This is a genomic window from Actinoplanes sp. NPDC024001 (assembly GCF_040638955.1).
Taxonomy (GTDB): domain Bacteria; phylum Actinomycetota; class Actinomycetes; order Mycobacteriales; family Micromonosporaceae; genus Actinoplanes.
The window spans coordinates 1-54794 of sequence record NZ_JBEZZB010000016.1 but is presented as its reverse complement, the minus strand read 5'-3'; the positions used below and the strand labels follow the sequence as shown (position 1 = coordinate 54794).

The 54794-nt window shown below is 70.9% G+C and carries 57 protein-coding genes (1 of these 57 running past the window's edge); 25 read left to right on the top strand and 32 right to left on the bottom strand.

What is annotated here, in order from left to right:
• The 8 genes in view from AB0F81_RS08970 to AB0F81_RS08935 are tightly spaced (at most 5 nt apart) and all read left to right on the top strand, a layout consistent with a single transcriptional unit that may run on beyond the window.
• Positions 1-157 carry the 3' portion of an oxidoreductase gene (locus AB0F81_RS08970; RefSeq protein ID WP_360193322.1) on the top strand. Its footprint begins 653 nt before the window's first position, so only the last 157 of its 810 coding nucleotides appear in the window; its start codon lies off the left edge, out of view; the stop codon is at positions 155-157.
• On the top strand, positions 157-1116 hold the full coding sequence (locus AB0F81_RS08965) for a dienelactone hydrolase family protein (protein WP_360193319.1): 960 nt from the start codon (positions 157-159) through the stop codon (positions 1114-1116). Before AB0F81_RS08970 ends, AB0F81_RS08965 begins: the two co-directional genes overlap by 1 nt.
• A gap of 5 nt (positions 1117-1121) precedes the next feature.
• Positions 1122-2360, top strand: coding sequence for an aromatic ring-hydroxylating dioxygenase subunit alpha (locus AB0F81_RS08960; RefSeq protein WP_360193316.1), 1239 nt, complete (start codon positions 1122-1124; stop codon positions 2358-2360).
• Positions 2357-3046, top strand: coding sequence for a hypothetical protein (locus AB0F81_RS08955; RefSeq protein ID WP_360193313.1), 690 nt, complete (start codon positions 2357-2359; stop codon positions 3044-3046). Before AB0F81_RS08960 ends, AB0F81_RS08955 begins: the two co-directional genes overlap by 4 nt.
• Positions 3046-3966 (top strand): hypothetical protein, encoded by a 921-nt coding sequence (locus AB0F81_RS08950; protein WP_360193310.1) that lies wholly within the window; start codon positions 3046-3048, stop codon positions 3964-3966. The genes AB0F81_RS08955 and AB0F81_RS08950 overlap by 1 nt, the downstream gene beginning before the upstream one ends.
• Positions 3963-4718, top strand: a complete 756-nt coding sequence (locus tag AB0F81_RS08945) for an SDR family oxidoreductase (protein ID WP_360193307.1) — start codon at positions 3963-3965, stop codon at positions 4716-4718. The genes AB0F81_RS08950 and AB0F81_RS08945 overlap by 4 nt, the downstream gene beginning before the upstream one ends.
• The gene (locus AB0F81_RS08940) at positions 4718-5359 is read left to right on the top strand and encodes a hypothetical protein (RefSeq protein WP_360193304.1); all 642 of its coding nucleotides are present in this window, start codon (positions 4718-4720) and stop codon (positions 5357-5359) included. Before AB0F81_RS08945 ends, AB0F81_RS08940 begins: the two co-directional genes overlap by 1 nt.
• Positions 5356-6099 (top strand): arylmalonate decarboxylase, encoded by a 744-nt coding sequence (locus AB0F81_RS08935; RefSeq protein WP_360193302.1) that lies wholly within the window; start codon positions 5356-5358, stop codon positions 6097-6099. Before AB0F81_RS08940 ends, AB0F81_RS08935 begins: the two co-directional genes overlap by 4 nt.
• A 73-nt stretch (positions 6100-6172) precedes the next feature.
• Here the strand turns inward: AB0F81_RS08935 and AB0F81_RS08930 are convergent, their stop codons facing one another.
• From AB0F81_RS08930 to AB0F81_RS08920, 3 genes are read right to left on the bottom strand one after another with little or no spacing between them, the layout of a single operon-like run.
• Positions 6173-7561, bottom strand: a complete 1389-nt coding sequence (locus tag AB0F81_RS08930; protein WP_360193299.1) for an MmgE/PrpD family protein — start codon at positions 7559-7561, stop codon at positions 6173-6175.
• Positions 7558-8325 (bottom strand): cyclase family protein, encoded by a 768-nt coding sequence (locus AB0F81_RS08925; RefSeq protein WP_360193296.1) that lies wholly within the window; start codon positions 8323-8325, stop codon positions 7558-7560. The genes AB0F81_RS08930 and AB0F81_RS08925 overlap by 4 nt, the downstream gene beginning before the upstream one ends.
• A complete protein-coding gene (locus tag AB0F81_RS08920) occupies positions 8326-9507 on the bottom strand; it encodes a CoA transferase (protein WP_360193294.1) in 1182 nt (393 codons plus the stop codon).
• A 76-nt stretch (positions 9508-9583) separates the two neighbouring features.
• Here AB0F81_RS08920 and AB0F81_RS08915 point away from each other — a divergent pair, with 76 nt between their 5' ends.
• Entirely contained in the window at positions 9584-11017 is a 1434-nt protein-coding gene (locus AB0F81_RS08915; protein ID WP_360193292.1) for a dihydroorotase family protein, read from the top strand.
• Between the two features lie 3 nt (positions 11018-11020).
• Here the strand turns inward: AB0F81_RS08915 and AB0F81_RS08910 are convergent, their stop codons facing one another.
• From AB0F81_RS08910 to AB0F81_RS08900, 3 genes are read right to left on the bottom strand one after another with little or no spacing between them, the layout of a single operon-like run.
• Positions 11021-11317: a hypothetical protein gene (locus AB0F81_RS08910; protein WP_360193289.1), complete on the bottom strand. Its 297-nt coding sequence runs from the start codon at positions 11315-11317 to the stop codon at positions 11021-11023.
• A gap of 1 nt (position 11318) precedes the next feature.
• Entirely contained in the window at positions 11319-12038 is a 720-nt protein-coding gene (locus AB0F81_RS08905) for a hypothetical protein (protein ID WP_360193286.1), read from the bottom strand.
• Positions 12035-12358 carry a type VII secretion target gene (locus AB0F81_RS08900; RefSeq protein ID WP_360193284.1) on the bottom strand — a complete coding sequence of 108 codons (324 nt, stop codon included), beginning with the start codon at positions 12356-12358 and terminating at the stop codon, positions 12035-12037. The genes AB0F81_RS08905 and AB0F81_RS08900 overlap by 4 nt, the downstream gene beginning before the upstream one ends.
• On the opposite strand from AB0F81_RS08900, the gene AB0F81_RS08895 reads away from it, so the two are divergent.
• Positions 12347-12964, top strand: a complete 618-nt coding sequence (locus AB0F81_RS08895) for a hypothetical protein (protein ID WP_360193281.1) — start codon at positions 12347-12349, stop codon at positions 12962-12964. The two genes, AB0F81_RS08900 and AB0F81_RS08895, sit on opposite strands and share 12 nt — an antisense overlap.
• Here the strand turns inward: AB0F81_RS08895 and AB0F81_RS08890 are convergent, their stop codons facing one another.
• From AB0F81_RS08890 to AB0F81_RS08860, 7 genes are read right to left on the bottom strand one after another with little or no spacing between them, the layout of a single operon-like run.
• Positions 12965-14941, bottom strand: coding sequence for an acyl-CoA dehydrogenase (locus tag AB0F81_RS08890; RefSeq protein WP_360193278.1), 1977 nt, complete (start codon positions 14939-14941; stop codon positions 12965-12967).
• A gap of 9 nt (positions 14942-14950) precedes the next feature.
• Positions 14951-16648 (bottom strand): SulP family inorganic anion transporter, encoded by a 1698-nt coding sequence (locus tag AB0F81_RS08885; protein ID WP_360193275.1) that lies wholly within the window; start codon positions 16646-16648, stop codon positions 14951-14953.
• On the bottom strand, positions 16648-18042 hold the full coding sequence (locus tag AB0F81_RS08880; RefSeq protein WP_360193272.1) for a DUF1254 domain-containing protein: 1395 nt from the start codon (positions 18040-18042) through the stop codon (positions 16648-16650). The genes AB0F81_RS08885 and AB0F81_RS08880 overlap by 1 nt, the downstream gene beginning before the upstream one ends.
• Before the next feature lie 55 nt (positions 18043-18097).
• A complete protein-coding gene (locus AB0F81_RS08875) occupies positions 18098-18772 on the bottom strand; it encodes a GAP family protein (RefSeq protein ID WP_360193269.1) in 675 nt (224 codons plus the stop codon).
• Positions 18773-18825: 53 nt separating this feature from the next.
• Positions 18826-19659 carry a DUF4437 domain-containing protein gene (locus AB0F81_RS08870; protein WP_360193267.1) on the bottom strand — a complete coding sequence of 278 codons (834 nt, stop codon included), beginning with the start codon at positions 19657-19659 and terminating at the stop codon, positions 18826-18828.
• Positions 19656-21134 (bottom strand): AMP-binding protein, encoded by a 1479-nt coding sequence (locus tag AB0F81_RS08865; RefSeq protein WP_360193264.1) that lies wholly within the window; start codon positions 21132-21134, stop codon positions 19656-19658. The genes AB0F81_RS08870 and AB0F81_RS08865 overlap by 4 nt, the downstream gene beginning before the upstream one ends.
• A 45-nt stretch (positions 21135-21179) precedes the next feature.
• The gene (locus AB0F81_RS08860) at positions 21180-22073 is read right to left on the bottom strand and encodes a hydroxymethylglutaryl-CoA lyase (RefSeq protein ID WP_360193261.1); all 894 of its coding nucleotides are present in this window, start codon (positions 22071-22073) and stop codon (positions 21180-21182) included.
• 47 nt (positions 22074-22120) lie between these two features.
• On the opposite strand from AB0F81_RS08860, the gene AB0F81_RS08855 reads away from it, so the two are divergent.
• From AB0F81_RS08855 to AB0F81_RS08845, 3 genes are all read left to right on the top strand, one after another.
• Positions 22121-23314, top strand: coding sequence for a CoA transferase (locus AB0F81_RS08855; RefSeq protein ID WP_360193259.1), 1194 nt, complete (start codon positions 22121-22123; stop codon positions 23312-23314).
• Complete coding sequence (locus tag AB0F81_RS08850) at positions 23314-23979, top strand: isochorismatase family protein (protein WP_360193256.1); 666 nt, start codon at positions 23314-23316, stop codon at positions 23977-23979. The genes AB0F81_RS08855 and AB0F81_RS08850 overlap by 1 nt, the downstream gene beginning before the upstream one ends.
• Positions 23980-24119: 140 nt before the next feature.
• Positions 24120-24686 carry a hypothetical protein gene (locus AB0F81_RS08845; protein ID WP_360193253.1) on the top strand — a complete coding sequence of 189 codons (567 nt, stop codon included), beginning with the start codon at positions 24120-24122 and terminating at the stop codon, positions 24684-24686.
• Here AB0F81_RS08845 and AB0F81_RS08840 read toward each other — a convergent pair.
• A complete protein-coding gene (locus tag AB0F81_RS08840) occupies positions 24670-25983 on the bottom strand; it encodes a M20/M25/M40 family metallo-hydrolase (RefSeq protein ID WP_360193250.1) in 1314 nt (437 codons plus the stop codon). The genes AB0F81_RS08845 and AB0F81_RS08840 overlap by 17 nt on opposite strands.
• 80 nt (positions 25984-26063) lie before the next feature.
• On the opposite strand from AB0F81_RS08840, the gene AB0F81_RS08835 reads away from it, so the two are divergent.
• Both AB0F81_RS08835 and AB0F81_RS08830 read left to right on the top strand, forming a co-directional pair.
• Positions 26064-26432, top strand: a complete 369-nt coding sequence (locus AB0F81_RS08835) for a DUF2203 domain-containing protein (RefSeq protein ID WP_360193247.1) — start codon at positions 26064-26066, stop codon at positions 26430-26432.
• A gap of 59 nt (positions 26433-26491) precedes the next feature.
• Positions 26492-26686, top strand: coding sequence for a hypothetical protein (locus AB0F81_RS08830; protein WP_360193244.1), 195 nt, complete (start codon positions 26492-26494; stop codon positions 26684-26686).
• Here AB0F81_RS08830 and AB0F81_RS08825 read toward each other — a convergent pair.
• From AB0F81_RS08825 to AB0F81_RS08810, 4 genes are all read right to left on the bottom strand, one after another.
• On the bottom strand, positions 26680-27147 hold the full coding sequence (locus tag AB0F81_RS08825; RefSeq protein WP_360193241.1) for a hypothetical protein: 468 nt from the start codon (positions 27145-27147) through the stop codon (positions 26680-26682). The two genes, AB0F81_RS08830 and AB0F81_RS08825, sit on opposite strands and share 7 nt — an antisense overlap.
• Positions 27148-27596: 449 nt before the next feature.
• Entirely contained in the window at positions 27597-28568 is a 972-nt protein-coding gene (locus AB0F81_RS08820; protein ID WP_360193239.1) for an alpha/beta hydrolase, read from the bottom strand.
• 129 nt (positions 28569-28697) lie between these two features.
• On the bottom strand, positions 28698-28961 hold the full coding sequence (locus tag AB0F81_RS08815; RefSeq protein ID WP_360193236.1) for a hypothetical protein: 264 nt from the start codon (positions 28959-28961) through the stop codon (positions 28698-28700).
• Between the two features lie 75 nt (positions 28962-29036).
• Positions 29037-30644 (bottom strand): DASS family sodium-coupled anion symporter, encoded by a 1608-nt coding sequence (locus AB0F81_RS08810; RefSeq protein ID WP_360193233.1) that lies wholly within the window; start codon positions 30642-30644, stop codon positions 29037-29039.
• A gap of 363 nt (positions 30645-31007) precedes the next feature.
• Between AB0F81_RS08810 and AB0F81_RS08805 the strand changes: the two genes are divergently transcribed.
• Positions 31008-32726 (top strand): glycosyltransferase family 2 protein, encoded by a 1719-nt coding sequence (locus AB0F81_RS08805; protein ID WP_360193231.1) that lies wholly within the window; start codon positions 31008-31010, stop codon positions 32724-32726.
• Entirely contained in the window at positions 32723-34669 is a 1947-nt protein-coding gene (locus AB0F81_RS08800) for a galactose oxidase-like domain-containing protein (protein ID WP_360193228.1), read from the top strand. Before AB0F81_RS08805 ends, AB0F81_RS08800 begins: the two co-directional genes overlap by 4 nt.
• 9 nt (positions 34670-34678) lie before the next feature.
• Here AB0F81_RS08800 and AB0F81_RS08795 read toward each other — a convergent pair whose 3' ends face one another.
• The 3 genes from AB0F81_RS08795 to AB0F81_RS08785 are packed head-to-tail and all read right to left on the bottom strand — an operon-like array spanning position 34679 to position 36972.
• Entirely contained in the window at positions 34679-35683 is a 1005-nt protein-coding gene (locus tag AB0F81_RS08795) for a glycoside hydrolase family 6 protein (protein WP_360193225.1), read from the bottom strand.
• Positions 35684-35723: 40 nt separating this feature from the next.
• Positions 35724-36446: a hypothetical protein gene (locus AB0F81_RS08790; protein ID WP_360193223.1), complete on the bottom strand. Its 723-nt coding sequence runs from the start codon at positions 36444-36446 to the stop codon at positions 35724-35726.
• Entirely contained in the window at positions 36439-36972 is a 534-nt protein-coding gene (locus AB0F81_RS08785; RefSeq protein WP_360193220.1) for an RNA polymerase sigma factor, read from the bottom strand. The genes AB0F81_RS08790 and AB0F81_RS08785 overlap by 8 nt, the downstream gene beginning before the upstream one ends.
• Positions 36973-37070: 98 nt before the next feature.
• On the opposite strand from AB0F81_RS08785, the gene AB0F81_RS08780 reads away from it, so the two are divergent.
• Positions 37071-38273, top strand: a complete 1203-nt coding sequence (locus AB0F81_RS08780) for a hypothetical protein (RefSeq protein WP_360193217.1) — start codon at positions 37071-37073, stop codon at positions 38271-38273.
• A gap of 550 nt (positions 38274-38823) precedes the next feature.
• Here the strand turns inward: AB0F81_RS08780 and AB0F81_RS08775 are convergent.
• Complete coding sequence (locus tag AB0F81_RS08775) at positions 38824-39450, bottom strand: DUF1772 domain-containing protein (protein WP_360193215.1); 627 nt, start codon at positions 39448-39450, stop codon at positions 38824-38826.
• Positions 39447-39863 carry a nuclear transport factor 2 family protein gene (locus tag AB0F81_RS08770; RefSeq protein WP_360193212.1) on the bottom strand — a complete coding sequence of 139 codons (417 nt, stop codon included), beginning with the start codon at positions 39861-39863 and terminating at the stop codon, positions 39447-39449. The genes AB0F81_RS08775 and AB0F81_RS08770 overlap by 4 nt, the downstream gene beginning before the upstream one ends.
• Positions 39864-39889: 26 nt before the next feature.
• Between AB0F81_RS08770 and AB0F81_RS08765 the strand changes: the two genes are divergently transcribed.
• Entirely contained in the window at positions 39890-40474 is a 585-nt protein-coding gene (locus AB0F81_RS08765) for a helix-turn-helix domain-containing protein (RefSeq protein WP_360193209.1), read from the top strand.
• Between the two features lie 127 nt (positions 40475-40601).
• Here AB0F81_RS08765 and AB0F81_RS08760 read toward each other — a convergent pair whose 3' ends face one another.
• Entirely contained in the window at positions 40602-41207 is a 606-nt protein-coding gene (locus AB0F81_RS08760) for a class I SAM-dependent methyltransferase (protein ID WP_360193206.1), read from the bottom strand.
• 45 nt (positions 41208-41252) lie between these two features.
• The gene (locus AB0F81_RS08755) at positions 41253-42248 is read right to left on the bottom strand and encodes a hypothetical protein (protein WP_360193203.1); all 996 of its coding nucleotides are present in this window, start codon (positions 42246-42248) and stop codon (positions 41253-41255) included.
• 336 nt (positions 42249-42584) lie between these two features.
• Here AB0F81_RS08755 and AB0F81_RS08750 point away from each other — a divergent pair, with 336 nt between their 5' ends.
• On the top strand, positions 42585-43502 hold the full coding sequence (locus tag AB0F81_RS08750) for an AbfB domain-containing protein (protein ID WP_360193200.1): 918 nt from the start codon (positions 42585-42587) through the stop codon (positions 43500-43502).
• A 42-nt stretch (positions 43503-43544) separates the two neighbouring features.
• Here AB0F81_RS08750 and AB0F81_RS08745 read toward each other — a convergent pair whose 3' ends face one another.
• From AB0F81_RS08745 to AB0F81_RS08730, 4 genes are read right to left on the bottom strand one after another with little or no spacing between them, the layout of a single operon-like run.
• On the bottom strand, positions 43545-45539 hold the full coding sequence (locus AB0F81_RS08745) for a beta-galactosidase (protein ID WP_360193197.1): 1995 nt from the start codon (positions 45537-45539) through the stop codon (positions 43545-43547).
• Entirely contained in the window at positions 45536-46876 is a 1341-nt protein-coding gene (locus AB0F81_RS08740; protein WP_360193194.1) for an extracellular solute-binding protein, read from the bottom strand. Before AB0F81_RS08740 ends, AB0F81_RS08745 begins: the two co-directional genes overlap by 4 nt.
• 29 nt (positions 46877-46905) lie before the next feature.
• Positions 46906-47790: a carbohydrate ABC transporter permease gene (locus AB0F81_RS08735; RefSeq protein WP_360193191.1), complete on the bottom strand. Its 885-nt coding sequence runs from the start codon at positions 47788-47790 to the stop codon at positions 46906-46908.
• Positions 47787-48644 (bottom strand): sugar ABC transporter permease, encoded by an 858-nt coding sequence (locus tag AB0F81_RS08730; RefSeq protein WP_360193188.1) that lies wholly within the window; start codon positions 48642-48644, stop codon positions 47787-47789. Before AB0F81_RS08730 ends, AB0F81_RS08735 begins: the two co-directional genes overlap by 4 nt.
• Before the next feature lie 194 nt (positions 48645-48838).
• On the opposite strand from AB0F81_RS08730, the gene AB0F81_RS08725 reads away from it, so the two are divergent.
• Both AB0F81_RS08725 and AB0F81_RS08720 read left to right on the top strand, forming a co-directional pair.
• Complete coding sequence (locus AB0F81_RS08725; RefSeq protein WP_360193186.1) at positions 48839-49825, top strand: LacI family DNA-binding transcriptional regulator; 987 nt, start codon at positions 48839-48841, stop codon at positions 49823-49825.
• Between the two features lie 50 nt (positions 49826-49875).
• Positions 49876-50310, top strand: a complete 435-nt coding sequence (locus tag AB0F81_RS08720; RefSeq protein ID WP_360193183.1) for a spore germination protein GerW family protein — start codon at positions 49876-49878, stop codon at positions 50308-50310.
• 44 nt (positions 50311-50354) lie between these two features.
• On the opposite strand, the gene AB0F81_RS08715 is transcribed toward AB0F81_RS08720, so the two are convergent.
• The 3 genes from AB0F81_RS08715 to AB0F81_RS08705 are packed head-to-tail and all read right to left on the bottom strand — an operon-like array spanning position 50355 to position 52173.
• Complete coding sequence (locus tag AB0F81_RS08715; RefSeq protein ID WP_360193180.1) at positions 50355-51029, bottom strand: hypothetical protein; 675 nt, start codon at positions 51027-51029, stop codon at positions 50355-50357.
• Positions 51026-51844: an ABC transporter ATP-binding protein gene (locus AB0F81_RS08710; protein ID WP_360193177.1), complete on the bottom strand. Its 819-nt coding sequence runs from the start codon at positions 51842-51844 to the stop codon at positions 51026-51028. The genes AB0F81_RS08715 and AB0F81_RS08710 overlap by 4 nt, the downstream gene beginning before the upstream one ends.
• Positions 51841-52173 carry a PadR family transcriptional regulator gene (locus AB0F81_RS08705; RefSeq protein WP_360193174.1) on the bottom strand — a complete coding sequence of 111 codons (333 nt, stop codon included), beginning with the start codon at positions 52171-52173 and terminating at the stop codon, positions 51841-51843. The genes AB0F81_RS08710 and AB0F81_RS08705 overlap by 4 nt, the downstream gene beginning before the upstream one ends.
• Before the next feature lie 118 nt (positions 52174-52291).
• On the opposite strand from AB0F81_RS08705, the gene AB0F81_RS08700 reads away from it, so the two are divergent.
• The 3 genes from AB0F81_RS08700 to AB0F81_RS08690 are packed head-to-tail and all read left to right on the top strand — an operon-like array spanning position 52292 to position 54698.
• Positions 52292-52810 (top strand): SigE family RNA polymerase sigma factor, encoded by a 519-nt coding sequence (locus tag AB0F81_RS08700; RefSeq protein WP_360193171.1) that lies wholly within the window; start codon positions 52292-52294, stop codon positions 52808-52810.
• Complete coding sequence (locus AB0F81_RS08695) at positions 52807-53625, top strand: hypothetical protein (RefSeq protein WP_360193168.1); 819 nt, start codon at positions 52807-52809, stop codon at positions 53623-53625. Before AB0F81_RS08700 ends, AB0F81_RS08695 begins: the two co-directional genes overlap by 4 nt.
• The gene (locus AB0F81_RS08690) at positions 53622-54698 is read left to right on the top strand and encodes an amidoligase family protein (RefSeq protein WP_360193166.1); all 1077 of its coding nucleotides are present in this window, start codon (positions 53622-53624) and stop codon (positions 54696-54698) included. Before AB0F81_RS08695 ends, AB0F81_RS08690 begins: the two co-directional genes overlap by 4 nt.
• Positions 54699-54794: the final 96 nt, after the last annotated feature.

Below are 54794 nucleotides of genomic sequence, written 5' to 3'. Positions count from 1 at the left end.
TCTGGCGGCGACCGATGAGACGATCCGCCGCAACATCGCCGAACGGGATCCGGCGAATGTCATGGGGGTGCGGTTCTTCGGGCAGGAGACGACCGACCGGCTGGTCCGGGCGCTGTGGGGTGGCGACCGGGAACTGCCGCGGCCCGGGGTGTCGTGATGAGCGTTCGGTCGGTGTGGTGGGCGGCGACGATTCCGGGGGCGGTGGCGCCGTTCGACACCGCGCATTTGCGGGTCTTCTATCCGTCCCTTTCCACCGGCTCGGATTCGGAGCGGCTGTCCGGGGTGTTTCCGGCTGATCCCTCGCTGGCGCCGTATCCGGTTGTGGTGCTCGTCTCCGGCGTCAATGTGGGGCAGGAGGCGTATCGGTGGCTCGCGGTGGAGCTGGCGTCTCGGGGTTTTGTGGCCGTCACCTACGACTGGGTGGGTGAGCTTTTCGGAGGGCTGCGCGGGATTACGCCTGGTGTCGAGTTGGCGGCTGCCCGGCCCGATGCCTATGGCACGCGGGCCACGACGCCGTCGGTTCCCGCGGTGCTGTCCGCTCTAACGGAAGTTTCCGGGCCGGTCGCGGGCCTGCTCGACCTGGAGAATGTCGGACTCGTCGGGCATTCGGCTGGCGGGACCGTCATTCTGCAGAGCGCGCGATTCTTCCCCACGGTGAAGGCGGTCGCGGCCTACGGCACGCACACCATGGTCGCGACGATGCTGGGCTGGCCGGCCGGAACCGTGCTGCCGGCCCAGGTGGACTGCCCGGTGCTGCTGATGAACGGCGAGAACGACGGCGTCATCAACGGCTCCGCCGACCGCTACGGCGAGGACGCCTCCTCGCGGCGCGATCCGATCAGCCGCACCTTCGACGAGGCCCTGCCCCGCCGCAACGGCGAGAACCTGCAGGTCACCTTCGGCGGCGCCAACCACTTCGGGATCGCGCACCCGGTCGACCCGACCGCCGCCCGGGCCTTCCTCGACGAGGAGGCGACCACCGACCCGGCCGCGACCCGCGCCGCCCTCGCCGACGTCACCGCGGCCTTCCTCGACATCCACCTGCGCGGCGCCTCCGGCGACGCGCTCGACAAGGCACTCCAGAACCCCGACATCGCCGGGATCCGGCGGAGGTAGCAGCCATGCTCAAGAACTTCTGGTACGCGGTGGAGTTCTCCGACCGGATCACCACCAAGCCGGCCCGGATCACCGTGCTCGGGCAGTACCTCGTCGTCTACCGCACGCCCAAGCAGGGCCGGGTCGTCGCCCTCAGCGACCTGTGCGTGCACCGCGGCGCGGCGCTCTCCGGCGGCTGGCTCAAGGACGACAGGATCGTCTGCCCGTACCACGGCTGGGAGTACGAGCCGGACGGCCAATGCTCCAAGATCCCGGCGAACCTGCCCGGCCGCGGCATCCCCCGCAAGGCGCGCGTCGACTCCTACCCGGTGCAGGAGAGGTACGGCTTCGTCTGGATCTTCATGGGCGACCTGCCCGAGGAGGAGCGCCCGCCGATGCCGGTCTGGCCGGAGTTCGACGACCTGGTCGAGAACGGCGGCAGGTTCCGGACCGTGACCGGCGAGTTCCTGTGGAACGCCAACTACGAGCGGATCCTGGAGAACGGCTGCGACATCGCGCACGCCCCGTTCGTGCACGCCGGCCGGTTCGGCAACCCGGACATGCCACAGGTCCCGGAGTACGAGGTGGAGCACCCGGACGAGTGGTCGGCGTTCGCCACGGTCGACCTGCACCCGCCGAAGCCGTCCGGGCTGTGGGGCAAATTCGGCCGGCTGATCGGCAACGACCTGAAGAAGCGCCCACCGGTCACCACGTCGGCCGGCTGGATGCTGCCCAACATGATCAAGCTGCACGTGCGGCTGCCGATCGGCGACATGGTCATCTACGACACCAACATCCCGATCGACGAGACGCACACCCTGGTCAAGTGGGTGGCGCTGCGGACGTTCTTCACCGGTAGGTGGGCCAACCGGGACGCCGTCAACCGGACGATGCGGATCTTCTACGAGGACGCGGCGGTGGTCGACAAGGTCCGCCCGGAACTGCTCCCGTTCGACCTCGGGGCGGAACTGCACATCAAGAGCGACCTCATCGCGGTCGAGTACCGGCGGCGCCGTCAGGAACTGGCCGACAAGGGCTGGCTGCTCAACGAGGACGACTTCATCACCGGCGACGTGCCCAGGCGCACCGCCACGGTGATCCCCTCGCCGGCCCGCCGGGAGAACGCGGACCTGGCCCGGGCCTGGGTGCACAAGGCGCGCGGCGAGCACCCGACCGTGGCCGCGGCCCGGCTGATGGGTTCCGCCCCGGACGAGGCCCCGGCCGTTGCCTCCCCGTCCGACGCCGCTGAGGAGACCGACCAGTGAGCCTGCCCTCCGAGCTCTCCGACCGCACGCTCGGCAAGATCCTCGCCCGTTTCCCGGTCACGCTCGATGCGGACCGGGCCCTGACCTCGCCGATGAGCCCGGCGCCGGTGGGAAACATCCGGACCTGGCGGGGCGACGGGCCGGTGGTCAAGGTGGTCAACGTCAGCCTGGTCGTCCCACCGATCGGCCTGGACAGCCACATGATCTTCGCGTTCACCGATCCGGCGTCGGGGGTCCCGCACTTCACCCTGGACTCGGTCGCCAACGGCGAGAACTACGCCTTCCACCTCGACCTGATCCCCCGGATCGACCTGGCGACCTCGCTGTCCTATCTGGACGAGGTGTACGAGCCGCTGACTCCGCTGTTCCAGGAGGTCAGCGCCCGGCCCGGACTGTCCCCGGCCCACCTCACGCCCCGCCAGTACGCGCTCATGTCGCCCTGGATGCTGGTGAGCCGGGCAACCGCGGCGGCGTTCGAGAGCATCGGCGACGCCGTCGACGCCTACCTCGGCCACTGGGCCGGGCTCGCCGAGAACGGCGTCAAGGCCGAAGGCACCGCGGAACGCGACGCCGCGCACCGCGCACTGTTGTTCAGCCCGGAGATCGACCCGGTCTGGCAGCAGACGGTGCGGCTGCTGGGCGAGGAGCAGAGCGAATCGGTACGCCTGGCGCTGGTGAGCAACTGATGTCCGCCCCCTCGGTGTGGCAGCAGCGCATCGCCGGTGAATGGCACGGCCGGCCGTCCCTCTTCGACCACACCGGGACGTGGTGCGGGTTCGAGGAGATCCGGCGCTCGTCCGACTTCGTGGACGGCATCACCACGTACCGGATGGACGGCGGGCTGGTCGGCGGCGGACCGCTCGCCGGGCGGTTCCGGCTCGGGGCGCCGTTCTCGTTCGGGGTCGTCGACTCCGACCAGAACCGGGTCTACACCGGGCCGGACTTCTTCGGGACCGGCCAGCCCTACGGGTCGTTCGTGGACTCGCACTACTACGGGCCGGGCTGGCAGGTGGACCTCAACACGTGGAACCAGGTGCTGCCGGACGGGGACACCCAGGTCTACTCGTCGGTGCTCTACCAGGGGTGGGCGGTGGTGGGGTGCTTCAACGGCGTCTACACCCGCGACCCGGCGAAGGTCGGCGACCTGATCGAGGCGGAGACCCGGAACGGTCCGGTGCCGTACATCCTGCCGACGAAGCAGGCCGGGGCGTACACCGGCTCGCTGGAGTTGTGGGGCGCCGACCAGAAGCTGCGCGGCACGGTGTCGGCGTCTGTCGCTCTTTCTCCGGTCGACCTGCTGCGCACCCGGCGGACGATCACCTGGCGAGGCGCCGGCCTGGACCGGCAGTTCACCGTGGACACCCGGCGCGACGGCAACCGGCTCTTCTTCGAGGGGCCGGGCGCCTGGGGCAACGCGATCGGATTCGGCCGCGCCTCGTTCTCGTCGCTGCACCTGCGTGACGTGTGGAAGATCAAGGGGCGGGAGTTCTCGATCGACGCGGCGCCGGGCATGTCGGCGGGGCGGCAACTCGCGGTGGTCTACGAACTGTTCGACGGCGGCACCCTGGACACGGTGCTGCACGGGCTCCTGGAGTGGGAGTCATGACCGTCGTCGTGGTGACCGGAGGGACCCGCGGAATCGGGCAGGGCCTGGTCCGCGCCTTCCTCGACCGGGGCGCTTCGGTCGCCTACTGCGGGCGCTCGCTGCCGTCTTCCTCGCCTGCGGGCGCCCTGGCGATCGCCGCGGACGTCACCAGCCGGGCCGACGTCCGCAAGCTGTGGGACGCCACGGTCGACCGGTTCGGAAAAGTCGACATCTGGGTCAACAACGCCGGCATGTCGCACTCGCGCAAGCCGCTGTGGCAGCTCGACGCGACGGAGATCGATCAGGTCGTCAACCTCAACCTGCGCGGGACCCTGCAGGCCAGCGCGGTCGTCCTGGAGGCCATGCTGGAACAGGGGCACGGCACGCTCTGGAACATGGAGGGGCTCGGCTCCACCGGGCAGATCGTCGCCGGGCTCACGCCTTACGGAGCCACCAAGCGGGCCGTCACCTACGCCACCCTCGCGATGGCGAGAGAGCTGAGGGGTACGCCCGTGAAGGCCGCGCTGCTCTCCCCCGGCATGGTGGTCACCGACCTGCTGCTGCGCGACTACGAGCCGGCCGAGCTGGAGAAAGCCAAGAAGATCTTCAACATCCTGGCCGACCGGGTCGAGACGGTCACGCCGTGGCTCGCCGAACGGATCCTGGCCGGCACGCGCAACGGAGGCCGGGTGGCCTGGCTGACCAACCGGAAGGCCGCCTACCGGTTCGCCACCGCGGCGTTTCGCCGACGCGACCTGTTCGGGGACGCGTGATGGACTATCCGATCATTCTGGCGCTGGAGGACTTCGTCCCGGTCATCTTCGGGACGGCGGGGTTCGCCCTGCTCAGCCGTACCGCGCCGGGTTTGCGCGCCCAGCGCGCCGGCCTTGCCGGCGCGATCCTCATCGGTGCCGGCGGCATAGCCAAATGCTCGTGGAAGCTCGGGTACGCGGCCGGCGCGGGCGACTGGAAACTTCTCGAACAGGCGCTGTTCCCGCTGATGGCCGCGGGCGCCACCCTGCTCGTGTGGGCGCTGGCGGTCACCGTACGCCGCGGAAAGCCCACCCGCGTGTGGCCGTTCGCGCTGGCTTTCGCGCTGTGCGTGGCCGGCGCGATCCTCGCCGGCAGCCTCAACCCGCTCTTCGTCGCGGCCACCCTCGGGGTGACCGCGGTGAGCGTGCTCGGTGCGATCATCGCGGCCCGGTACCGGCAGTGGTGGGCGGTCTCCCTCTACGTCCTCGGCCTGGTGCTGGTGATGGGACTCGTCCCGCTGCGCGGTTCGGACGGGCATCACACTCTCGCCTACCAGTGGCTGGAACAGTCGATCAACACCGCCGCCCAGGCCTGCCTGCTCGTCGCGGCCTGGCTCACCCTGCGCGCCTCGCGTCCCGCCCCGGTAGGAGTCTCGCCATGACCGATGCCCTCGGCTGGCGCCGCAAGTTCGGCGTCATCGCCCCGTCGACCAACACCATCGTCGAACCGGACTTCTACGCGATGGCCGTACCCGGGGTGACCGCGCACTTCTCCCGCATCCACATCCGCAACCAGGACCTGTCCGACGACGCCCACTTCGAGAACCTGCTGGTGCAGATCCGCGCCGAGATCGGGTTCGCCTGCGAGCGGGTGCTCACGTGCGAACCCGACTACATGGTGATGGGCATGTCCGCCGAGACGTTCTGGGGCGGGGTGGCGGGCAACCGGGAGTTCGTCGCCCAGATCAAGGAGATCACCGGTCTGCACGTAGCCACCGGCGCCGAGGCGTGCGAACGGGCCCTGAAGCTCTACGGCGCCCGCAAGATCGGTGTGGTGACGCCGTACCAGCCGGTGGGTGACGCCAACGTGGTCCGCTTCTTCGGCGAGATCGGCTTCGAGGTGGTCGCGATCGAAGGGCTGAAGTGCCCGACTGCGGTGTCGATCGCCCACGTCACCGAGGATGAGCTGCGAGCCGCGATCCTCACCGTCAACACCGCGGACGTCGACGCGATCGTCCAGTGCGGCACCAACCTGTCGATGGTCCGCCTGGCCGACGAGGCCGAGCGGTGGCTCGGCAAGCCGGTTATCGCCATCAACGCCGCGACGTGGTGGATGGCGTTACGCGACAACGACATCCGGGACAAGATCTACGGGGCCGGCAGTCTGCTCCGCCTTTACTGACACACCAGACTGCGTGTGGAGTTGCGCTCCACACCCAAACCCACACGCAAGGCTGCCGGCGTGCTGCGCACCCCTACGTCACACGCGGCGGTGGGAAGACGGCCGCGAGCGGACCGCCGGAGCCCAACCCCCGCACCGCCTCAGCGAGCACCCCGACCTCCGCCGCCGGCAGAACACGCCCCGCGTTACCGGCGAACTTCTCCATCACCTCGGAAACGCTCAACGGATGCCCCGGCCCGCCCCGCGAACTCTCCACCCGGTGTTCCAGCACCACCCCGGAACGCGTCCGCACCCGCAGCACCCCCGCGAACGCACGCGGAAACGCCGCCGTAGCCGCCGGATCAGCGCAGACCTGCACCCGCGCCGCCAGTTCCAGCCGTCGCGCGTCCAGCGCCGCGAAGTCGTCAAGCCCCACGCCCAGCCCACCACCACCGGTCAGCGCCACCGCCACCGTGTACGGCCCCGAGAACTTCGCGTGATAGCCACTACGCGGCCGCGCCTTCTCCGCCACCGGCTCCGCGATCGTGCGCAACACCGGCTCCGCGACTCCCAGCTCGGCACTGACCACATCGTCCGGATTCAGCCCCTGCGCACGCAGCGCCAGCGCACAGTCGATCCCGGCGTGGGTGAAGTGGTTCGACGGATACGGCTTGTACACCGTCCGCAGCACCTCCCACCGCTCCCCCAGCCCGTCCGTCACCGCCCCCGGATCGAACCGCCCGGTGTGCGCCGCGAAGAACCCGAACCGCCCCTCCAGCACCGTCGGCGGACCGGTCAGCCCTTCCGCCGCCAGCGTCGCCGCCACCACCCCGCCGTGCGCCGCCCACCCGCAGTGCGCCCGTTTCACCGACCCACCGGTGCGGTTCGCCTCCAGCACGCCCGCCCCCATCGACGCCGCGATCCCGATGGCGTCCGCGATCCGCGCCGCGTCCAGCTCGTAGAGCCGAGCCACCGCCACCGCGGCTCCCACCGTGCCGCAGATCGACGTCGCATGCTGCCCCCGCTCGAAATACAGGTTCGCCCCGGTCACCGGGTCACACCCGGCCATGCCGAGCCGGTTGGTCACCTCGATCCCGGCCGCGATCGCCGCGATCAGGTCCCCCGGCGCCCCCGCCTCGGCCGCCGCGAGCGCGGCCGGCACCACCGACGCGCTCGGGTGCAGCACCGACGGCAGGTGCGTGTCGTCGTAGTCGAGCGAGTGCGCGAGCACGCCGTTCACGAACGCCGCGGACGGCGCCGGCAGCCGATCACGCCAGCCGGCCACGGTCGCCTCACCCACGCCACCCCAGCGGCGCATCACCCTGAGTGCCGCGGGCGCGGCATCAGCGTTTTCCTCGGCGTACGCGGCCAGCGCGTTCCCCAGCACGTCGAGAACCCTCATCGGTACGTCGGCGCGCACCTCCCCGGGTGGTTCGGCCTTCGCCGCGAACTCGCCCAGCACCCGCGCCAACGACGTCGTCATGGCACCACCGCCAGCGGGCGCACCGGCGAACCGGTGGCGCCGACCAGCTTCAACGGGGCGAGGATGAACTGGAACTCGGCGACTCCGGCGTCGGCCAGCTCGTGCAGCAGCATCGTCTCCACGATGTTGATGCCCGCCTCCACCAGCAGGATCCGGTGCACGGGCAGGCTCGTGTGTCCCGCGCCCGGGGCGATCCGCTCGTACGCAATCGTCTCCCCACCGGTGACCGCGACGCCGCGCTCGGCCAGCCATCGTGCCGCGCTCTCGCCAACGCCGGGCACGCCGTCCCGCGTACCGAGGAAAGAACTGCCCTCACCGAACCGCCGTGACCAGCCGGTGCCGACGAGGACCGCGTCGCCGGGCCCGACCGGCAGGTCGCCGGCGGCGGCCCGGAGGTCGGCCGCGGTGACCTCGTATCCGGGCGGCAGAACCTGGACCCCGTGCAACGCCGCCACGTCCAGGAGGACGCCGCGCCCGACGAACGGCGGGAACTCGTCGATGCCGAGCCGGGCGAACCCGGCGTCGGACTGCACATCGGCGGCGGCGATTCTGCCGTGCAGCAGCCCGTCCTGCGAGACGTGCGCGAGGGCGTCCACATGGGTGCCCACGTGCGTGCCGGTCACCAGGATGTCGTTGGCGGCCGAGCCGCCGCCGGCGCGCACCAGGTCGCCGTGCCGGCGGACCAGGGCATGCGTGTACGCCGGATGGTTCGGCGACTGTGGCATGCCCCGGCGCATCGGCTGGGCCAGATCGAACACGGTCATCTAGACGGCTCCCTCGGCCCTCAGCGCGGCCCGCTCGCCGGCGTCGTAGCCGAGTTCGGCGAGCACGTCGTCGGTGTCCGCGCCGCGCGGCCGCCCGGTCCACCGGATCTCGCCGGGCGTGCGCGACAGGCGATAGAGCGGGCCGGGCATCCGCACCGGCCCGAGCACCGGATCGTGCGCGGTGGTGACCGAGTCGCGCGCGGTGAACTGCGGGTCGGCGAAGACGTCCGCGATGTCGTAGACCGGGGCGATCGCCGCCTGCGCCTTCTCGAACTCCGCGGTGACGGTCGCCAGGTCCCGCTCGCCGATCCAGGTGCTGAGCGCCTCGTCCAGCACGTCCGCGTGCCCGGCCCGGCCGGCACCGGTGGCGAACCACGGCTCGTCGACCAGCTCGGGGCGGCCGACCAGGTGCATCACCCGCTCGGCGATGGCCTGCGCGCTGGTGGAGACGGCGACCCAGCGGCCGTCCGCGGTCCGGTAGGTGTTGCGCGGCGCGTTGTTGACCGACCGGTTGCCGGTGCGCCGCTGCACGATCCCGAGCTGGTCGTAGACCATCGCCTGCATGCCGAGGACGGTCAGCATCGGCTCGACGATGGCCAGGTCGATCACCTGGCCGGGCGCCCGGTGCACGTCCCGGTGGTAGAGGGCCGTCATGATCGCCTGTGCGCCGGTGAGGGCGGCGATGCCGTCGGCCAGACCGAACGGCGGCAGGGTGGGCGGCCCGTCGGGATCGCCCGTGATCGCCGCGAAGCCGCTCATCGCCTCGGCCAGGGTGCCGAAGCCGGGCCGGTGCGAGTAGGGCCCGTCCTGGCCGTACGTGGTGACCCGGGCGATGATCAGCTCCGGCCGGAGCGTCTCCGGGCCCAGCCCCCAGCGTTCGAACGTGCCCGGCCGGAAGTTCTCGATCAGCACGTCCGCCCCGGCCAGCATCTTCCGCAGGACTTCGGCGCCTCTCGGCCGGCTCAGGTTCAGCGTCACCGTGCGCTTGTTGCGGCCCAGCATCGTCCACCAGAGCGGCACGCCGTCCTTGGCCGGCCCGTGCCCGCGCGCCGGATCGCCCTTCCCCGGGTGCTCGATCTTGATGACGTCCGCCCCGTAGTCGCCGAGGATCGTCGCGGCCAGGGGTCCGGCGAACAGGGTCGACGCGTCGACGACGCGCACACCCGCGAGAGGGCTGGGCATGCCACACCCTAACCGCTCTGTTCCGTTAAGGGAAACCTCGTTACTGTGTGCGAAACGCGAGCGGGAGGGTGTTCGGATGAGCCGTTACGAGCTGCTGGTACGCGGAGGCACCCTGGTCGTGCCCTACCTGGGCACGATCAAGGCGGATCTGGCCACCAGGGACGGCAAGGTGGCCGCGATCGCGGTGGACATCCCCGCCTCCGAAGCATCGACCGTGCTGGACGCCACCGGCAAGCTGGTCTTCCCCGGCGCCGTGGACGCCCACTTCCACCTGGGCATCTACCGCCCCCTGGCGGTCGACGCGGCCGAGGAGACCCGCTCGTCGCTGGTCGGCGGGGCCACCACGGTGCTGTCCTACTTCCGCACCGGCCAGCACTACCTGAACCGGACCGGCCCGTACTCATCGATCCTGCCGGAGGTCCTCTCCGCGGTGGGCGGCCACGCCTGGACCGATTACGGCTTCCACCTGGCCCCGATGGACACCGCCCAGGTGGGCGAGATCCCCGCCCTGGTCGGCGAGGCCGGGATCAGCTCGTTCAAGTACTACATGTTCTACAAAGGCTTCAACCTGTCGGCCGACTCCCGCGACGCCAAGGCCTTCACCATGAGCGACGAGTACGACCTCGGCCACCTCTACCAGCTGATGGAAGCGGTGGCGGCCGCCAACGCGGCCACCGATCGCCGCGTCTCCCTCTCGCTGCACTGCGAACAGGCCGAACTCATGCGGCTCTTCATCGACCGGGTACGCGCGAACGGCGACCCGCAGACCCTGAAGGCCTATTCGGACGCCCGCCCCCCGCTGACCGAACGGGTCGCCATCGGCGAGGCCACCACCCTGGCCCGGGCCACCAACTGCGCGGTCAACCTGCTGCACCTCTCGTCCGGCGAGGCCCTGGCCGCCGCCCGCGAGGCCCGCGCCGCCATGCCCGGCCTCGACATGCGTTTCGAGGTGACCCTGCACCACCTCTGCCTCACCCACGAGGAGCTGGACGCCCAGGGCGGCCTCGGCGGCAAGGTCAACCCGCCGATCCGCAGCCACGCCGACACCGAAGCCCTGTGGGCGGGCATCCTCGACGGCACGATCGGCTGGGTGGCCTCCGACCACGCCTGCTGCCTGGAGGAGTCGAAGGGCGACGCCCTCTGGCCGGCCCTCCCCGGCTTCGGCGGCACGGCGCTGCTCTACCCGATCCTGCTCAGCGAGGGCATGCACAAGCGAGGCCTGTACCCCACCCGGATAGCCGAGCTGGTCTCGGCCAACCCGGCCCGCGCCTACGGCCTCGACGGCCGCAAGGGCAACCTGCTGGTCGGCTTCGACGCCGACCTGACGGTCGTCGACCCGGATCTGGAGCGGGAGGTCACGACGGACCTCCTGCTCTCCGGCCAGGACCACTGCCCCTTCGAAGGCCGCAAGGTCAAAGGCTGGCCCATCGCCACCATCCTGCGGGGCGAGCTCACCTACGAGAACGGCCGGGTGACCGGCACCCCCCGAGGCTCCTTCATCGCCCGCTGACGCTCAGGCGCGCGGCACGTCGAGCGCCTCACGGCCCTGTTCAGCCAGGTCCGCACGTTCCTCGTCAGTCAAAGAGTCCCATCGCTGCCGGAATTCCCGAACCCCCTTGTCGAGGACGGCGGAGAACGCCTGGCTGTCATGGACGTCGCGCAGGCTGGTCCGGCCGCTCAGCACGTCGTCGACCAAGCGCTTGAAGTCCTCGTCGTCACTCCGGTCCTGCAAGATCCGCAAGGACTGCCGGAGGTGGTCGGTGAGTGCCGCATCGCCGTGCGCCACATCGAGATTCTCGTGCTGGTTCACATCAGACTCCAGGATGGTCGTAGGCACCGGCCGGCAACGGGTGCGCCTCCAGGCCCCGCAGCGCGCCGAGGTATCCGGCACAGATGCCGGTGAACGCCTGGACCGCAGCCCATGCCGCATCGTGGGCGTCGAGGATCAGATACCAGAGCTTGATGATGTTGAGAATCTGTGCGGCAGTCACCGATCCGCCGATCACGGAGCCGACACCGGTCCAGGAGACCGCGGCGGTCGCGGCGGCACTGACGCCGACAACGATGAGCGCGTCCAGCAGATCCTGGCAGAGGCTCTGGAGCGCCTGCGCCATCTCCTGCATCCCGGCGGCAAGCGTCCGGAACTGGCCGCTCACGTCCTCCAGCGCGTCAACCTGTGCGGCCAGCGCCTGGGAGAGGCCGGCGAAGTACACCTCCGCACGCGCGGCTGCGTTGCCGTCCCAGTCCGCCGGGATCAACGTACCGGCACCTTGAGCGATGACCTCCGAATATCGAGTGTTGAAGTCGGCCAGCTTGCCCAGCGCGTCGCTCGCCCCAGCCGCGGCGTTCCAATCACCCGCGACTTGTTGTGCCACATATTCGAAGGGATTGAATCCCCAGATCAGGTCGATGAGTTCACCGATCCAGTACGAGGTGCTGATGTACTGCTTCGCCCCCAATATGTTGTTCACCAGATCAGGGATCGGAGCCTCAGCGACCGGAGGGGTCAGGGCGGCCGCCGGCGCCGTCATATCGGCACCTTTCCCGCGGCCCCGTAGGTGGAGTCGATCTCACGCGCCGACGCCTCGTCGGTGTCGCGATAGGTGTTCGCGGCCTTCGTCAATTCAGTCGCGGAAAGATCGACGATCATTGCGAGGTGACGATAATTCGCCGTGAGCGCCTCCCGGACGCCCTCGGCGACGGAGACGACGTGCGCGAACATGCCTGTCGAGCGATCGTTGATCGACAGCGCGTTGTTCACATAACCGACGGCTTGTTCCGCATCGTCGATCAAACCGCCGCAGCGATGCCCGAATGATCGAATAGCTGCGTCATCTGCATGGAAGACCACACTTTCACCTCCTCCGATGACTGGATACGCTGGCCATTCGAATTCGGTTCGACGGCTCGGGCGCTATCGCGGGAGGTTCCGGTGTCGGTTACCGAGATGATCGAGATTCCGGCGGAGACATTGGCCGCCGGAAGGCCGCTGCCGAGCGTGTGCGCCAAGCACGGATTTCCCGCTGTTCAGCGTGTGGATTTCGCGGTCAGATCACAGCCCGATCTGGGATCGCCCGGCCGGCTCGCCATCCCGGGATACACCGCGCTGAATCGCGCCGAGGAGTACCTCAAGAAAGTCGCCTTCGTGGAGGTGCGCGGCTGGCCGCTCTGTGCACGCTGCGTCCGCCGCCGGCGTCTCGGGCGCGTCGCGGCGGCTGCTCTGCTCTTCGGCGGTGTCGCCGCGATGATCCTGTCGGTGATCGTCACGTTGACGATCGCCGACGGGGACCGGCGCTGGAGCATTCCGTTTCTCGCCGGCTTCGCCGCGGTGATCCTGTCGCCGTGGCCGTTCAGCTGGGCCGGGCTCCCCAAGGTCACTCAGACGCGGGCGAGCCCGGCCGGCACGGCGGTCCTCGTCGACCACCCGGACGACGAGTTCCGCCGGCGGCTTCGGTGATCAGCCGACCGGGAGGGAGCGGACGGCTTCGTCCTCCTTGGCCGTGGCCTCCTGGCGGTCGTCCTCCTCGCGCAGGATTGCGGCGTTCAGCCAGGTGTCCGGGATGGCGAAGGCGTCGACCAGCGTGCGCATGTGCGGGCGCAGCTCGCGCAGCAGGTCGTTGACTACTGCGGTGACCGCCTTGGAGCGGGCCGGCGTCAGGCGGCCGTGTTCCATCAGCCAGCCCTTGTCGGCTTCGATCACCGACAGGGCGTACAGGTCGCAGACGCGCGACAGCAGGGCGCGGGCGTCCGGGTCGGTGGTGCGGTCGATGCCGGCGACGAACGCCTCCAGGGTGATCCGGTCGATGTGCGCGGCGGCCGTCTTCAGGATGTGGTCCTGCACGTCGTTGAAGATCTCGAAGGGGTGGTCCTTCTTGGTGGCGGCGCCCTTGCGCAGGCGGCGGATCGCGCCTTCCAGCAGGTGCTTCTCGCGGTCTTCGAAGACCGTCAGGTGCCAGCCGCGGTCGGTGACGGCGACCTCCTCGTCGCGGCCGGGCGCCGCGCTGACCAGCCGCTGGATCAGCGAGCGGGCGGCGGTGCGTTCCAGGACCATCTCGCGGACCTGTTCGGCGACGAAGGTGGCCCGGCCCCAGCCGTCGAGCGAGCCGAACGCGTCGCGGTAACCGGTGAGCAGACCCTTGGCGACCAGCTGCAGCAGGACCGTGTTGTCGCCCTCGAACGTGGTGAACACGTCGGTGTCGGCCTTCAGGCCGGGCAGCCGGTTCTCGGCCAGATATCCGGCGCCGCCGCAGGCTTCCCGGCACATCTGGATGGTGCGGGTGGCGTGCCAGGTCTGCACGGCTTTGAGGCCGGCGGCCCGGGACTCCAGTTCGCGCTGGCGGTGCTCGTCGACCTCGGCGTCGGTGCCCTGCACCTCGGCCAGGGTGGCGACCAGCTCCTCCTGCGCGAACGCGTACGCATAGGTGGTCGCCAGCGCCGGCAGCAGTTTGCGCTGGTGGGCGAGGTAGTCGTTGAGGACCACCTCGCGGTCGTCGCCGGGCCGGGTGAACTGGCGGCGGATGTCGCCGTAGCGGACCGCGATGGTCAGCGCGCTGCGGGTGGCCGCCGACGCGGAGGCGCCGACGGTGACCCGGCCACGGACCAGGGTGCCGAGCATGGTGAAGAAGCGGCGGGTGTCGTTCTCGATCGAGCTGGTGTACGTGCCGTCCGGCGCGACCTGGCCGTAACGGTCGAGCAGCATCTCGCGGGGCACGGTGACGTGGTCGAAGGAGATCCGGCCGTTGTCGACGCCGAGCAGCCCGGCCTTGGCCCCGGCGTCGCCGAGGGTGACGCCGGGCATCGGGTTGCCCTGGTCGTCGCGGATCGGCACCAGCCAGGCGTGCACCCCGTAGCGCCGCCCGCCGGTGATCAGCTGCGCGAAGACGACGGCCATCCGCCCGTCCTTCGCGGCGTTGCCGATGTAGTCCTTGCGGGCCGCCTGATGCGGCGTGTGCAGGTCGAAGGTTCCCGACTCGGGATCGTAGGTGCAGGTGGTGCGCAGCTGCTGCACGTCCGAGCCGTGCCCGGTCTCGGTCATCGCGAAGCAGCCCATCAGGTCCGCCGAGATGATGTCCCGCAGGTATGCCTCGTGGTGTTTCGCGGTGCCCAGCGCCACCACCGCGCCGCCGAACAGGCCCCACTGCACGCCCGCCTTGACCATCAGCGACAGGTCGACCTGGGCCAGCATCTCGGCGGCCACGGCGGAGCCGCCCGGGTCGCCGGATCCGCCGTACTCCACCGGGAAGGCGGAGGCGACCCCGACGTCGGTGGGCAGCTCGCGGATCAGCCGGCTGATCCGTTCCCGTGCCTGGTCGCCGGTCTCGCCGGGGACCGTGACGAATTCGGCGCCGAGCCGTTCACGCACCGCCTGGCGGATGTGCGCCCAACGACCGTCGAGCACTTCCTGGAGGCGGGCCGGGTCTGCTTCGCGGATCATGCACCAATATTACCCACCAGTAACCTCGGTTGAACCCGTAACGCCGCGCACAGCGGCCACCGCCTCGTCGATCGACGGGTGGAAGGCCGTGGGCTGCGGCGATGCCGGGGCGGTCCGCAGCACGTCCCGGACCTGTCCGACGCTCTTGGCGACCAGCAGCCGGATGCCGCGCCGGTCGAGGTCACCGCCGAGGGCGGCCAGCATGGCCGCGCCGGTCACGTCGATGCTGGGGACGGTCTCGGCGTCCAGCACCACGGCCACGGTGTGCTCGCCGAGCATGCCGACGATCGACTCGCGGATGTGGTCGGCGTTCGCGAAGAACACGCCGGACTCGACCCGCACCACGATGACGTCGTCCTCAGCCGGGGTGTCCGGGTAACGGTCCCGGTCGACCCAGGCGTCGCCCCGGCGTACCAATCGGGCGACATGCGGCCGTGACGCGCGGTAGAGGAGCGTGAGCAGCGACATCGCGATGCCGATGAAGAGACCCGGCAGGGTGTCGAAGATCAGTACGCCGAGCAGCGCGGCCAGCGCGGCGAGGAAGTCCGCGCGCGTGGCGTGCCGGTAGATCCGGTTCAGCGGCCCGGTCGACACCCGGTAGAGCCGGCGCAGCGAGGCGACGTCGACGAGTTCGATCACCGCGGCGATCACCACCGCGGCCAGCACCGCCTCCGGCAGCTTCTCGAACAGCCCGGTGAGGAACAGCAGCGTGATGACGGTGAGGACGGCGACGGTGATGCCGGAGAGCTGCGAGCGGGCGCCCGCCCCGCCGTTGACCGCGGTCTTCGACAGGCTGCCGTTCACCACCATGCCGCCGAACAGCCCGGATCCGACGTTGGCGGCGCCGTTGCCGAGCAGTTCGGCGTTCGGGTCGACGTCGTAGCCCTCCCGGGTGGCGTAGGCCTTCGCCGCGCCCAGCCCCTCCGCGAACCCGATCAGCAGCACGCCGATCGCCGGGCCGACCAGTCCCAGATAGCCGTCCAGGCCGATGTCCGGCACCGCGAAGCTGGGCAGCCCGGACGGGATGGCGCCGACGATGTCGACGCCGCGCCGGTCCAGATCGAAGATCCCGACGGCGGCGATGCCCAGCAGCACGACCGCCAGCGACGCGGGCACGACCGGCAGAAATCTTTTCAGCGCGAGGATCGCCACCAGCGCGACCCCACCGAGTACGGCCGTCAGCACGGCCACGTCGCCGAGGTGAGCGATGATGCCGGCGAGTTTCTCGAAGAAGCTGCCGGACGGCTTCTCGATCCCGAGCATCGCCGGCACCTGACCGATGATGATTGTCAGCGCCAGCCCGATGATGAAGCCCTTGAGCACCGGCTCGGAGATGAACGAGGCGACGAAGCCCATCCGCAGGACGCCGGCGAGCAGCCCGAGCAGGCCGACCACGATCGCCAGCGCCGCGGTCGTCGCCACGAAGCCGGCGCCGCCCGGCCCGGCCTGGTCGGCGACGATGCTCGCGGACAGCGCCGCGGTGCCGCTCATCGTGGCGACGACGAGATGCCGCGACGAGCCCAGCAGCGGGTAGAGCAGCAGCGCGGGCACCGCGGCGTAGAGGCCGACCACCGGCGAGACCCCGGCGATCGTGGCGTAGGCGAGCGACTCGGGGATCAGGACCGCCCAGACGGTCAGGCCGGCGACGAGGTCGCCGCGCAGCCAGGACCGGCGGTATCCGGCGAGCGACCCGAGAAGCCGGGGCATCAGCCGAGCGGTTCGATGTCGCCGGGCCGCCAGCTCTTGTCGAACCAGGCCTCGAGCGGCCCGTAGAGGCGCAGCATCGCGAACCAGGCCTTGCCGGGCACGGTCCGCACCCAGTTCGCCGCACCGGCGGCCGGGGGCTGCGGCCCGAAGAACAGCTCCGCGCCACCGGTGTCGTGGCCCATCACCGACGGGTACGGGTTGTCCGTCTCCAGCAGCGATCGGGTCTGTGTGTCGTACAGGTCCACCGACCAGAAGTTCTTCGCCGGGATGCCCGCGGGAAGCGTCAGCCGGTACGACCGGGAGCCGTCCAGCCACTCACGTTTGCTGTCCATCGCCGTGTACGCGTACGCCGACCCGGTGCCGACCCGGGCGGCAGCCATCGCCGGCGTGATCACCGTGGCGAAGTAGTGGAACTGGGTCCGCGCGTCGAGCAGCCGCGCGTGGTCACGCACGAACTCGTAGCTGCCGCCGACGAAGGCGTTCAGCCAGGTTCCGCCCGGATAGACGTAGGCCTCGGGGTCCCGGGGCCGGTAGACCAGCGCCCGCGCGATGGCCGCCGCCAGCGGGGCAGCCTGGGCCAGGATCCGGCGCATCCGCTCGTCCGGCGCGAACGGCCGGCCCTTCACCAGGCCGATCGCCGCGCACTGCCCGGCCCGCTCGGGGTCGAGCGCCTCGGCCGGTTCCTCCTGGATCAGGGTGTCGATCTCCGTATAGAAGCTCTCGTCGTTGGCGTGCACCGTGTTGAACCGTTTGCCGGCCAGGTTCTCGAACGTGTTGGCCGGCGGATCGTCCGCCTGGGCCAGCGGGTACACCCGGGTCCTGCGGATGTCCGGCACCCCGCCGAGGGTCCGCACGACCAGCCAGTTGGTGTACGTCGGCGTCCGCAGCACGTGGTAGCCGTCCGGGACCTCAGCCTCGTACCCCGGGGGCAGCAGCAGGTATTTACCGCCGGCGCCTCGGTCCGGTCCGGCGAGGCCGAGGTCGGCGACGTAGCGGAACCAGAAGTCGTCGATCACGCACAGCGAGTTCGGCGGGTTCTCGATGACCAGCGGGCCGTTCGCCTTGAGATCGAGGAACGCCGTCCCGTACGTCGTCTCCGTGTTGGGGGTGAGGAACAGGCTGCCGGAATTGGCGCGGGGCTCGGTGTAGCCGAGCATGCCGGCGCCGTCCAGGCCGGCCTCGCGGAAGCCCTTGCGCATCGCCACCAGCGACGCGCCCGGCACGGTGTTGAGGTACACCTCGATCGCCCGGGTGAGATCCAGCAGGTCGTAGATCGTGCCGATCGATCCGGGATCGGGCAGGCCGTCGAAGAAGCTCAGCTTTCCCAGCGGCGATTCGAGCTGGTCCGGGATGGCGACGGAGGCGCGGACTTCGGGGCTGATTCCGGAGGGCATGGCCTGAGCATCGCGGCCACCGGCCCGGGTGGGGATCACTCGCGGTGGATGAACGTCACCACAGGGCGGTGATCGCGTCGCCGATCAGCTTGGCGCCGATCACCAGGCAGAGCACCGACATGATCACTGCGTTGTGGGCGCTCATCCAGTTCTTCAGCCGGGTCAGCAGGTCTTCCGAACGCTTGCCCAGGGCCAGGTAGATCACCACCGGCACGGCGACACCGAGGCTGCCGATCACCGCGAAGACCGCGTACGCGAGAGCCTGCTGCCCGCCCGGGATGCCGGTCTGCGCGATCGTCGCCGCGCCGGCCACCGCCAGCAGCAGGTTCTTCGGGTTCACCCCGGACAGCAGCGCGGCCATCCCCAGCGACTTGCCGGCGCCGAACTGGTCGACGGCGCTCATCCAGCCCGGCATCGGCGCCTGCTCGCCGGCCCGCGGCCGGCCCCGGAACTGGCGCGCCGCGACCGCGAGCAGAAGCACGCCGAGCAGCAGTTTCAGCCAGCTGACCCAGGTGGCCGGACCGCCGGTGTCCTCCTCGGCCGACGGCCCGGCCAGCGCGAGCACCAGTGCGCCGACCACACCGAGCCCGAGCAGCCAGCCGAGCACGAACGCGGGCCCGTTGACGCGGGCCCGCGGCGTGGTGAGCATGAGGACCACCGCGATGATCGGCACCGGACTGAGCGCCACACCGACGGCGAGTGGCAACGTCTGCCCGATCGCTTCACCCATGCCGCGAGACTCACCGAGCGACCGGGCGGCCGTCATCACCCGTGGCAGATGAGCTACATGCCGTCGCCGGACCACTCGCCGCGGGAACGGGACCGCACCGGCAGCGTGGAGATCACCGGGGCGTGCTCATGCGGGTAGTTCTCCGCGTGTCCGCCCCACTTGATCCACTCCTCGGTGGTGTACCAGTTGATCAGCTCGCCGTCGGACCGGATGATCCAGTCGATGTCGGTCTCGGCGACGAAGTGGCCGTGCTTCACCCCGGCCGGCCGGAAACAGTAGGTGCCCTCGTCGATGTCGCCGAAGTTGTACGCCATCCTCCCGCCCAGCGTGTAGAACTCCTCGTAGCACGGGTGGTGGGCGAGCCGGTGGTCGGTCCAGCCCCGCTTCGCCCGGATCAGCCGGGTGTAGAAGCCGGTCTTCGGGTCCCGGTGCAGCAGCTTGATGTAGAGCGGGGTGAGCGGCCCGACCGACGGCGCCTCGGTCCACTCCATCGCGTTGGCGTCGACCACGGTGACGTCACCGGGGGTCGCCGTGGTCAGCGGGTCGAAGCCGCAGTCGCCGTACTCGCGCCAGTGCAGCACGTTCGAGCCCTCGCGGATCTTGATCCAGTCCATCGCCTGGCCCTGCGGGACCTGGAGGTAGCCGCCGGCTCCGATCTCCTGGCCGCCGTAGACGAGGGACCCCTGGACCACGTAGAACTCGGTGTCGGCGTGGACGATCCCGGGGCCGCGCCCCCAGTCGGAGACGGCGTGCAGGGAGAGCGACGACGAGCCGTCCTCCTCGTCGGTCGACAGGCGGCGTTCGAGGATCTTCCCCTCGCCGTACGGCAGCTCACCGGCATGGAAGATGTAGTCGTTCTCGTGGATCAGTTCCACGTGTGCCCTCACGGCGTACTCCTCAGCTCGCGTTTCAGGATCTTGCCGGCGGCGTTGCGGGGCAGCGCCGCAACGGGTCGGTACTGCTTGGGAACCTTGAAACCGGCCAGCCGTTCGCGTAGGTACGCCTCGAGTACGTCGGGCTCGACCGGCCCTGGGCTGACCAGATAGGCGACCACCCGCTCGCCCCAGCGGTCGTCGGGCTCGCCGACCACCGCGCACTCGGTCACCGACGGGTGGGCGAGGAGGATCTCCTCGACGTCGCGCGGGTACACGTTCACCCCACCCGTGATGATCACGTCCTTGACCCGGTCGACGATGGAGAGGAAGCCCTCCTCGTCGCGGATCACGATGTCGCCCGAGGTCAGGAAGCCGTCCTCGGTGGTGCAGGCGGCGGTCGCCGCCGGGTTCTGGTGGTAGCCGTTCATCAGGTACGGCGACCGGCTGTACAGTTCGCCGGGCTCACCCGGAGCGGCCGGCTGCCCGTCCGGGCCGATGACGCGGACCTCGGTGGCGAACCACGGGTGGCCGACGGTCCCGGCCTTGCGGCGGGCGTCCGGCGGGCGCAGGTTGGTGACCACGCCGGCTTCGGTGGAGCCGTAGAGCTCGTGCACGCCGACGCCGGGGAACGCCTCGAAGACCCACTCCTTGAGCACCCGGGGCAGGGCCGCCGCGTTGAAGTACAGCGTGTCCAGAGTGGGCAGCTTCGGCATCGTGGTGACCGCGCCGCGGATCAGCTGCGCGTGGGTGGGCACGAGGAAGACCGATTGGGCGCCGTCGCGAGCGATCATGTCGAGCAGGGCGTCCGGATCGAAGGCACGCAGCATGCTGACCGTCGCCCCGCAGTGGACGGCGGCGTACGCGAAGGCGAATCCGGCGCCGTGATACATCGGGGCGACCGCCACGGTCCGCCGGCCGGGTCCGATGCCCCACTCCAGGGCGGTGGCGTAGAAGGTCAGCGAGCGGGATCGGTGCGAGATGAGCACGCCTTTCGGGTCACCGGTGGTGCCGGCCGTATAGGCGATGCAGAACGGATCCCGCTCGTTCACCGCCACGCACGGGTCGACCGCCCGGGCGTCGTCGAGCCACTTCTCGTACTCCGGTCCGATCCGGACGAACGCGCCGGGGAAGTCGAGGTCCGGCTCGCTGTCCGCGATCAGCATCCGGGCGCCCGAATGGCCGAGGATGAACGCGACCTCAGGCGCGGTGAGCCGCGGGTTGACCGGCACCATGACCAGGCCGGCCTTCGCGATGCCGGCCGCGATCTCCGGGTATTCGAGGCGGTTGCCGCAGAGCAGCGCCACCCGGTCGCCGGTGGTCAGCCCGAAGCTGAGCAGCGCGCAGGCCACCCGGGACGATCGCTCGTCCAGCGCCGCGTAGCTGAGCTGCCGGTCGCCGTCGCGCACCGCGATCACGTCCGGGGTGGCCCGGCCGAACTCCCGCACTCCGCCAGCGATCGTCAGATCCGCACCACCGGGCCGCAACATGCAGGAATGGAAACACCGTTTCCATTCTGAACGCAAGGGTGGGATTCACGTCGCCGGGAAGTCGCCCGCGCGGCCCAGCTGCGCGGGCACCGCGTCGAGGCCCAGCTCACCGCCGATCCACGTGCCCACCGCAGCGGCTGCGCGCACGTCCACCCCGGTCTCCAGGCGCGAACGGTTCAGCAGGTAGGCCAGGTCCTCGGTGGCGATGTTCCCGGTCGCCGCCGGCGCGAACGGGCACCCACCGATCCCGCCCAGACTGGCGTCCAGCGCCACGAAGCCCGATGCCACGGCCGCGATCGCGTTCGCGTACCCGGTGTTGCGGGTGTTGTGGAAGTGAGCGCGCAGCGGCGCGCCCGGCGCAACCGACCGCACCGCGTCCGCCAGCTCCCCCACCTGCACCGGAACGCCGACGCCGATGGTGTCGGCCAGGCAGATCTCGTCCACCGGCCCGGCCTCCGCGACCAGCGCACGCACCCGCGACACCGGCACCTCCCCGGTGAACGGGCACCCGAAAGCCGCCGCGACCGTCAAAGTCACGAAAATTCCGGCATCGTGCGCGCGGTCGGCGACGGCCCGAAACGCCTCCAGGGACGCGGCGGTGGACGCACCCTGGTTGCGCCGGGAAAACTCGTCGGTGGCGACAACTACATAGTTGATCTCATCAGGCCGGGAGTCGCCGAGTTCCAGAACCCGGTCCAGCCCCCGGCCATTGAGCAGCAGGGCGACATAGCGGATATCGGCCGAGCGAGGCACGACCCGCAGCACGTCAGCGGCGTCCGCCATCTGCGGCACCCGGTCCGGCCGGGCGAAAGCGGCCACCTCGAGACGCCGCAGCCCGGCCGCGATGGCGCGCTCCACATAGGCCACCTTCACCGCCGTGGGCAGCACCCGCTTCTCGTTCTGCAGCCCGTCCCGCGGCCCGACCTCGACGATCTCCACCTGTTCCTCCTAGCGAAACGCCGTTTCGCAAGGATAGGGTGTACGGCGTGACCGCACCACTGGCTGACATTCGCGTCCTGGAAACCGGAACCCTGCTCGCCGGCCCGTTCTGCGGGCAGCTGCTCGGCGACTTCGGCGCCGAGGTGATCAAGCTGGAGGACCCCGGCAAGGGCGACCCGATGCGCCAGTGGGGCCGGGAGAAACCGCACGGCCAGTCGCTGTGGTGGCCGGTGGTGGCCCGCAACAAGAAGTCGGTCACCTGCAACCTGCGCACCACCGAGGGCCAGGATCTGGTCCGCCGCCTGGTCGAGCACGCCGACGTGCTGCTGGAGAACTTCCGGCCCGGCACCCTGGAGCGCTGGGGCCTGTCCTACGACGAGCTGTCCGCCATCAACCCGCGGCTGGTCCTGGTCCGGGTCACCGGCTACGGACAGACCGGGCCCTACGCGCCGCGCGCCGGCTTCGGCTCGATCGGCGAGGCGATGGGCGGGCTGCGCTATGTGACCGGCGAGGCCGACCGGGCGCCGTCGCGCTCCGGCATCTCGATCGGTGACTCGCTGGCCGCGACCTACGCCGCATTCGGCACCCTCGCCGCGCTGCACGCCCGCGAGCGCACCGGCCGCGGCCAGGTCGTCGACTCGGCGATCTACGAGGCGGTGCTCGCCATGATGGAGTCGCTGATCCCCGAGTGGGGCGTCGCCGGTTACCGCCGCGAGCGCACCGGCCCGATCCTGCCGAACGTGGCGCCGAGCAACGTCTACCCCACCGCCGACGGATCCGACGTGCTGATCGCCGCCAACCAGGACACCGTCTTCCGCCGGCTCGCCGACGTGATGGAGCGGCCCGACCTGCCCGCCGACCCGCGTTACGCCACGCACGGTTCGCGCGGTGCTCACCAGGCCGAGCTCGACGAGATCATCACGGCCTGGACCAGGACCGTTCCGTCGGCCAAGCTGCTCGGCATGCTGCACGAGGCAGGCGTGCCGGCCGGTGGCATCTACACAGCCGAGGACATCATCGCCGACCCGCACGTTCAGGCCCGCGAGGCGGTGGTGACGGTCGAGCACCCGGATCTCGGGCCGGTCCCGATGCAGAACGTGGCGCCGCGCCTGTCGGCCACGCCCGGTGCGGTGAAGTGGGCCGGGCCGGGGCTCGGGTCGCACAACGACGAGGTTTACCAGGGCATTCTCGGACTGTCCGCCGAGGATCTGACCGGGCTGCGGGAGCGAGGCGTGATCTGATGGGCGAGCGGGCCGGCGGACCCGGCGGCCGGTTCGGCGATCTGGCCGGTGACTACGCGACCGCCGGGTTCGCCCGCCGGCTCGGCTGGGGCATGCGCCCCGCTGTCCTCCTGGTCGATGCGGCACTCGCGTACACGTCGCCGGAGTCGCCGCTGTTCCTTCGTACCGGTCAGGCTGCGGCCGAGGCGATGGCCCGGCTGGCGCTGACCGCCCGCCTGGTTGATGTGCCGGTCCTCTGGACCGCCGTCCGCTTCGCGGACGAGTCCTGCGCGGAGGCGCCGCTGTTCGCCGCCAAGGTCCCCGCGCTGAAGGTCTTCGCCGGCGGCAACCCGCTCGCCGGTTTCGCGCCGCCGCTGCAGCCGGCGCCCGGCGAGCTCGTCGTGACCAAGCATTACGCCAGCGCCTTCGCCGGCACGTCGCTCGCCGCCTGGCTCGCCTCGCACGCGATCGACACGCTGGTCATCGGCGGTTACTCGACCAGCGGATGCGTCCGCGCCTCCGCGCTGGACGCGCTCCAGCACGGCTTCCGCCCGATCGTCGTGCGCGAGGCGTGCGCCGACCGCGAGGCCGGGCCGCACGAGGCCAACCTCTTCGATCTCGACGCCAAATACGCCGATGTGGTCACTCTGCGCAGTTCGCTCACGCAGCTTCAGACGTACGGGTGACGCGAGGTCCCGTGGCTATGCGCGATCCGGCAGCCACACCGGGCCGCAGCGCGACCGCCGGGCTGAAGCACGGGGCAACATCGTATACGATTCCTGTTTAGAATCTCCGCCGCGACGCTTCGACGGATGGGGATACGACCATGAGCACGACGACCGACGATGTTCCGGAAAAGGTCACCACGCTGGTCGCCGAGCGCGGCCTCGGCGCACCGGTGGATCAGCGCAGCAACGGCAACCCGTTCAAGACCGCCGTGATGTGCGCGGTCGCCGGTGTCGTCCTGACCGCGGTCGCGATCGGGCTGTTCTACCTGGCGGGCACCTACTGGCGGCCGCTCATGTGGGTGGCGATCGTGCCGCTGGTGTTCGGCCTCTGCTCGTTCGGCTACATCGCGGTCTTCCTGTTCCGCGGCTTCCAGGCCACCTACCTCTACGAGAACGGCGTGGTCTACGTGCACAACGGCTCGGCGCGCGCGGCCACCTGGGCCGACGTGGAGAAGGTCGAGGTGCTGGTGATCCGGGAGGGCAACTTCATGGCCGGGCACATCTCGGCCTACCTGGTGCACCCGGCCGGCCAGCGGCCGATGCGCGTCAACTCGGTCTCCGCGCTGCTCGGCGCGGGCGAGCACGACCCGTTCGGCGCGAAGATCATGGAGCTGGCCGACGCCGCCGGCCGGCCGATCTACGAACGGCTCATCGGCAAGCGGTGATCAGCGAGCGGTACCAGGCGATCCCCTTCAGGAACGCGTCCACCCGCAGGTGCTCGTCGTAGCTGTGGATCGCCTCCCGCTGCTTCTTCGTCATCTCGAACGGGGTGAACCGGTAGACCCGGCGGCAGATCGCGGTGAAATGGCGGGCGTCGGTGGCGGCCATCATCACGTACGGCGCGGTGACCGCCTCCGGGAAATGCTCCGCGGTGGTCGCCTCGATCAGGTCGAACGCGCCGTCGACCGGAGACTCGGGCGACGGCTCACCGGCGTCGAGGATCCGGATCCGCACCTGGTCGTCGGCGACCGCCCGCCGGACGTGCGCGACCACGCTCTCCACCGTGTCACCGATCATCACCCGGATGTTGACGCCGGCCGTGGCACTGGCCGCCACCACGTTCAACGACGGCGAACCGCTCAGTGTGGTCACCGCGAACGTGCTGCGTACCATCGCCGCCGGCTCCGGCCCGGCGGCCAGCAGCAGCCGCGTCAGCAGCGGCCGGAACCGCGCGGCCGCGGTCAGCGCCGACCGCATCGGCTGCCGGGCCAGCGGCGCCGCCCGGCGGAACAGCTCCACGGTGGCCCGCGGGATCGACGCCGGCATCGCCGACCGGTCCAGCCGGGTGATGGCCCGGGCCAGCCGCGCGGTCGGCCCGAGCCGTGCCGGGGTGGAGGCGTGCCCGCCGCGTCCCTCCACCCGCAGTTCCAGTGAGGTGATCCCCTTCTCGGTGATCCCGACGACCGCGATCGGCTGCACCACACCGGGAAACGCGTCGTACGCGACCGCCCCGCCCTCGTCCAGCACGAACCACGGTTCGACGCCGCGCTCCCGCAACACCTCGACCGCCAGCAGGGCCGCGTCCCCGGCGATCTCCTCGTTGCACCCGAACGACAGCCAGATGTCCTGCGCCGGCTGATGGCCCGAGGCGAGCAGATCCTCCACCGCCAGGCAGATCGCCGCCAGGCCGGACTTGTCGTCGAGGGTGCCCCGCCCCCAGATGACACCGTCCTCGACCACCGCCCCGAACGGCGGGTGCGTCCACTCGCCGCCCTCGACCGGCACCACGTCCTGGTGCGCCATCAGCACGACCGGCCGCTCGTTCGAGGCGCCCGGCCAGCGGAACAGCAGCCCGTAGTCGCCGACGCGGGTCAGCTCCAGCCGCTCGTGCAGCAGCGGAAAGTGCTCCCGCAGCACCGCGTGGAACTCGGTGAACGCCGCATGATCCCAGTCCGCCGCGTTCCGCGTGGAAACCGTGGGAATCCGGAGCAGCGCCTGCAACGTGCTGATCGCGGTCGGCACCCGGCCGCCCCCTCTCCCCGAGCCGATGATCACCCAGCCTAGGCGGCGCGGCCCGCCTGCCCTGATGACAGACTGCACCCATGGGGTTGTTCACGCTGCCGCAGGCCCGAGCCGAACTCGCCCGGCTGCGCCCGGTCCTCGACGAGATCGTCACCGTGCGAGCCGACATGGTCGAGCTCTCCGCCGCCCTCACCCCCGGCGGCGCCCCCACCGACCTGGGCGGCCTCCCCGAACGCAAGGCGGCCGAGGCCCGCCTCAACGAGCTGATGACCGAGATCCAGGAGACGGGCGCCGAGTTGAAGGGCGTGGCCCCGCTGCTGGTCGACTTCCCCGCCGACCTGGACGGCGTGCCGGTCCACCTGTGCTGGCTCGAAGGCGACGCCGACCTGGCCTGGTATCACCGGACGGACCTGGGGTTCGCGGGCCGCCGCCGGCTCCCCACGGAGTAACCGCCACCCGCCGACTTCCCCCTGCGCCGGCCGCGGGCGCCCGTGGTGGTGCTCTCCTGATGGACCGGCGCGGCCGCCGCTGTGCCGCGGTCCCGGCGATGACCCTGCTCGGCCTGGCGCACGCCCTGCTGCCACTGGCCGCCGACGCGAAAGGCCTGGCAGCCGCGGCCATGCTGATGGGCCTCGGCGACGGTCTCAGCGCCGGCGCAAACCCGCCCGTGACCCGGATCGAGCGGACAGCACCAGCTCAGTGACGCCGCCGGATCGGTGTGGGGTCGATGACGCGCAGACGGGGATGATCCGTCGGGTAGCCGAGGCGCGCCACCAGGTCCGCGGTGCCGCCCGGCCGGTCCCCGGCCTGCCCGTCCCAAACCACGATCGCGTACGGGTCCGGGTCCAGTTCGCGGGCAAGCTCCACCATCCAGGCGTTGGTGCGGGCGAAGACCCCTTCATCAGGCCCGGGTGGCAGCACCTCGACCTGCAGAGCCAGGCGCAGAAGCCGGCGGAACCGGGCCGCCCACACGGTCTCCGGCAGGTGCACCGAGACCCGCTCGAATTCCTCCGGCGGGAGCGCCAGGCACAGGCGCAGAGCGGCGCCGCGCGCATACGCCTGCTCAGCAACGATGATGTCCGCGCCGCGGGCAGCCCCGGTGATCACCGTGGTGCCGGCACCGATCGGCCAGTCGTCCAGGACTTCCCGGACGCGCTCAGTCACCCACGGCACCCGGCTCTGCGGAAATCGCGGCGCGGGCCGGTCCGCCGGATCGACCAGGTGACCACCGCCCAGCAGAACCCGCGCCCGACCCGATCGCTGAGCAACCTCGGCCAGCACATCCGCCCCGCTCGGCGGCGCCGCGTCCGCGACGACCTGAGTGCGCCGCCGCGAGACGCGTACCCGCCGAACGACGCCCGGCAGTTCATCCGGTTCACTGTCCCGGCCGTGCCGTCGCGAACGGTCGGAGGCGCTGAACTCCATCGGCTCTCCACTGGCAGCCGGGTCATCTCACGGAGCACCTCACGCCGTGCCAGCTCGCCGCCGATTCGATTGTGGCCACTGAACTCCCCACGGTCGAGCCGTTGACCGGCCCGCTTGTCCCTCACCACCGCTTCGCGCTGGTCAAGCCCGAGCGCGCACCGCAGCGGCAGAGCGGACGGCCTGGACGCTCAGCTGCCGCTGAGTGTCTGGATCACGCCGCCGGTCAGCAGCCCCTTGTAGTAGCTGCCGCCCGGGTAGTAGGTAGCGGTCGCGCTCCCCGCCACCGCGTCCGACGCCCACGCCACCGCCAAGGTCTGCAACGCGGCCACATTGCGTGCCTGGGGCGCGCCGCCGGTCAGGGTGCACAGCCCGTCGGTGCTGGCGCCTTCCGCGTCGCAGTGGCTGCCCGTCGTCAGCCGTACCCCGAGGAACGGCCGGTCGAGCTGGTTGACCAGTTCGACGGTGCCGCTGGCGTTGCTGTTCGACAGGTACGGCGGGGACGAGATCGTCAGGATCGGCAGCCCGGTCGCGGCGAGGCCGGACAGGCCGCTCGCCATGTTGTTGCCCGCCGGCGACTTGACCGGGTCGAGCAGCTGCACGTGTTCGAGGGCCGCGAACGCCGCGGGGTGGGCGGTCCGCAGACGGTTGGCGATGTACGTGACCGCTTCACCACCGGCCGAGTGCCCCGCGAGGACGTACCGGGTGGGAAGGGTGCTGCCGCCGCGACCGGCCGCGTTCGCCGCGGCCGCGTAGCTGCGGGCCAGCGCGCTGGTGGGGGTGGTGGCCTGGCCGAGCCAGGCGGCGACGTTGTTGAGGAACGCGGTGTTGTTGCCGGTGTTGTTGACCGTGCACCCGTAGAGGTTGATCGACGGCAGGGTGGGCGCGAAGACGAGGAAGCCGGCGGCCTGGTACCTGCGGGCCAGGTCGGCCATGTTGCCGTTCGAACGGGAGAAGCCGTGCTGCAGGTAGACCAGCGCTTTCGGGCTGGTGGTGGCGGGGAAGTACCAGTCGGCGTCCTGGTGGTAGGTGGAGATCCAGCACGGCACGGCCACTTCGCCGTCGATCTCGGCGGCCGCGGCGCGGGCCGGGCTGGGAGTGACTAGCAGGACGGATGCGGTCAGCAGCATCGCCGCGAGCAGGCGGCGCGGGGACAGGGACACGGGACCTCCATTGGTCAGCCGTAACACTCTCCGAAACGGTGTTTCCATTAGCATCCATCGATGGCGGACTGTCAAGGGACGCAAAAAGCCCGGCACCACCGGGGCGCCGGGCTCCTTGACGGAAGCGGGTCAGTCCTCGTGCCAGGGCACCACGAGCGGGTGCCGTTCCTCGTCACGGGCCGCGATTCCGGCCATCGACCGCAGGTACTGACGGCGGGTGATCTCGCCGTCCAGCAACTGGGCACAGAGCACGCCTTCCAGGCTCTCCGGGCCGAAGAGCGCCTCCGGAACGTTCAGCGGCTCCGCCTCGGCCCGAGCGTCCGCCCGCACCCCGCGCACCGCGAGCACGCAGGCGGCAGCCAGGACCAGGATGAGCAGGGACAGGATCAGCATTGCCACCGCCTTGTCAGTCACCGCGGGGCTTGCTGCCCCGTCTGACAGAGGAAACGGATGACGGAGCGTGTTGGTTCAGCCGAGACCGACCACGGCCACCATCAGCGGCAGGAGGAGCAAAATCAAGATCGCTCCGAGTACGTCGAACGAGATCCCCGACCGGATCATCGTGGTGATCGGTACGACGCCGGAGCCGTAGACGATCGCGTTCTGCGGCGTGGAGACCGGCAGCATGAAGCCGAACGACGCGGCGAACGTCGCGGCCAGCGCCGGCACGAGCGGATTGACCCCGGCCGCCGCCGCGATCGGGATGATGATCGGCACGACCACCGCCGCCGACGCCGTGTTACTGGTCGTCTCCGACACGATGATCGCCAGCACCACCGCGAACGCGGTGATCGCGAACACGCTGCTCAGCCCGAGCGCGTCCGCGCTGGACCGGCCGATCGTCTCGGCCAGCCCGGTGTCGGCGAGCAGCGAGCCGAAGATGATGCCGGTGCCGAAGAGCAGGATCGTGCCCCAGTCGATGCGCGCCGCGTCGCTCCAGTTCAGCGTGAACTCCCGGTCCCGCCACGAGGTGGGCAGCAGGAAGAGCAGCGAGGCGCCGAGCACCGCCACGATGCCCTCGTTGAGCCGGTCGCTGACGGTGTCGTAGATGCCGGATTCGGTGGTCCAGATGACCGCGATGACCCCCGGCACGATCCAGAGCGTGACGGTCGCGATGAAGGCGATCAGGGTGTTGCGCTCGGCCACCGAGAACTTGCCGAGCTTGGCCCGTTCGGCGGCGACATATTCCTCCACGCCCTCGATGCGGCGGATCTCCGGCTTGTTGAGCAGCAGCAGCACCAGGGCCAGCACCACGAACATGGACAGGCAGATCGGCGCGGCCATGGCCATCCACGCGGCGAACGAGATCTTCTCGCCGGTCGCCTCCTCGATGAGCCCGCGGCCGATCAGGTTCGGCGGGCTGCCCACCGGAGTCAGCAGGCCGCCCACGCTGGCCCCGTACGCCAGCATCAACATCAGCGCGGCGCCGACCCGCAGCCGCGTCGGATCGAAGCCGGCCGTGACCAGGCCGCGGTCCTGCAGCATTTTCGCGATGACCGCGAGGATGCCGAGCGCGGTGGGCAGCAGCATGGCGACCGTCGCGGTGTTGGAGACGAACGCCGACAGCAGGCAGGTGATCGCACCGAAGGTGATGATCACGCGGGGCGTGGACCGGCCGACGCCGGGCAGCGAGAGCATCCGGAACGCGAACCGGCGGGCCAGGCCGTGCTTGAGCATGGCCTGAGCCAGGATGAACGCGCCGATGAAGGTGAACACGGTGGACGACCCGAACGGCGCGAGCACGTCGGATGCCGGCGCCACCCCGAAGACCACGATCAGCGCGACGCCGATCAGGCCGCCGACCGGGATCGGCACGGCCTCGCTCACCCAGAGCACGATGACGCCGAGCAGGACGCCGGCCAGCACCTGCTGACTCGGCCGCAGGTCGAGCGGCAGAGCCAGGAAGATCAAGGTCACCACGGGCGCGAGGAAGAGCCCGACGGTACGGCGTCCGCGCTCGAACCGTTCCTCGGCGGGCGAGAGTCGCTGCTCGCCCAGACTCCGGTAGGTGCCGCCACCGAGCAGGCGGCGTTCGACGTCGGTGCGCGCTTCGGGCGCGCCCTCGGTTGTGGACATGGCGACCTCCCTCTGTGGCACCGGTCTCCTGTCATTGGACGCGATCTCCGGCACGCCGACACGATCGGGTACCGGTATGTCCGTAGTTTGGGGAATGTGGTTATTGTTCCACAGTGCCCGGTAAGCGAAATAATTACACTGCGTCGCCATTGTCGCGCAATGAGTGACCCATATGACTCTCCGTATTCACACGCAGCCCTGGCATCCGGTGACGCTGCCCACGCCGGAACACATATTTGATCGCCAATACCTACTCTGACGTGCTGTCTTAGCGAGATGAGACCGACGACCGCCGTCAGAGCCAGCCGGGCGTTGACGACCGTCCAAATTACTTAGAGCGACAGTGTGTCGCGGGGGAGTCTGATGAAAGGCCACTACGACTACATCGGGTTCAGCCGGATAGCCGGTCCGGCCGAACCCGTACCGGGAGACAAGTACCGGGTCCAGCTGCGCCCGCTCTCCCGCCGTCGTCCCGTGCGATCGGTGTTGATCGCGCTTTTCGCGTTCGCCTTCGAGGCCACCTTCTTCGGCTGGCTGCTCTCCTCGGTCGAGGTGCCGGACCGCCGGATGCACGCCGGGCTCTTCGCCGCGACCGTGTTCATGATCGGCGCGACCGCCCTGATCGAGCTGTTCCGGCTGGTCAACGTGGTGACGCTCTGCCTCGCCACGCTCTGGGCGCGCGACCCGGTGCCGGTGATGCCGCAGCAGCGGCTGCGCGTCGCCTTCCTCACCACGATCGTGCCCGGCAAGGAGCCGATCGAGATGGTGGAGAAGACCCTGCAGGCCGCCCGCAAGGTCCGCCACGGCGGCCGTTACGACGTGTGGCTGCTCGACGAGGGCAACGATCCCGACGTCAAGGCCATGTGCGCGCGCAACGGGATCAACCACTTCAGCCGCAAGGGCATCGAGAAGTACAACACCGAGGCCGGCGCCTTCAAGACCAAGACCAAGCACGGCAACTACAACGCCTGGGTGGACAAGCACGGCACCGGGTACGACGTGTTCGTCTCGGTCGACCCGGACCACGTGCCGCTGCCCAACTTCTGCGAGCGCCTGCTCGGCTACTTCCGCGACCCGGACGTGGCCTTCGTGATCGGCCCGCAGATCTACGGCAACTACGACAACGTGGTCACCCGGTGGGCCGAGTCGCAGCAGTACCTGTTCCACTCGCTGCTGCAGCGCGCCGGCAACCGGCTGGGCATCCCGATGCTGGTCGGCACCAACAACGCGGTCCGGATCGCGGCCCTCAAGGCGATCGGTGGCCTGCAGGACTCGATCACCGAGGACATGGCGACCAGCCTGGCCGTGCACGGCACCCGCAACAAGGCGACCACCCGCCGGTGGAAGTCGGTCTACACCCCGGACGTGCTCGCCGTCGGTGAGGGCCCGTCGTCGTGGACCGACTACTTCAGCCAGCAGCACCGCTGGTCCCGCGGCACCGACGAGGTCGTCGTGGCGAACTTCGCCCGCACCGTACGACGGCTCGGCTTCCGCCGGACCGTGCAGTACGCGCTGCTGATGGCCTACTACCCGCTGACCGCGATCTCCTGGCTGCTCGGCGCGGCGACCGCGGTCTGCCACATCGTGCTCGGCGCCAAGGGTGTGCAGGTGCCGCAGGAGGTGTGGCTGATGCTCTACGTGGACGCGGCGCTGTTCCAGGTCGGGCTCTACGTGTGGAACCGGCGGCACAACGTCAGCCCGCACGAGGACGCCGGTTCGTCCGGTCTGACCGGCATGCTGCTGTCCACCCTGTGCGCGCCGATCTACGTCACGTCGTTCCTGCAGGCGGTGCTGCGCCGCCGGGCCGGGTTCGTGGTGACGCCCAAGGGCGACTCGGCCAGCCCGGACAGCCTGCTCACCTTCCGTACGCATCTGCGCTGGGCCGCGTTCTTCGCCGTGCTGCTGGTGGTGGCCTTCGTGACCGGTCACGCCCACGGCTTCATGTGGCTGTGGCCCTCGCTCAACCTCGCCCTCTGCCTGACCCCGCCGGCGATCTGGGCGCTGCAGTCGCTGACCCGCCGGCCGCAGGAGCCGGCGGAACCGATCAAAGCCGCCGCTGAACCCGTGGAGACCTACGCATGACCCCCCGCAAGCCCAGCCTGACCCGACGGCTGCTCACCGCGATGATGGCGCTGGTCGCCGCGGCGGTCGTCGTGGTGGTCAACCGGCCGATGGTCGTGTTCGCCGCCGACACGTACCACGATTTCAACATCAACCGGCAGGCCTACAAGGAGAAGTTCGGCCACTGGTCGATGCTGCCGGTGCCGGCCGACTTCAAGGTCAACGCGATCCACGCCGCGCTGCTCAACACCGGCAAGGTGCTGATCATCGCGGGTTCCGGCAACAACCGGGACAACTTCGAGGCGGGCACCTTCCAGACCGTCCTGTGGGACCCGGCCAGCGACAAGTTCTCGCTGGTCCCGACCCCGACCGACCTGTTCTGCGCCGGGCACACCTTCCTGCCCAACGGCAATCTGCTGGTCGCCGGCGGCACCAAGTCGTACGAGGTGCTGGAGGCCGACATCACCCACGCGGCCGGCGTCATGAAGATCAAGAACGAGTCGCCCGACCACGGCGCCCGGACCTTCCCGAAGGGCACCGTGCTCACCTCGGCCGACGGCCGCAAGTACGCCACCCGCGCCGACCTCACGGTGCCGGCGGCCACCAAGATGCAGCACGGCGCGCACACCATGGTGCACGCCGGTGAGGCCGAGGTGTGGGTGGACGCGGTCGTCGCGGGTGACAGGGCGATCGTCAAGCAGCCCGCGCAGTACTCCATCGACGGGCTGACCGGCCTGGACGCCCGCAACCTGTACGGCGTCGCCGAGAAGATCACCCGGGAGAAGCAGGAGTACGGCGGCGACAAGACGTCGTACGAGTTCGACCCGAAGACCGAGCGTTACGTCCGCACCGGCGACATGGTCGAGCACCGCTGGTATCCGACCCTGGCGCCGCTGCCGAACGGCGACATCCTCGCGGTCTCCGGCCTCGACGAGTTCGGCCGGATGCTGCCCGGGCTCAACGAGACCTACCGCACCGCGGAGAAGCGCTGGGTGGCCGCGCCGAACCTGACCCGGGTCTTCCCCACCTACCCGGCGCTGTTCGTCACCCGCGACGAGCGGCTCTTCTTCTCCGGCTCGAACGCCGGATACGGCTCGGACACCGAGGGCCGCACCCCCGGCCTGTGGGACACCCGCACCAACAAGTTCCAGACGGTGCCCGGCCTGACCGACCCGACGATGACCGAGACCAGCGCCTCCGTGCTGCTGCCGCCGGCCCAGGACCAGAAGGTGATGATCCTCGGCGGCGGCGCGGTCGGTGACTCGCCGGTCTCCACGGCCCGCACCGCCGTCGTGGACCTGGACGAGAAGAAGCCCACCTTCCGGCCGGGCCCGAACCTGCCGCACCCGACCCGGTACCTGAACACCGTGGTGCTGCCCGACGACACCGTGTTCACCAGCCACGGCTCGTCCGGGTACCGCGGTGGGCCGTACCAGGGCAGGAAGCGCAGCGACCTGCTGACCGCGCAGATCTACCACCCGGAGCAGAACGAGTTCCGGACCGCGGCGGCGCCGACGGTGGGCCGCAACTACCACTCCGAGGCGCTGCTGCTGCCGGACGGCCGGGTGGTCACCATGGGCAGCGACCCGATCTACGCCCGCAACGGGCGCGACCCGGGCACGTTCGAGAAGCGGATCGAGATCTACAGCCCGCCGTACCTGTTCCAGGGCAAGCGGCCGGCGATCACCGGTGGGCCGGCGGTGCTCAAGCACGGCGCGACCGCCTCGTTCGCCACCCCGGACGCGGGCCGGATCGCCTCAGCCCGGCTGGTCCGCCCGAGCGCGGTCACCCACGGCACCGACGTCGACCAGCGCTCGGTGGCGCTGACCGTCGCCCCCGGGCCGGGCGGCATCACCGTGTCGGTGCCGAAGGAACGCGGTGTGCTGCCGACCGGCTGGTACATGCTGTTCGTGACCGACGACGCGGGCGTCCCGTCGGCCGCCCGGTGGGTCGAGGTCAAGTAGCCGAGAAGGTCAGTTGGTGGCCAGGCCGAGTGCGTACTCTGGCCACCACTGACCGGCCGGCGGGGCGCCGTCGCCGCACGCGCCGTCGGACTCCCCCGGGCGCTTCACCCAGAGGTAGGCGTCGACCAGCGGATGGCCCGTCTCGGTGGTCGGCTCGGCGCCGAGAGCCCGGCCCGGCGGGTTGCACCAGTGGTCGTCGCCGGCGCCGATCGGGGCCGGCCCGTTCCCGTTACGGCTGGTGTCGATCACGAAGTGGGCGCCGTCGAGCCGCTCGGAGATCTGCTCGCCGTACGCGATGTTGGCCTTGGTGGTCTCGAAGTTCGCGACGTTCAGGCTGAAGCCGTCGGCGCGCGCGACGCCGGAACGGCGCAGCGCGTCGGCGACCCGGTCCGCGTCCTTCACCCAGCTCGGGTTGCCCCCGTCCAGGTAGACCCGGACCTGCGGGTCCTGCTTGAACTGGCGCACCGCCTCGTCCAGCAGCGCGTAGCGCTCGGTGGCGGCGGCACCGGACACGCAGCCCTCCAGCACGTGGGTCATCGCGTCCGGTTCCAGCACGACGATCGCCTTCGAGCCGCGGACCGCCGCGGCCAGCTCGCTGATCCACGCCCGGTAGGAGGCCGCGTCCGGGGCGCCGCCGCCGGAGTAGCCGCCGCAGTCGCGGTTCGGCACGTGGTAGGCGACCAGCACCGGGATGCGCCCGGCCGCCTTCGCCGCGGCGACCAGGCCACGGGCCCGGTCGGCGAAGCCCGGCTCGGCGTTGGCGAACCACACCGCGGCCGGGGCGGTCGCGATCCGGCGGACCGCCTCGGCCTCCGCGGACCGCCCGGCGGCCGCCCACTGCCGCACCTGCTCCATGGCCGGGCCGGTCGGCTCCACGAAGAACGGACCGGCACCGATCACCTCGGGAGTGCTCGACGAGGGCGTGGTCGGAGCGGGGTTGTCGCTGTCGGCCGAGCAGCCGGCCGCGGCGAACGCCATCAGGCCGCTGATCAGGACCGCGGGAAGACTTCTCATCGACCGCAACGGTACTTGATCAGGATTTGTCACTACATGGTCAGCGCACCGATTGTGCGACCCGCAGCGCCTCCTGAAGATCGGTGAAACCCTCCAGCCGGTAGGTGACGCCGTTCGGGACCTCCCAGACCAGCGTCGGCCCGGCGAGACGTGCCGTCTCGACGCGCGGCGTGCGGTCCTTGTCGAGGTAGGTCACCGGATGCGGCTCCGGCAGCCAGATCCCGGGCAGCTCGTCGACCCACACGGCATCTGGCGCGGTCTTCATGAACGCCGGCTCCAGCCGGCCGGCGAACTGGTCCAGCCGGACACTGCCCCCGCGGTACACCAGGGTCACCACGCGCGGCGCGCCGGACTGGTCAGGATCGGCCAGCACCACCTGCTCCGGCTCGCCCAGCACCTCCGGCACCCGCACCGGGAAACCGGCGAGCCGCTCAGCCTCCGCCAGGTCGGCGGTGCGTGACGACGGCAACGGGCTCGGCGTCGCCGGCAGGGCTCCGCTGGGCGGCTCCCGGCGTACCTCGATGCCCGCGACCCGCAGGAGATCACCGACCACCTCGACCACCGCGGCGCGAGCCGGCGCGACCAGGGTGACGGTCGCGACGAGCGCGGCCGTCGCGGCCGCGAGGAGAAGCCGCACGCGCTTGCGCGGCGCCGGCCGGGCAAGGCGCGCCCGGATCGCACGCCGCTGGTCAACCGCATCCGGTACGACCACAGCGCGCCCGAGTTCACGCAGCTCATCGATCAGGTCATCGGGTTCACGCACCGGGCACCTCCCCCACCGGCATCCGGTCGCGCAGCCGGGACAGCGCCCGCGCCGTGCGCGACTTCACCGTCCCCTTCGGCCACCCGAGGGTGGTCGCCGTCTCCGCCTCCGACAGGTCCAGCAGATATCGGCAGACCAGCACCTCCCGGTCGCGGACGTCCAGCGCCCGCAGCTGCGCGATCAGGAACCGGCGCCGTTCGGTCGCCTCCGCCGTGTCGGCCGGATCCGGTTCCAGGGGCAACGGGTCCTCCCGGACCGCCGCGCGCATCAGCAGGCCGGTGCGCCGGGTCCGGGACCTGATCAGGTTGCGGGTCTCGTTCGCGACGATCGCCAGCAGCCACGGCCGGAACCCGGCGTCGCCCCGATACCGCCCCAACTGGCGGTACGCCTTCACGAACGCCTCCTGCACCACGTCGTCCGCGTCCGCGCCGGCGCCCAGCAGGACCGCGGCCCGGTGCGCGGGCGCGGTGAACCGGACGACCAGCACCTCGTACGCGTCCAGGTCGCCCCCGCGGGCCCTCGCCACAGCGGTCGCCTCGTCTATTTCGATGGCCGCCCCCCTCACCACAATCTAAGGACACCGCTCGGCGGGAACCGGTTCCCGGTTCGCGGTGTCTTGAGAACATGACGACCCGGCGTACCTTCCTCCTCCTCGCGGGAACCGGACTCGCGGCCGCCGCGGCCGGCTGCCGTGAGCCCGCTGCTCCTGCCGCTGCCGCCCTCCCCGACGTGGTCCTCGCCGACAGCACCCGCGGCCTGCTGCGGCTCTCCGCCACCGGTGAGCAGGAGCTGGGCAGCACCGCGCTGGCCGGTTTCGACGGCGCGCACGTCTACGCCCGCCGCGACGCGAACCTGGTCCAGCTCGACCCGGCAAGCGGGGCCACCACCCGCAGCACGGCACTCGGGAACGGCTGGCTGCCCCGGGCCGTCTCCACCGACGGCCGGGCGTGCGCACTGGGCCGAACGCCGGCCGACACCCGGCCGACGGCGCGCGCCCGGACCCCGCTTCTGGTCACCGGCCCGTCCGGCGACCGCGAGTACGACCTGCCCGGCGTCGTCGAACCGGACGCCTTCACCAGCGACGGGCAGGGCCTGTTCGTGCTCGACTGGCTGCCCGCCACCGGGCCCGACCACTACCGCGTACGGCTGCTGGACCTGACGACCGGCGCGGTGCAGCCGCTGTTCACCCGCGACAAGAGCCCGGTCCCGGCCGGCGCCGAGGAGGAGATGCGCGGCGAGGGACGACAGGCGGTGCTCTCCGCCGACGGGAAGATGCTGTACACCCTCTACACCCACCAGCCCGGCCATCGGCACACCCGTGACCTGGTCTCCGGCCGGCCGGGCAACGCGCACGCCTTCGTGCACGTGCTGCACCTGATCGACCGTTGGGCGTACTGCCTGGACCTGCCGCACCCGTTCGGTGAGGGCGGGATCGACGGTCACGCGCTGGCGGCCTCCGCCGGGCAGATTGCGGTCCTGGATCTGAACTCGGGCCGGCTGGCGTTCGCGAACGCGTCGTCGCTGACCGTCGAGAAGGTCGTCGACGTGGGGCAGGTGGCGGGCGGAGACGCGGCTCTGGTCCTCGCGCCGGACGGCCGAACGATGATCGGTGGTGGTGACACGGTGACGGTTCTGGACGCGAACACCAAGCGGGAGGCGGCGCGGTGGCAGATGCCGTTGCCGGTCAAGGGTCTGGCGTTGAGCCGGGATGGCGCCCGGCTCTACCTGGGCGATGAGCGCAGCGTCATCTGGTTGGACGCCGCGTCCGGCAGGCGTCTGGGCCAAATCCCGGTAACGGGCCTGAGGGCGGTCCGCCACGCTCTCTGATCCCACGCCGCCCATCCGCGATCCGCCGCAAGCCGTCGCTCACACGGCCAACCCTCGCCCCATCATCCGCGTGGAGGACGGCCAGGCCGCACGAGAGGCCCGCGAGCGCATGCCGCTCTACGCCGATCCCGGTCAGCTGCCTTTCAGCGCTGTTCGAGCACGTGCCGACAGCCCTGCCGGCCAGCCAGCGCCTCCAGCTGCACCAGAGAGCTGCCCCAACCAGCCCGAACCGACACCGACCGCCAGCCAGCGCCTCCAGCTGCACCCGAGAGCTGCCCCAACCAGCCAGAGCCGACACCGGCCGCCAGCCAGCGCCTCCGGCTGCACCTGAGAGCTGCCTCGACCGGCCAGAGCCGACACTGACCGCCAGCCGGCGCCTCCGGCTGCACCTGAGAGCTGCCTCGACCGGCCAGAGCCGACACTGACCGCCAGCGGGTTCGCCCAGCTGCGCCTGAGAGCTGCTTCGGCCGGCCGGAGACGACGCTGGCGGTCGGCCAAGCTGTTCCAGCGTTGACCGGGGAGTCCTTCTGCCGGGTTCCGCGGGCTCACTTCACATGGGACGGTCGGTCGGGTGGGGAGACGTGGCGGGGGGCGCGGCTTGGGGCGTACGGCTGCGGGTTTGGTGTTCGGTGACCAGCAGCAGGATCAGGAAAGCGGCGACCGCGGTCGCCGTGCGCAGGTCGTGGAAGAGTTCCCAGCGGTCCAGGCGGTCGGCGTAGCCGGACGGCGGATCGCTCGGTGACCAGCCGCGGATCTCCTGGTTGATCGGCACGTTGCCGAAGCGGGTGATCAGGAAGGACGCGGCGACCAACGCCGGTGCGGCCGCTGCGGCGAGGCGAGCACGGTTCGTCCGCGCCGCAGCCGCTATAACGGCGGCGAGGCGAGTGCGGCTGGTCGGCGGCGCAGCCGCGATAACGGCGGCGAGGCGAGTGCGGCCCGTCGGCGCCGGTGGGCTGGAGGGCTGCTTCGGGAGCGTCAGGGTGTACCAGAGTGAGGTGACGAAGCCGAGCGCCATCAGGCTTTGCATGACGATGCTGTTCATGGACATCAGCTCGACGCGGAAGGGGAGGTGCACGGCCAGCGGCACCGCGTCGAACGTCGGCACGACGCTGAACTGGGTGTAGCCGAAGGCTCCGGCCAGGAGGCCGGTGCAGAGCAGGGCCAGCGGGCGGATCATTGCCCGTCGCCGGGCAGGGTGCGGGTCACCTGGTCGAGTAGGGCGAGGCGGCCGTCGGGGGCGAGGGTGCCGAAGGCGTAGATCTCGGCGGAGAACGTCTTGCCCTGCCGGAGCTGGGCGGTGAGCGTGTAGCGCGCGGCGGCCTGGTCGCCGGCGGTCAGGACCTGGTGGACGTCGACGGAGACCGCGGTCGCGTTGCGGCGGGCCGGGCGGGCGTGGGCGATCAGCCGGTCGCGGTCCATCAGCAGGCCGTCGTTGCGCAGGACGAAGTCCGGGACGTGGTAGCGGTCGAAGACCGTCTCGGCGGGCTCGGTGCCGAGGCCCATCTCAGCGGGATAGCGGGTCAGGTAATCGGTGAAGCTGAGCATCGGTTCCTCCAGCGACGGCAGAACTCTGACAGCGATGTCCAACATAAGCTGTGGCGCTAAGCTTGACAACCGTGTCAGAGCTATCCGGAAAGCCGGGCCGTCGGCCGCGGGCTGACGCCCAGCGCAGCCGCGCGGCGATCATCGATGCCGCGATCGAGCTGCTCGGGCGGCGCGCGGACGCCAGCATGGAGGAGATCGCGGCGGCGGCTGGGGTGGCGCGGCAGACCGTGTACGCCCACTACTCCTCACGGGAAGCGTTGCTCGTCGCGATCACTGAGCGGATCACGGCGGAGACCGTCGCCGCGCTGAACGCCATCGACGTGCGGGAAGCGGCGACCGAGGCCCTGCGCGAGTGGCTGACCGTGAGCTGGGGGATCATCGGCCGCTACCAGCTGCTGCTCACGGTTTCGCTACCCACGGGTGACACCACCGACGAGCACGAACGGCACCTGCCGATCACGGAACGGCTGACCGAGATCGTCGAGCAGGGACGCAGGACGGGCGAGTTCACCAGCGCCCACGGGACCGGCTGGCTGGTGGCCGCGACGATCAGTCTCGGACACGCCGCGGGCCAGGAGGTCACCGCCGGGCGGATGTCGCCGGAGGCGGCCGGGGCGGCGTTCCGGGAGAGCGTCCTGCGGCTCGCCCAACGCTGAGCCAGACGGCGCGGCGCAGCCAGGCGGGCGGCACACCCAAGCGGGCCAGCGCAGCCAGGCAGCGCGACGCAGCCAAGCGGGCCAGCGCAGCCAGGCAGCGCGGCCCATGCCAAGCGGTGCGGCGCGGTCAGGCGGTGCGGCGCAGGGTGTCGAGCACGAACCAGTCGTCCTCGTGGTGGACGACCGGCTCCAGTCCCGGCCGGGCGGCCAGCGCGGCGTGCACGTTGAACCCGTCGTAGTTGCCGGGGTTCTGGCGGTCGCGGAAGTGCAGGGCGACGATGTCGCCACCGACTTCCAGCCGCTCCACGATGCCGGCCAGGAAAGCCTCCAGGTCGGCGGCGGAGAGGTAGTAGAGCAGGTCACCGATGACGATCAGGTCGAACGTGCCGTCCGGCAGGTCGGCGGGAAGCAGGGCGCGCTCCACCCGGACGTTCGGCAGATCGGCGGTGTTCTGCCGAGCCTGCTGGACGGCCTCCTCGACGCTGTCGACGGCGAGGATCTCGTCGCAGCGTGGTGCCAGCATCCGGGTGAACAGGCCGATCGACGCGCCCGGCTCGTAGCATCGGCGGTAGCGCTCGCGCGGCAGGCTGGCCAGGGTGACGGCATACTTGCGCTGGTTGTGCCACTTGGTCGCGACGTCCCACGGGTCGTCCTTCGCCAGGTAGAGCCCGGTGAAGTAGTCCAGGGAGACGGTGGTCTCCGGCGGTACGGCGTCGCCCTCTGCTCGTGTCACGCCGGAATTGTGCCGAACCCGCGAGCGACGCCGTCAGCCGGGTGGTCACCGAGCGACGACGGTCAACGCGCCGACGCCGGCTTCCGCGTTGAGGTCGATCCCGCCGGGCCCGTCGCCGGTGCGCAGTTCGGTGCCGCGGTCCACCCCCTTGTCACGGTCGCCGTAGAGGGAGACGACGCCCGCACCGCGCCGGAACGCGGACCGGATCGGCACCTCGCCGTCGGTGGTGATCCGCCACTCGCGGACGCCGCCGCTCAGCACGATCGGCAGGGCGGCCCGCTGCCGGGGCAGGGCCAGGTCGAGCCGGGCGAAGCCGCCGAGCAGGTCGACCCGGTCGAGGGTGCCACCGGTCAGGTCGAGGGTGGCGTTGCGGAAGCCGCCGCGGGTCCGGATGGTCCAGTCGACCTTGTCGCTGAGCACCACGTCGATGCGGGCGGAGCCTTTCTTTCCGGTGGGTTCGATGCCGGCCCGCAGCGTCGTGCCGTCCACCTGGACACTCGGGGTCACGCCGCTGCCGCGCGGTGAGGTGATCCGGAACCAGCCGTCGGCGACCTTGCCGATCGTCACGGTGATCTCGGTGGTGTTGTCGACGAACTCGAAGACCGCGGCCTCGGGTGTGACGGGCGCCGGCGGTGGCGGGCTCGGCGGTGGGGTGCCGATGGAGACGGGCGGGTTCCCGGTCACGGCGGCGGACGGAACGGGGGTGGCCGCTCCCCCGGCGAAGATGGGCGGGGCGGGCGTTTCGGCGGTGGGCCGGAAGAGCACCCAGGCCACGGTGGCGCCGACGGCGAGCAGAGCGGCGAGGACCAGGGCGGATCTGCCGAGCGAGCGGCCGGGCCGCACGCCCGCCGGGATCTCCACGGTGACGCGATCGGGCGAGGAGCGGAATCCTCCGGCCGGCGGCCCGGCCGGGTCCGGGCCGGCCAGCGCGTGCCAGGGCGGCGCGGTCCGGTCCGGTTCGGTGCCGGGCAGCTCGTAGTGGTCGGCCGCCGGCCCGAGGCGCTGCGGCGCGTCAGGCCAGTAGTCGGCGATGTTCGGCACTTCCGGCCCCGCGGCCCCGCCGGCCGAAGACGAGACATCCGGAACAACGCCCGAAGGCGGAAGATCCGAAGTGTCTGTTGAGGGCGAAGTGTCGGCTGACGTGGCGGGTACGGATCGGGCATCGGCAACTGGACTGTCCACGCGCTCTCCTCGGTGCGGCCACCCGCCGCCGAAGGGAAGCGGAGGCGGTTCCGCAACGGGATACGGACGCGAGGTCCGATCGGTTCGACTGGGATCGCTCCCAAATCAATTGTCGGCGAACAACCCCTTGCCCTCCGTCACCAATACCGGTAGATCATTATCAAAACATTAAGTCGTCTGCAGAGAGTGAATTTGATGCCGGAAGACGAAACCCGGGACGGGCTCCGGGTCGGTGGCTGGGTTCCGCCCTATTCAGCGGACGGCTCGGCGCCTTCCCCACGGATCCGCCCGGCGGCACGACCGGCTCTTCCCCGCGGCGCCGAGCGCCGCGCTCTCGGTCCCGGCCGGAGCCGCGCGACACCGTCCCGCACCCGCCTGCTGGTGGCCGCCGCCCTGGCCCTCGGGTGCGCCACCGCCGCCGCGGTCACCTTCGCCCTCGACGGCGACGAGAGCCCCGCGCAGGTCTCGGCGCAGACCGAGTTCGTCTGGCCACCGGTGCCCGCCTCGTCGGCGGCGTCCCCCGCCCCGACCGGCACCATCTCGCTGCTGCCCAAGCCGAGCGCCACCAGCGCGTCCAAGCCGGTGACGCCGTCCTCACCGGCCGGCACGACGCACGGCAGGTCCCACCGACCGAGCCCGGCGAAACCCTCCGCGTCGCGCACCCCGTCCCCGGCGGCACCCTCGCTGGCCGCCGGGTCCACGGTCGGGCTGGAGGCGGCCGGCCACCCCGGCGTCCGGGTGCGGCACCGGGAGTTCCGGGGCCGGCTCGACCCGGTCGCCGCCACGAGCAGCGAGGTGGACCGTGCCGACTCCCGGTTCGCCGTGCGCCCCGGCCTGGCGAATGCGAACTGCTTCTCTTTGGAATCAGTAAACTTTCCCGGATATTTTCTCCGGCACCGGAACTTCGAAATCCGGCTGGACCGTTCCGACCGCACGGAACTGTTCGATCAGGACGCCACTTTCTGCACGGTCGCCATTCAGGGGAACTCCGCCCTGGCGTTGCGCGCCGTCAATTATCCGGGCCATCACGTGGTCGCCGACGGCGACCGGCTCGTTCTCCGCGAGGGCGCCGCGGAGACGGCGACCGGGTTCATGCCCCGGTCGCCGCTCTGACGTGGTGCCCCGGCCAGGGCCCTCCGGCCGGGGCATCACCCGTCAGTCCCGTCGCAGGACCACCACGCCGCGCGGTTCCAGCGTCGCCGGGGCGCCGGCCAGGTCACCGAGGTCGACCGGCAGGTCGGTGCGGTTGATCAGGAACCAGTGGTCGCCCCGGACGGCCAGCTCCACCGGCCCGCGCAGGCCGGGCGGCAGCTCGCTGCCGACCCCGGCCGGGGCCAGCAGGTCCGGCAGCACGCTGGTCAGCCCGTCCGGGCCGAGCCGGGTGGAGATGTACGCCGCCGTCCCCTCCCCCACCGCACGACGGGTGATCGCCGCCCGTTCCGCCTGCTCACCCGTCTTGTACCGGGCGATGACCTCGGTGTCGCCGGCGACGTCGATCCGGTCGGTCCAGAGCGTGCCGGTGGTGCCGTTGTCCAGTTCCACGCTCTCCGCGTCGAGCAGCGGCGCGAACTCCTCGATCCGGATGCCGAGCAGGTCCCGCAGCGCGCCCGGATATCCGCCTAGCCACACGTGGTCGTTCTCGTCCACGATCCCGGAGAAGTACGTGGTGATCAGGTGCCCACCACCGGTCACGTACGCGGTGAGCCGCTCCGCCAGCGCGCCCGGCACGACGTGCAGGATCGGCGCGATCAGCACCCGGTAACTCTCCAGCGGCCCGCCGGTCGGCACCACGTCCACGCGCACACCCTGGTTGAGCAGCGCGGTGTACCAGTCCAGGGCCTCCTGCCGGTAGCGCAGCCGGTCGCTCGGGTGTGAGTCGTGCTCGGACACCCACCACGACTCCCAGTCGAAGACGATCCCGACCTCGGCGCGGCGGCGCTCGGAACCGGCCACCGGGGCCAGCTCCCGCAGCCGTTCGCCCAGCTCGGTGACCGCCCGGAAGACCGCGCTGTCGCGGCCCGCGTGCGGCAGCATCGCCGAGTGGTACTTCTCCGCGCCGGCCTTCGACTGCCGCCACTGGAAGAAGCAGACCGCGTCGGCGCCGTGCGCCACGTGGGTGAGCGAGTCGCGGGCCAGCTCGCCGGGCTTCTTCGCCAGGTTGACCGGCTGCCAGTTGACCGCGCTGGTCGAGTGCTCCATCAGGAACCAGGGCCGGCCGCCGGCGATGTTGCCGGTCAGGTTGGCCGAGAAGGAGAGCTCGTCGCGGGCCTGCGGGCCGGGCACCACGTAGTGGTCGTTCGAGACGAAGTCGACCTCGGCCGCCCAGTCGGCGTAGTTCATCGGGTTCATCAGGCCCATCACCATGAAGTTCGTGGTGACCGGCACGTCCGGGGTGATCTCCCGGAGCAGGTCGCGCTCGGCCCGCAGGTGGTCCTTGAGCGCGTCCGAGGAGAACCGTTTGAAGTCGAGCTGCTGGGTCGGGTTCGGGTGCGAGGCGGCGATCCTCGGCGGCAGGATCTCGTCGAAGGTGTCGTAGCGCTGGGACCAGAATGCGGTGCCCCAGGCGTCGTTCAGCGCCTCGATCGTGTCGTAGCGGCGGCGCAGCCAGTCGCGGAAGGCGACCGCCGCGTCGTCGGAGTAGTCGTAGACGTTGTGGCAGCCCAGCTCGTTGTTGACGTGCCAGGCGACCAGCGCCGGGTGGTCGGCATAGCGGGTGGCGAGGGCCCGGACCAGCGCCAGCGCGTGCCGGCGGAAGACCGGTGAGGTGGGCCGCCAGTGCTGCCGGGCGCCCGGCCACACTGTCTCGCCCTGCCGGTTGACCGGGAGGATCTCCGGGTGCTTCGCGGTCAGCCACGGCGGCGGTGAGGCGGTCGCGGTGGCCAGGTCGACCGAGATGCCGCCGGCGTGCAGCAGGTCCATCACCTCGTCCAGCCACGCGAAGTCGTACTCGCCCTCCCGGGGCTGCAGCCGCGCCCAGGAGAAGATCGCCAGGGAGACGACGGTGACGCCGGCCTCGCGCATCGCCCGTACGTCGTCGTCCCAGACCTCGCGTGGCCACTGCTCGGGGTTGTAGTCGGCGCCGAACTCCAGACGCGCCGCTCCGGCGCGGCGGAGCCAGCGCCGGAGCGGTTGAACGTTGCTCGATGTCATTTAATCGTGAAGCCCTGTTCCTGGCCGTACTTGACCGATGCGTCCTGCCAGGACTTGAGTCCGTCCTGCAGGGTTCCCTGCCCGAGATAGGCCTTACCCACGGTGTCGCCGTAGACACTGTTGGCGTAGACCTGGAACGGCAGGTACGACCAGCCGGGGACGACCTGCCCGGCGGACGCGGCGAGAACCTCGTTGACCTTCTGGCCGCCGAAGTACGGGAACTCCTTGCCCACGAACTCCGGCGAGCTGAGCTCCTTGGTGGTGGCCGGGAACGCGCCGTTCGCGGAACGGGTGGCGGCGCCCTCCTCCACGGTCGCGTACTTGACGAAGGCGTACGCAAGGGTTTTGTTGGTGGCCTTCTCCGGGATGGCGATGGAGCTGCCGCCGTTCTCGGAGGTGGCCTTGCCACCGGCCTCCCATTGCGGCATCGGCGCGACCCGCCACTTGCCGTTGCCCGCCTTCACGCCGGACTCCAGGTTGGCCGGCATCCAGGCGCCGATCACCAGGGAGGCGATGGTGCCGTCGGCGAGGCCCTGGTACCAGCCCTCGCTCCAGCCGGGGACCGGGCTGAGCAGCTTCTTGTCGATCAGCGGCTGCCACATGCTGGTGAACTTCTGCGTACCGGGGTCGGCGAAGTTGACGCCGACGTTGGTGCCGTCGACGGTGTACGGCTTGCCGCCCGCCTGCCAGATCATGCTGGTGGTGAAGCCGGCGTCGCCGCTGTCGCTGGTGATGTAGGCCTTCGGGTCGGCGGCGTGCAGCTTCTCCGCGGCCGCCGCGTACTCCGCCCAGGTGGCCGGCACGGCGATGCCGTGCTTGTCGAAGACCTCCTTGTTGTAGAAGAGCGCCATCGGGCCGGAGTCCATCGGCAGGCCGTAGATCGCCTTGCCGGCGTGCACCGAGTTCCAGGTGCCCGGCGTGAACGTGCCGTCCAGTCCGGCCGCGCCGAACGTGTTCAGGTCGGTGACGTTCTTGGCGAGGGCGAACTGCGGCAGCGCGAAGTACTCGATCTGCGCCACGTCCGGGATCCCGGTGCCGGCCTGGATCGCGTTCTGCAGTGCGGTGTACGCGTCGTTGCCGGTGCCGGAGTTGACCAGCTCCACCTTGACCTTGGGGTACTTCTTCTGGAAGTCGGCGACGACCTGCTTGAGGGTCGGCTCCCAGGCCCAGACCTTGATGCTGCCACCGGCTTCCAGGGCGGCCGTCACGTCCGCCTCGGAGACGGTGGTGCCGGCCGCGCCGCCGTTGTCGGCGTCGTCGGAGCCGCCGCAGCCGGCGGCCAGGAGGGTTATCGACAGGGCGGCGCCGAGGAGCGCGCGCCGGCGGGTGATCATCATGGGCGCTTCCCTTCTTCGGGACGGGGGTACTACTGCTTGACGCTTCCCGCGGCGAGACCCGACTGCCAGTAACGCTGGAGCAGCAGGAACGCCACGATGAGCGGGACGATGGTGAGCAGCGAACCGGTGATCACGAGGTGGTAGACGACGTCCCCGCCGACCGTGGTGGACTGTTCGTTCCACGCGTAGAGGCCGAGGGTGAGCGGGAACAGGTCGGGGTCCTTCAGCATGATCAGCGGCAGGAAGAAGTTGTTCCAGGTGGCCACGGTGTTGAACAGCAGCACGGTGACGAAACCCGGCGCGAGCAGCGGCAGGGCCAGCTTGAAGAAGATCCGGAACTCGCCGGCCCCGTCCACCCGGGCCGACTCGAGGATCTCGTCGGGCACCGCCTCGGCGGAGTAGGTCCACATCAGGTAGAGGCCGAACGGCGACACCAGCGACGGGATGATGATCGCCCACGGGGTGTCGGTGAGCCCCATCTTGGCGAACATCAGGAAGGTGGGCACGGCGAGCGCGGTCGGCGGGACCGCGATCCCGCCGAGGATCAGGGCGAAGACCGCCTTGCGGCCGCGGAAGTCGAACTTGGCCAGCCCGTACCCGGCCAGCGCGGCCAGCAGGGTCGCACCGCCCGCCCCGACGATCACGTAGAGCAGGGTGTTGAGCAGCCAGCGGCCGAAGATCCCGTCCTGGTAGGCGAAGGTGTCGGCGATGTTGGTGAACAGCGCGAAGTCCCCGGCGAACCAGAGGCCGAACGAGTCGAACAGGCCCTCCTGCGTCTTGGTCGCGCTGATCAGCAGCCACACCAGCGGCAGCAGGCTGTAGACCAGCGCCACCAGGGTGACCAGGGTGAGGGTGAGGCTGCGAGGGCGTCTGGCGCTGCGCGCCGACGCGCGGATGGTGGGCGCGGCGGTCATCGCAGGCTCCGGCGCTGGAAGAGGTACGCCACCAGCATGGTCACCAGCCCCATCACCAGGGCGATGGTTGCCGAGTAGTTGACCTGCTGTCCGGTGAAGGACAACTGGTACGCGTAGATGTTCGGGGTGAAGTAGGTGGTGATCGAGTTCGGCGCGATGGTGTCCAGGATCTGCGGCTCGTTGAAGAGCTGGAAACTGCCGATGATCGAGAAGATGGTGGCGACGACCAGCGGCCCGCGCAGCGCCGGCAGCTTGATCGCCCGGATGATGCGGAACTGGCCGGCGCCGTCGATCGCCGCCGCCTCGTAGAGCGCGGTGTCCACCACCCGCAGTCCCGAGTACAGGATGATCATGTTGTAGCCGACGAACTCCCAGGTCACGATGTTGCCGATCGCGGCGAGGATCAGGTCGGGGGCGAGCGGGTCGGGCAGCGTGACGCCGAACGCCTCGTTGATGTTGCCGACCAGCCCGATCCGGGTGCCGTAGAGGAAGCCCCACATCAGGGTGGCGACCACGGCGGGCACCGCGTACGGAAGGAAGACCGAGATCCGGAAGAAGCCGGCGCCGTAGAGCCGGCCGCTGTCGATGGCGAGCGCGATCAGCAGCGCCAGGAAGAGCATGATCGGCACCTGGACCAGCAGGAAGAGGCCGACCCGGGTCAGCGCCTCCCAGAACTGCGGGTCGCTGAACGCCTTGGTGTAGTTCTCCAGGCCGACGAAGGCGGTGCCGCCGACCAGTTGGGTGCGGTAGACGCTGAGGTACGCCGAGTATCCGATCGGCGCGAGGAAGACCAGCGCGAACACCGCGAGGAACGGCCCGGTGAAGCTCCAGCCGATCCAGGAACGCCGCGTCAAACCGCCGCCCCTTTCCCATCGATGTTTACGTTAACAATTTCGGTCACGTGACGTGATGTTTACGTAAACGTGTGTGCCGTATAGTGGCACGCGTCACCAAAGCGGTCAAGGTTCGCGGGGAGCCAACCATCGATACTCAGCGCCTCCGCGCCGGCTCGGACGTCCCGGGCGGGCGCCGCAAGCAGCGCGTCTCCATGGCCGACGTGGCCCGGCTCGCCGGGGTCTCCTCGCAGACCGTGTCCCGCGTGGCCAACGGCCAGCCCGGCGTCGTCGAGTCCACCCGCGAGCAGGTCCTCACGGCCATGCGGGAGCTCGGCTACCGGCCCAACAGCGCGGCCCGCTCGTTGCGGTACGGCCGGTTCAACACCATCGGCGTGATCCTTTTCGGCCTCTCGTCCACCGGCAACAGCCGCACGGTCGAGGCGATCGCCACCCACGCCGCCGCCGAGGGTTACGCGATAACGCTGATCCCGGTCGGCATGCCCACCCAGGACAACGTGCTCGGCGCGTTCACCAGGATGGGCGAGCTGGCCGTCGACGGCGTCATCGTGATCATCGAGGTGCACCTGCTGGACGCCACCGCGGTGGCCCTGCCGCCCGGCGTGCACGTGGTGGTGGTCGACTCCGACGCCGGCGACCGCTACCCGGTGGTCGACACCGACCAGGCCGACGGGGCCCGGCAGGCGGTGCAGCACCTGCTGGAGCTCGGGCACCGTACGGTCTGGCACCTGGCCGGGCCGGCCGAGTCGTTCGCCGCCGAGCGCCGGGCCGGCGCCTGGCGTGCCGTGCTGGAGGAGGCGGGCCGGCCGGTGCCGCCGGTCGAGCGCGGTGACTGGTCCGCCGACTCCGGTTACCGGGCCGGGCTGCGGCTGGCCGGCATGCCCGACTGCACCGCCGTCTTCGCCGCCAACGACCAGATGGCGCTCGGCGTGCTGCGCGCCCTGCACGAGTGCGGCCGGCGGGTGCCGCAGGACGTGAGCGTGGTGGGCTTCGACGACATCGCGGACGCCGGGTCCTACCTGCCGCCGCTGACCACCGTGCACCAGGACTTCGCCGAGGTGGGCCGGCGCTGCGTGCGCTCCCTGCTCGACCAGATCCACGACGGCCCGGCCGCGCCCGGCACCGACCTGGTGCCGACCACGCTGATCGTGAGAGGCAGCACAGCACCGGCCAGGCCTTGACCCGTGGGTGGAGGCTGACAGGGATGGCCTCGACACGGAGGGTGATCTCCATGACGCGCAAGACCGACAGCAGCAGCGACATCCTGGAACGCGCCCGGTCCGCGACCGACACCGCCACGGCCGGCCGGGTCTTCGGCACCCCGGTGGAGAAGGACGGTGTCCTGATCCTGCCGGTGGCCGTGGTCAGCGGCGGCGGTGGGGGCGGCTCCGGCAGTGGCCGGGCGGCCGCCGCCGTCAGGGCGGCGGAGGGCGACACAACGGCCGACGACAGCGCGGCGGAGAACGGCAAGCAACCCGACGGCGAGGGCTCCGGCGGCGGTTTCGGCTTCTCCGCCCGGCCGGCCGGCGTCTACGTGATCAAGAACGGCTCGGTGTCCTGGCAGCCCGCCGTGGACGTCAACAAGATCGTCGCGGGCGGCCAGCTCGCCCTGATCGTCGCCCTGCTGGTGATCCGCTCGATAGTGAAGAAGCGCCGCCACCACTGACCACCGTGGGGGAGTTCGGGTGCGGTACCCGAACTCCCCCACCGTCAGGGTTCGGGGTACCGGGCCACGCGCAGGCGGCGGGCGAAGACCGCCAGGGTGACACCGGCGCAGAGCAGCCAGACCACGGCCGCGTGGCCGAGACCGCGCCAGACCATGTCGGCCGACCCGCCGTCGATCGCGTACGTCCCGATCTCGCGGGCCGACCAGAACGGCATGAATTTGGCGACCAGCCCGGCCGGGTCGGCCAGCATCTGCACCGCGCAGACGCTCAGCAGCGCCAGCGCCCCCTCCAGCTCGCGCGGCAGCAGCGCACCGACCAGGCTGCCGAACGGCGCCGCCACCAGCGCGGTCACCAGCATCATCAGACCGGCCGCCCACGGGTGCAGGATGTCCTGGTCCAGGCCGGCGAGCGCCCAGTAACCCAGGGCCAGCGCCGCTCCCGCGCCGCTCATCGCGATCAGCCGGCCACCGATGATGTCGGCCACCGACGCGCCGGACAGCCGCAGCCGCGGGTCGACGCCGCGGGCCGCGTTCACCACGAACAGCGTCAGCGTGGAGACGGCCCAGCCGATGCCGAGGGTCAACATCCGGGTCGACTGCCCGGCCAGGTCGCGGCGGACCAGGTAGAACCAGAGCGGCAGCGAGATCAGCAGGAGCAGGGCGGTCCACCGCCGGCTCATCTCCCGGGCCGACAGCCCGGCCACCACCAGCGCGGTCATCGCTCTCCTCCCACCGCGCCCAGGTCGAGCACGTGATCGACGTTGCGCAGCTCGTGCAGCAGGTGGGTGACGACCACGACCGCCCGGCCGGCCTCCCGCCAGGCCCGGACCTGCTGCCAGAAATCCAGGTACGACCCCTGGTCGAAGCCCTGGTAGGGCTCGTCGAGCAGGAGCAGGTCGGGCCCGTGCAGCTCGCCGAGGACCAGGTTGAGTTTCTGCCGGGTGCCGCCGGAGAGCTGCTGCACCGGCTGCCCCGGGCTGGGCCGCCAGGCGAGACGGGCGGCCAGGTGGGTGCCGGTGGAGCGCGCCTTGCGGGGCACCATGCCGGCGGCCGCGCCGAAGAGGGTGAAGTGTTCCTCGGCGGTGAGCCACCCGGCCGTGCCGCCGTCCTGCGGCACGAAGCCGACCCGGCGCGTGCGGTGCACGGTGCCGCTGTCCGGCAGGGTCAGCCCGGCACAGATCCGCAGCAGGGTCGACTTGCCGCAGCCGTTGGCGCCGACGATCGCGGCGACCTCACCGCCGCGCACGGTCAGATCGACACCGGAGAAGACGGTACGCCGCCGGTACCGCTTGGCGACCCCGGTCAGCCGCAACATGACCGGGCCGGCCTCGTACCGCGGCTGGGTGACCGTGGTGGCCTGCAGCTCGGTGACCAGGTGCCGGGCATAGAGGTGGGCGGGACCGAAGAGCCGGCCCGGGTCGGTGCCGTGCTCGCCGGCCTGCTCGGCGGTCTCGGCGCTGAGCCGGCGGGCCCGCTCGGGCTGCAGGCCGAGCCGAACCAGTTCCTCCTCGAAGCGAAGGGGCCAGTCGCTCATCGGGCGACCTCGGGCGAGCCGACCAGGGAGTCGACGCCGTCGCGGAACCGGCGCCACTCGTCGGCCTGCGCGGCCAGCAGGTCCTGCCCGGCCGGGGTGATCGCGTAGTACTTACGGCGCGGGCCGGCGTCCGACGGCGCCCAGCTCGGCTCGGCCAGACCCTGCTGTTCCAGCCGGAGCAGGGCCGGGTAGAGCGTGCCGCCGGGCACGTCGGCGACGCCCGCCGCGGCCAGCCGCTGGGCCAGCCCATACCCGTAATCGGCCTGGTCGCGCAGCATGGCGAGCAGGCACAGGTCGAGGAAGCCGTGCAACCACGGTCGTGGAGTCATGTAGGCAGACTAACTGCTTACCAGTCCGCCTACCTAGTGGGGGCTACCCTTGATCCGGCCGGAAAAAGAGTTCGGAGTTCGAGTGCACAAACCACGGCCGGGCCGCATTGAAGAGGGTGTGACCTTCGAGCAATTCGCGGTGGCCCGCCTCCCGAGCCTGCTGCGGTACGCGGTCGTCCTCACCGGCGACCGCGACCTGGCGCAGGACGTCGTCCAGGAGGTGCTGGCCCGAACCCAGGTCAAGTGGAAGCGGATCAGCGACGCCGACTCACCGGAGGCGTACGTGCGACGGATGGTGCTCAACGAGTACCTCTCCTGGCGGCGCAGCTGGGCCGCCCGGCACGTGCACGCCGCCGGGGAACGGCTGGTCGAGATCGACGACGCCCGCGGCGGGGTCCGTGACCACGCCGACGGGGTGGTCGAGGCGGACGCGCTGTGGAACCGCCTGGCCCTGCTGGGCCGCCGGCAACGAGCCGTCCTGGTGCTGCGCTACTACGAGCAGCTGGAGGACGACGCGATCGCCGACCTGCTCGGCTGCAGCCCGGCCACGGTGCGCAGCCACGCGTCGAAGGCACTGAAGACACTCCGGCTCACCTCCGAGCGGGAGCTGCGGGAATACGCCGAGGAGAGGTCGTGACCGAGCACGGAGACCGGCTGCGCGAAGCCTTCGAAACACACGAGAACCAGACGCCTGATCCGGCATTGGTCTATGCCCGGGTCGAGGCGCTGGCGCGCAAGCACAAGTGGCGCCGCCGTGGCGTCCAGGCGGCCGGTGGTGCGGTACTCAGCGCCGGCCTGATCGCCGGCGTGGCGAACCTGCCCGCCATTCTTCCGGGCGGCCCGGCCGCAACGGTGCCGGTCGCGATCCTCCCGGCCGCCGCCCCGTCGGCGTCGGCCACCCCGCCGACCGAGGCCGAGCTGCAGGAGCGCTGGGACGCCTACTTCGGCGCCGGGTACAACTACACCACCGCGGTGGAGCTGGCGAAGCTCTGGCAGATGGAGGAGAACATCGGGCTGGTCAAGGCGGAGGCCGGGCGGCGGCTGCTGGCCGGCGAGACGCTGCCGCTGAGGCCGCTGCCGGAGGCGGAGGTCTCCGAGGAGCCGATCGACCCGGAGACGAACAAGCGGTTCGACGCCTTCTTCAACGCCGGCTACACCTGGGACGAGGCGGTCAAGCTGGCGAAACTGTGGAAGCTGGACGACCCCGCCGACGCCAAGATCGAGGCCGGCAAGCGGCTGCTGGAGGGCAAGAAGCTGCCGGTCAAGCCGGAGCCGGCGAACGTGGCGGAGGCCAAGAAGGCCCAGAAGGCGAACGCCTTCTGGGAGGCCGGGTACGACTACAAGGACGCCGAGCAGCTCGCGAAGCTCTGGAAGCTGGACGACACGTTCGAGGCCAAGGTCATGGCCGGGGCGAAGCTCCTGGCCGGCGAGACCCTGCCGATCCAGCCGTGACCGCCCGCCTGCGCCGGCGTATCGGCTTCGAGATCGAGCTGATGGCGCCACCCGGCGTCAGCCGGCGCACGCTCGCGTTCGACCTGGCCGGACGGTGCGGGGGCACCGTCCGGCCGGTCTGGCACCACGACAGCGAACCGTCCCTGGTCCCCGGCCTGGGGCGGTTCCTGCATCTGACCCAGGCGTTCGAGGTGCGCCGCCCGGACGGCGCGCTGCTCTGCACGCTGGCCGACGACGTCACGCTGCTCGCCGGGCTGGCCCCGAGCGCCCCGGCGATCCCCGGCTGGTTCCGGATCCTCACCGACGACCGGCGGCTGCTGCGGCTGCTCGCCGCGCAGTGCGACCCGGGCGGCAGCCTGAAAGGCGTGCTCGACCCGGCGGCCCGGCTGTGGGACACCGCGGTGCAGCGGCACGGCCCGGTCTACCGGCTCGACGACGAGGGCGGCGCGACGATCGCCCTGGCGGCGCCGCTGACCGGGGAGCGGGAGCGGCCCTGCGAGGTGATCACCCCGCCCCTGGCCTCCGACCACCACAAGGCCCTCGCCGAGCTGCTCGAACCGGCACGCGAGCTGGGCTTCACCGTGCCCCGCGAGGCGGCCGTGCACCTGCACCTGGACGGCGGCCCGTTCCGCGAGCCGGCCGCCCTGGCGAACCTGGTGCGGCTGTTCGCCTACTGGCGGGAGCCGCTGCGGGCGCTGCTGGCCACGAATCCGGCCTGCCGCCGCCTCGCGCCGCTGCCCGGCGAGCTGGTGGCGGCCGTGTCCGGCACCCCGACGACCGAGCAGCTGCGGCGGGCGGCGAAGGACGGCGGGCTCACCAAGTTCTTCGACGTCAACCTGACCCAGGTGCTGACCGACACCCCGCCGGTGCGCGACACCGTGGAGATCCGGATCCTGCCCGGCGCGATCGACGCCGGCGAGATCGTGGACCGGGCCGCGCTGGCCGAGCTGCTGGTGGAGCGCTGCCTGGCCGCGGAGCCGGTCCCGCCCGCCCCGGAGGACCCGCAGGACGCCGCGGCGGGGCTGCTGGAGCTGGCCGCCGAGGCGCTCGCCTCACGGGATCAGGTCGGTTAGCTGTACTGACCACGGACGTTGGTGACGGGGAGATCTTGAAATAGGCGAGGGCCTTCGGGTTCGGTGTGGATTGCGACGTCCTACCCCGAACCTGCG

Excerpts from the sequence above, each read along its gene's own strand:
- AB0F81_RS08965 (WP_360193319.1), top strand. The coding sequence starts at position 157 with ATGAGCGTTCGGTCGGTGTGGTGGGCGGCGACGATTCCGGGGGCGGTG.
- AB0F81_RS08960 (WP_360193316.1), top strand. The coding sequence starts at position 1,122 with ATGCTCAAGAACTTCTGGTACGCGGTGGAGTTCTCCGACCGGATCACC.
- AB0F81_RS08950 (WP_360193310.1), top strand. The coding sequence starts at position 3,046 with ATGTCCGCCCCCTCGGTGTGGCAGCAGCGCATCGCCGGTGAATGGCAC.
- AB0F81_RS08945 (WP_360193307.1), top strand. The coding sequence starts at position 3,963 with ATGACCGTCGTCGTGGTGACCGGAGGGACCCGCGGAATCGGGCAGGGC.
- AB0F81_RS08940 (WP_360193304.1), top strand. The coding sequence starts at position 4,718 with ATGGACTATCCGATCATTCTGGCGCTGGAGGACTTCGTCCCGGTCATC.
- AB0F81_RS08935 (WP_360193302.1), top strand. The coding sequence starts at position 5,356 with ATGACCGATGCCCTCGGCTGGCGCCGCAAGTTCGGCGTCATCGCCCCG.
- AB0F81_RS08930 (WP_360193299.1), bottom strand. The coding sequence starts at position 7,561 with ATGACGACGTCGTTGGCGCGGGTGCTGGGCGAGTTCGCGGCGAAGGCC.
- AB0F81_RS08925 (WP_360193296.1), bottom strand. The coding sequence starts at position 8,325 with ATGACCGTGTTCGATCTGGCCCAGCCGATGCGCCGGGGCATGCCACAG.
- AB0F81_RS08920 (WP_360193294.1), bottom strand. The coding sequence starts at position 9,507 with ATGCCCAGCCCTCTCGCGGGTGTGCGCGTCGTCGACGCGTCGACCCTG.
- AB0F81_RS08915 (WP_360193292.1), top strand. The coding sequence starts at position 9,584 with ATGAGCCGTTACGAGCTGCTGGTACGCGGAGGCACCCTGGTCGTGCCC.
- AB0F81_RS08905 (WP_360193286.1), bottom strand. The coding sequence starts at position 12,038 with ATGACGGCGCCGGCGGCCGCCCTGACCCCTCCGGTCGCTGAGGCTCCG.
- AB0F81_RS08895 (WP_360193281.1), top strand. The coding sequence starts at position 12,347 with ATGGAAGACCACACTTTCACCTCCTCCGATGACTGGATACGCTGGCCA.
- AB0F81_RS08890 (WP_360193278.1), bottom strand. The coding sequence starts at position 14,941 with ATGATCCGCGAAGCAGACCCGGCCCGCCTCCAGGAAGTGCTCGACGGT.
- AB0F81_RS08885 (WP_360193275.1), bottom strand. The coding sequence starts at position 16,648 with ATGCCCCGGCTTCTCGGGTCGCTCGCCGGATACCGCCGGTCCTGGCTG.
- AB0F81_RS08880 (WP_360193272.1), bottom strand. The coding sequence starts at position 18,042 with ATGCCCTCCGGAATCAGCCCCGAAGTCCGCGCCTCCGTCGCCATCCCG.
- AB0F81_RS08875 (WP_360193269.1), bottom strand. The coding sequence starts at position 18,772 with ATGGGTGAAGCGATCGGGCAGACGTTGCCACTCGCCGTCGGTGTGGCG.
- AB0F81_RS08865 (WP_360193264.1), bottom strand. The coding sequence starts at position 21,134 with ATGTTGCGGCCCGGTGGTGCGGATCTGACGATCGCTGGCGGAGTGCGG.
- AB0F81_RS08850 (WP_360193256.1), top strand. The coding sequence starts at position 23,314 with ATGGGCGAGCGGGCCGGCGGACCCGGCGGCCGGTTCGGCGATCTGGCC.
- AB0F81_RS08845 (WP_360193253.1), top strand. The coding sequence starts at position 24,120 with ATGAGCACGACGACCGACGATGTTCCGGAAAAGGTCACCACGCTGGTC.
- AB0F81_RS08835 (WP_360193247.1), top strand. The coding sequence starts at position 26,064 with ATGGGGTTGTTCACGCTGCCGCAGGCCCGAGCCGAACTCGCCCGGCTG.
- AB0F81_RS08830 (WP_360193244.1), top strand. The coding sequence starts at position 26,492 with ATGGACCGGCGCGGCCGCCGCTGTGCCGCGGTCCCGGCGATGACCCTG.
- AB0F81_RS08815 (WP_360193236.1), bottom strand. The coding sequence starts at position 28,961 with ATGCTGATCCTGTCCCTGCTCATCCTGGTCCTGGCTGCCGCCTGCGTG.
- AB0F81_RS08810 (WP_360193233.1), bottom strand. The coding sequence starts at position 30,644 with ATGTCCACAACCGAGGGCGCGCCCGAAGCGCGCACCGACGTCGAACGC.
- AB0F81_RS08805 (WP_360193231.1), top strand. The coding sequence starts at position 31,008 with ATGAAAGGCCACTACGACTACATCGGGTTCAGCCGGATAGCCGGTCCG.
- AB0F81_RS08800 (WP_360193228.1), top strand. The coding sequence starts at position 32,723 with ATGACCCCCCGCAAGCCCAGCCTGACCCGACGGCTGCTCACCGCGATG.
- AB0F81_RS08795 (WP_360193225.1), bottom strand. The coding sequence starts at position 35,683 with ATGAGAAGTCTTCCCGCGGTCCTGATCAGCGGCCTGATGGCGTTCGCC.
- AB0F81_RS08780 (WP_360193217.1), top strand. The coding sequence starts at position 37,071 with ATGACGACCCGGCGTACCTTCCTCCTCCTCGCGGGAACCGGACTCGCG.
- AB0F81_RS08775 (WP_360193215.1), bottom strand. The coding sequence starts at position 39,450 with ATGATCCGCCCGCTGGCCCTGCTCTGCACCGGCCTCCTGGCCGGAGCC.
- AB0F81_RS08770 (WP_360193212.1), bottom strand. The coding sequence starts at position 39,863 with ATGTTGGACATCGCTGTCAGAGTTCTGCCGTCGCTGGAGGAACCGATG.
- AB0F81_RS08750 (WP_360193200.1), top strand. The coding sequence starts at position 42,585 with ATGCCGGAAGACGAAACCCGGGACGGGCTCCGGGTCGGTGGCTGGGTT.
- AB0F81_RS08745 (WP_360193197.1), bottom strand. The coding sequence starts at position 45,539 with ATGACATCGAGCAACGTTCAACCGCTCCGGCGCTGGCTCCGCCGCGCC.
- AB0F81_RS08740 (WP_360193194.1), bottom strand. The coding sequence starts at position 46,876 with ATGATGATCACCCGCCGGCGCGCGCTCCTCGGCGCCGCCCTGTCGATA.
- AB0F81_RS08735 (WP_360193191.1), bottom strand. The coding sequence starts at position 47,790 with ATGACCGCCGCGCCCACCATCCGCGCGTCGGCGCGCAGCGCCAGACGC.
- AB0F81_RS08725 (WP_360193186.1), top strand. The coding sequence starts at position 48,839 with ATGGCCGACGTGGCCCGGCTCGCCGGGGTCTCCTCGCAGACCGTGTCC.
- AB0F81_RS08720 (WP_360193183.1), top strand. The coding sequence starts at position 49,876 with ATGACGCGCAAGACCGACAGCAGCAGCGACATCCTGGAACGCGCCCGG.
- AB0F81_RS08715 (WP_360193180.1), bottom strand. The coding sequence starts at position 51,029 with ATGACCGCGCTGGTGGTGGCCGGGCTGTCGGCCCGGGAGATGAGCCGG.
- AB0F81_RS08710 (WP_360193177.1), bottom strand. The coding sequence starts at position 51,844 with ATGAGCGACTGGCCCCTTCGCTTCGAGGAGGAACTGGTTCGGCTCGGC.
- AB0F81_RS08705 (WP_360193174.1), bottom strand. The coding sequence starts at position 52,173 with ATGACTCCACGACCGTGGTTGCACGGCTTCCTCGACCTGTGCCTGCTC.